The following is a 46,047-nucleotide window of genomic DNA, read 5'->3' as shown; positions in this document are numbered from 1 at the left end:
TCGCGGCGCCCGCCACGGGACGCGCCTCGAGCGCGGCGACGCAGCCCGCCCGGTCTGCCGCCTCAAAGCCCGGCAGCAGCGCGGCGCGGCAGGGCGGCTCGCCCGCCAGCCCCGCGCAGAGCATCACGATGGCCTCGAACATGCCGCCTCCCGTTTCACCACGCGCCGTGTCGGGCCAAGCCTCGCGCCCCGGCGCGGCGCGATCCATACCGACCTTGCGCTCGGTAGCCCCCTGCCCCGCCGCGGCCTAGACTGCCGCGACCCAGACCCGACCCGGTCCAGGAGGAGCCCCATGCCGCGCCAAACCATCCCCGCCGCCCTGATCGCCGCCGCCCTCGCCCTGCCCGTGCAGGCCGCCGAGACCGCCGGCACGCCGTTGCAGGACAGTCCCACCTGGGAGGAGCTGCGCCCCGACATCACCGGCGACGCCGCCATCACCCCCGCGGGCGGCCTCTTCACCGTCGAGGCCCCCTACCGCGCCGAGGACGCCGCCACCGTGCCGCTGCACATCGTGCAGACCGACCCGTCGCTGCCGATCGAGCGCGCCACGGTGGTGATCGACGAGAATCCCTCGCCGGTTGCCGGCAGCTTCACCTTCGGCAGCGCCATGGCGCCGCTCGATTTCGAGCTGCGGCTGCGGGTGAACGCCTATTCCAACGTGCGGGTGATCGCCGAGACACCGCAGGGACTGCGCATGGACGGGCGCTACGTGAAGGCCTCGGGCGGCTGCTCGGCCCCGGCCAGCAAGGCAGGAGACGAGGCGCTGGCCGATCTGGGACGGATGAAGCTGCGGCTTTTCGGCCCGGCCGAGGACCACGCCCCGCAGCAGTCCACCGCCCGGCGCGAGGCGCAGATCCAGATCCGCCATCCCAACTTCTCGGGGCTGCAGCGCGACCAGATCACCCAGCTCTTCATCCCCGCGCATTTCATCGACCATCTCGAGGTCTGGCAGGGACAGGAGATGCTCTTCGCCATGGACGGCGGCATCTCCATCTCGGAAAACCCCGCCTTCCGGTTCACCTACGCCGACAACGGCGCACCGGCGCTGCGGGTGACCGCGACCGACACCGAGGGGAACGTCTTCGACTCGGAGCTGCCGAAAGCGGGCGGCTAGGGCCCCGCGCCCGCGTGCACATAGGCGCTCAGGACAGGGCTCAGCACGGGTCTCAGGATGGCGGCGCGGGCGGATGGCGCAGGCGGTTGTCGTCGTCGATGAGCCGCAGCCGGTGCGGCAGCGCCTCTCCCCAGCGCCAGAGCACGAGGTTGCGTGCCGCCGCGCGGGCGCCGGGCGCAAAGCTCGGCACGCGCATGCCGCAATAGCCCATCGCCAGCACCCGCTCCGCCAGGTCCTGCGTCGGCGCGCTGCCCTGCATCGCCTGCCGCGCCGCCCAGTCGGGCAGGGCCAGATCCTCGGGCCGTGCGCCGATCTGCGCCAGCGCCGCCACGTCGCAGGCGTCAAAAAGCGGATCGAGATCGGCCTCCACCGCCACCAGCGTCACCGGGGCGAACTGCCCGGCCTGCTGCACCTCGTTCAGTGCCGTCTCGACGCTGTCGGCAAGGTAGAGCGCCGCCCGGCCGACCCGGTTGAAGCGCCCGCCGAAGCGCTCGGCCCCCTCACCCGACAAGGGGCGGTAAGCCCAGTAGGGCGAGAGCGCGCGGTAGAGCGTGCCGCGGAACTGCATCAGGCGGGGATGCCGGCGTCGAGCCTGTCGAGATAGAGGTGCACCCAGTCGGCGTGGCCATCGCGCACAAGCTGCATCGCCGTCGCCTCACCAAAGCCCGAAAGCGGCGCCGAACGGTACCAGGCATAGGCCAGCAGGTCCGAGCCGAAGCGCGGCGCGACGCGGTTGACGATCTCGACCATCTCGCGCAGGCGCTTCTGGGTGCGCGGGTTGCCCACCCGGTTCGCCCTGGTCAGCGCGTCGCGCCCGAGCCCGGCGGTCTGGGCGATCTCGTCCACCGTGGTGCGCAGGCTCTGCGCCATCAGCCGCGGGGCAAAGAGCCCATCATCCGAAACACCGCGAAGATCCATGCCTGCCACCCATTATGACGTGATACGCGTCAATATGGGTGGCGAAGCGGAAGAGGTCAACCCTTGCGGTCAGAAGAAGCAGACCACCTCGGCCTCGGCCTGTGCCCGGCGCAACTCTGCGACGATGCCATCGGCCATGGCCGAGCTGTTGAAGATCGCCATGCGCTCGCCGCCGGTGAGCCGAAGCGACAGCACCGTCTCGGCCTCGACGTATTTGTCATAGGGCAGGATGGCGGCGATCTCGTCGATCGAGCAGGCGCATTTGCGCAGGTTCTCGCGGCTCTGGCCGTTCGCGGCCATGCAGCCGAAGACGTAGTCGGCGCGCACCTCGGTCGGGTAGTCGTTGAGCCGCTCGGCCACTCCCTGCGCCGAGAGCGCCGCCGGGGCGCAGAGCGCCAGCACCAGAACCAGCCGGATCATTGCGCCGCCACCTCGTCGAAGCGCAGCTCCGAAAGATAGCCCCCCTGCGCGCCCTCGGCGCCCGGCGCCTCGGCGATCAGGCTCAGGTACCAGCCCGGCACCGCCTCGGACATGGTGACCCGCAGCTCGAGATCGCCGAAGCCCATCATCCGCGCCCGGTTCGGATCCTCGGCAAACGGGCGCAGGGTAACGGTGCGCGTCTCGATGGTCTTGCTGCCGTAGCTGGCCTGCCCGGTCTCGACCTCGGCGGGGCGCACCAGCGACTCCTTGATCCGGTTGCGGATGTAGAAGGGCGAGCCGCCGGCGGTCTCGGCCATGTCGCGGATCACCGTCTCGTAGAAATACATGATCATCGGGTTGCCGACGCTGGCCGGGAAGCTGCCGAGGTTGCGGTGCTTGCCGTCCTTCAGGAACTGCAGGTTGGCGATCCGCGCCTCGGGCGTCTGCTCGAACGAGAGCGCGATCTCGCCGCTGCCGGTCTCGGCCGCCTCGGGCAGCACGCCGTTCTGCACGGCGCGGCTGTAATGCAGCACCGAGCCGGCAGCGATGCTGTCGAGCGTGCCTTCCTTGAACAGCAGCTCATAGGTCTGCTCCGCCTCGGTGGTGGCCGCGGCTGCGGGCAGCGCGAGCGCCCCCAGCACGGCAATTTGGGCCAGTTTCCTGCGCATGGCGCGACTCCTCCCGCGTGGTCTCCCAGTGCGCAGCCTACCCCCCCTGCCCTGCCTGTCATTGCCGACTTTTGTCGGTGCCCGCCACGTCGCACCCTAGACCTCCGGCGACTGCCAGCGCACCTTCCAGTCGATCAGCGAGCGCAGCCGGGCCAGCTGCACCGGCTTGGTCAGCACCGAGAACCCCTGTGCCGCGCCCTTTTTCAGAAGCCCGTTGCCGCGGTTGGCGGTGATCATGATCGCCGGCACCTGCGCCCCGCTGGCGCGGCGGATCTCGGCGATCGCCACGTCGCCGGTCTCGCCGCCGTCAAGCTGGTAGTCGGCGAGGATGATGTCCGGCGGCATGCCCATGTCGCGCACGTGCCCCAGCGCCTCGGAGATCGAGCGCGCCGCCAGCACGCTCGCGCCCCATTGCTCGAGCTTTTGCGAGAAGGCGAAGAGCACGTCCGGGTCGTTCTCCACCAGCAGCACGATGTGGTCCATCTCGTAGGCCACGGCCGGGGCGCGCTCGCGGTCGTCTTCGGGCGCGGCGCGGCGGCCCTCGACCACCTCCATCTCGATGCTGAAGACCGAGCCCGCGCCGGGCTTGGAGCGCACCCGCACCTGGTGGCCGAGCTGGCGGCAGGTCCGGTCGACGATCGACAGCCCCAGCCCCACCCCCGAGCCGAGCGGCACGTTGTCGGCCCGGGCGAACTCCTCGAAGATGCGCTTCTGGTCCTTGCGCGAGATGCCGATGCCGGTGTCCCAGACCTGCAGCTCGATGCGCCCGCCGCGGCGCCGGCAGCCGACCAGCACCCGGCCGCCCTCTGGGGTGTATTGCAGCGCGTTGACCACGAGGTTCTGGATCGAGCGCAGCAGGTAGACCGGATCGGAGCGCACGAAGACCATGCTCGGCACCACGTCGAGCCGCACGCCGCGGCGCTGCGCCACCGGCACCTGATCCTCCCAGACGCTGCGCATCAGCGTGCCAAGGCAAAGCTCGGAGGGGGTCAGCGCCTTGTCGGCGCTCTCGAGCCGCGAGATGTCGAGCAATGAATGCAGCAGCTGCTCGATCGAGGTGAACGAGCCTTCGAGCCGCTCCACCGTCGGCGCAAAGCGCGTGTTGACCGCGGCATCGAGCAGGGTCGCGATGAGCAGCTTGGCTGCGTTGATCGGCTGCAGCAGGTCGTGGCTGGCGGCGGCAAGAAAGCGGGTCTTCGACGAGACCGCCGCCTCGGCCCGCTCCTTGGCCAGCCGCAGCTCTTCCTCGACCCGGGCCATTTCCTCGAACTGCAGGCGCAGCTGCGCGTTGGCGCGGGTCAGCTCGGCGGTGCGCTCGATCACCCGGTTCTCGAGCATCACCGTGGCGCGGGTTTCCAGCGTCACGTCCTTCAGCTCCAGCAGCACCCCGCCATCGGGCAGCCGGTGAGCGTGCAGGTCCAGCATCCGCCCCGAGGCATGGCGCAGCCGCCGCCGCAACCGCCCCTGCCGCTCCAGCCGGTCGAGCCAATGGGCGATGTCATGCTCGGCGGCCTCGGTGATCAGCCCATGCTGGGCGACGTAATCGAGCATCCGCGCCAGCTCGACCCCCTTTTGCAGCACCGTGTAGGGCAGCCCCAGAAGCTGGCGGAACTGCTGGTTGAACATCATCACCGCGCCCTCGGGCGAAAACGTGCAGACCCCCGATGTCATGTTCTCGAAGACCGCCTGCAGGTAGTCCGCCTGCCGGTCGATCAGGCTTTCCTTCTCGGACCGGTTGCGGCGCAGGATGGCGGTCATCTCGGTGAGCAGCAGCACGATGTTCTCGTCGCTCGTGCGCTGCAGGTTGATCTGGTACCAGCGGTCGCCGGTCAGCTCGATCACCAAAGACACCACCGAGGCCCCTGCCCTGCCCCGCCGCGCCTGTGCCAGCGCCGCGTCGAAGCTGCCCTCGACGCTCACCAGATGCGCGCTCCTGGCCATGGCCGAGAGACAGGCGCCGATCTCGAGCCCCGGCCGAAGCTGCTCGGAGATGTCGGGCAGCAGCCGCTGGAAGTTGTCGTTGCAGACCTCGAGCCGCCCGCCGGTGAACAGCGCCACCCCGCCATCGAGCGCCGCCAGCGCATCGGCGAGGTTCTTGCGCATCCGCTCTGAATCGTGCCGGGCGTGGCGCAGCGCATCCGTGGTCAGCTCGAGATCGCGGGTCTTGGCCCAGACCTGCGCCTGCAGAGCAATGGCCGACTGGAACGCGCCATAGGCGGTGCTGCCGATCTCGTGCTGCCGGTTGGCACGGCGGATCAGCGCGTCGATGATCTTCGCCTGCCGGGCGACCTGGTTCTCGAGCGGCTCGTTGGGGTCGATCATGCGAAATCGCGCCTCCCCGGCTCGAAGAAGGCGACGCCGACGAAGGTCTGGTTCACATGGACCCCGCAATGCTGCTCGCCGTAGGTGTTGAACCCCAGCACCCGGCGCCGCCGGAAGATCTCGCTCACCGCCGGGGCGAGCTGCTTCTGCTCGATCTCAAGCTTGCGCAGCACGCAGTCGAAGCCGAGCACGAAATCCGGCGGCGCGTCCTGCGGGCCGGTGACGTCGAGCTCGTGCTCGAGCGTCTCGAGGATCTCCTTGCCCCGGCCCAGCGTCAGGATCAGCCCGTCGTCGATCGCCCCGAGGAAGGACAGCGCGTGCGAGCTCGGCGCGCCATGCACCGCGCGCACGTGGTAGTTCATGTTCTGCCGCACAAGCATCGGGTTCTCGGCAAAGACCTGCGGCGACAGCCGCTCGACCGGCACGCCGACGATCCGCGCGTATTCCAGCGCCGCGGGAGCACCGTTGATCTCGAACACCAGCCGCTCCTCGGGCAGCGCGCGGGTCACCACCATCTGCTCGTCGGTGGGCAGGAAATGGTCGAAGCCGAGGCCACGGAACTCGAGATCCGTTTCAACCAGAAGGAGAACGGCCGCATTGCTGTGGAAACGCCCGTCGTGCAGCACGAAGGTCTCCTTGAAGGCAAGATTGTCTCCCGCCGAGCCGCCGAAGACCGGCACCTCGCCAAGCGCCGCCTCGAGCGTGGCAACCAGCATCTCTTCTTGCTTCGCGAGCCCGTCGGCAAAGATCAGGGCCAGCCGGTTCCAGCCGGCGGTGCGGCGGAAGCGCCCCGCGTGGCTGCGCACCTCCGAGGCAATGGATTTCATCAGCAAGGGTTTCAGAGGCGAGATCAGCATCGAGGCGCAGCGGAAATGCTCGCGCGGGAAGGCCAGCAGCAGCAGCGCCCCGGTCTCGTAGCCCTCCTGGGTGATCGTCCCGGCAGTGGTGCAGCCAAAGACCGGAACCCCGCCCGCCCCCTCTTCGAGCGCCTGCGCCACGGCGTCCAGCACCAGCCCCTCGGGCATGAAGGCGAGGATGAAGCACGTGTCCGACAGGTCGAGCACCGCCAGCGCTTCGCGGACGGCACCCGCGGCCTCGGTCCGGTACGAGACCGCGATGCGGACGAAGCGCGGCAACAGGCGGTCTGGCGCCATATGGGTCAGCGGCTCAGGAAGGCTTGGGCATCGGCATCCGCGGCACCGATGGTCGTGGCGGGCTGCGAGCTCTCGACCAGCACCGCCGCCTGCGTCCGGTTCTGCACCCCGAGCCGGCGCAGGAGCGCGGTGATATGCGCCTTCACCGTAGCCTCGGCGAGATCGAGTTCATAAGCGATCTGCTTGTTGGGCTTACCGGCGCAGATCAGTTTCATGATGCGCTTCTGCTGCGGCGTCAGCTCTGCGAGCTTGGGGTGCATCGCCTCGAAAGGCGGCGCCTCGGCCTCGCTCACGGTCTCGCCCAGGTACCCCGCGTGCACGTAGCGCCGACCGGCGGCGATCTCGCGAAGCGCCTCGCGCAGCAGCGGTGTCGGGGCGTCCTTGGGCAGGAAGCCCGCGGCCCCCTCCTCCATCAGCGCCTGCACCACCTGCACCGAGGTGAGCGAAGAGATCACCAGCACCGGCACCTCGGGCAGCGCCTCGTGCAGACGCTGGAACCCGGAAATGCCGCAGACATCCGGCAGCTTGAGGTCGAACATCACCAGATCGGGGGCGAGCCCCTGCGCCAGCAGATCGAGCGCCGCGCCGAGGGTCTGCGCCTTGGACGGCTGACATTCCGGGAACACCATCCGCAAGGCGGCGTCCAGCGCGTCGCTGTAGAGCGGATGATCGTCGACGATCAGAACAGGCCCAATCGTGCCCGATGCAGCCGCATCTTGCATGTCTTTCATTGAACTCTCCTCCCACGAAGAAGGTAGCGCATGAAATTTCACTCGCGCAACGGTGTTGTTCCCCAAGGTCAAGGAACGCGCGCCTCCGCGCCGACGTCCGCGGGGCGCGCGTGGGACCCCGTGCTAGGAGAGCGCCCCGCTCTGTTTGGCCACATGGGTGGCGATGGCGTCCATCAACGGCGGCGAGAGGCAGTCGTAGGGCTCGAGCCCCAGCTCGCGCAGCCGGCCGCGGATCTCGTCCATGCGGGACGGATCGACGCCGGATTCGATGATCGAAGAGACGAAGGCGGCAAATTCCGCCGGTGCCCATCCCTCCTCGGACGACAATTCCGTGTGCACGAAGTCGAGCCCGTGGAACGGGTGACCAGTGTTCTCGATGCGGCCGTACATATGCACGCCGCAGCCCTTGCAGGCGTGGCGCTGGATCGTAGCCGAGGCATCCACCACCTCGAGCTTGTCCGCATTCTCGAGCACCTCGACCTGGTCCCGCGCGACCACGGCGATCTGGCTGAACACCGCGCCGTCGGGCTTCCAGCACTTGGTGCAGCCGCAGACGTGATTGTGCGCCGTCTGCGCGCCGATGCGGACCACGACGGGATCGCTGCTGCATTTGCACCTGAGCGTGCCGCCGGCAAAATCGGGCCGTGCCGGGGTGATGCCGCCGTCCACCTGCGGATGAATCTTCACATGGCTGAACTGCGGCGTGGACGGGGACTCGTCCCCGCCGAACAATTTGTCGAGAATTCCCATTTCCTATGGCTCCTCCCATGCGCGCCCGCCTCCCTGCGGACCCGTGGCGCAAGGGTGCGGCCTCGTCCGGGCTCTGGCAATGCAACCATTCGTATCGGCTCGGCGCCCCCTCGCCCGCGCTCGGAGGCGGATTGTCAGCCGTACGGGCAGGCCCGGCGCAGCGCCTGGCCGAGATAGGGCGCGACCTGTTCCGGCGGCAGGTTCGCATCGAGCGCCACGAGGCCGCACTGCGGATCGGGATCGCCATCCTTGCCGTCGGTGACATGCAGCAGCCGCAACAGATGCGCCCGGCACAGCGCCTCGAGCCGCGCCCCCAGCCCCTGGCCGGGCATCTCGAAGCCCGAGGCAATCACCAGCCCCGCGCCGGGCAGCGCCAGCGCGTCAAGCGCGCCGAGCCCCGGCACCAGCGGCGGGTCGTCGAAACTGCCGGCGAGCGCCATGGCTTCGGCCGCCTCATGCGCGGCGACAAGACCGGTGATGATCTCCCGCATGCCGGGCTCGCCCTGGGCGGAGGGCACCACCACCGGCGCGCTCGCGCCAAGCGCCAGAAGCGCGACCCAGCCGCCGTCCTGCACCACGCGCCAGCCGATCAGCGCCAGCGCCTCGGCCGCCGCCACCGAGCGGAAGGCCCTGAGTTGACCGCTCAGCATCGAGGGCCGGAAGTCCGCCACCAGCACCGCACCGGGCCAGTCCCCGGCGAACCACGGATGGAAATGCTCCCGCGCGGTTTCGCGCAGCGCGACGAGCTCGGTCGCTCTGAGGCTTGCACCGGGGACGTGCAGGGAGCGGGTCATCTGGACTTCCTTGGTCAGGGCCCAAAGCGGGCGGCGGGCGCTTCGGCGCGGCGGCTCAGCCGCTGCACCAAAGAGATGAGGACAATCTAGCCGAAGCGGGCAGGGCGCCGGAACACAGCCCATGGTCGCAGCCCCGGCGAACCCGCAAAAACTTGCCAGAGGGCCATATTTTCAACCCCCTGAAAACATGCGCATTTTCAGATTGTCAGCTGACAATTTCCCGCATCGGGCCGGCGCGACAGGGCCGAGAGCAGCGAGAAGACGGAGAAAGAGCCCCTCTGCGCCATCTGTGTCAGCCGCCTGAGATAGGCGCCGGGCTTGCGGATCTGCGCGTGGCGTTCGAGCAGGCACAGCAGGGTTGCCGCGGCCCTTTCCGGGCCCATGATCCGCTGCGCTTCGTGCAGCACCGGCGGCTCTATTCCCATCATCGGCGCAAGCCTCTGCGAGATCGCCACCAGTTCGTGCCAGCCCTTTGGCGCATCCGGGAAGAAGGCGCGGTACTCCCGGCAGGTCTCTGCGATCATCGGGACGGTCAGGCGCGTGTCCTTCTCTGCAGGTTCGGCAGTTTCCAGGCGCGTCACCTTTGGCTGCTGCGCGTTCTCAGAGTCAGAATAGGATCTATCTGATTCCTGTATGTGCCGCTCATTTTGGGTGTTGCTGGCGCTCAATGGGGCGGGATCGGAGACTGTCAGCGCGGGGATGTCGTCGGGCGTCTCGGTCGGAAGCTCGGCCTCGAGACGGCTGACAATCGCGGTCAGAACGTCCTCGGAGCACTTGCGGCGCAGCAGCAGGCGGGCGGCCTCGAGAAGCTCTTCGGGCGCGCCCGTCTCGAGCAGCCGCTGGCGCAGCATGCCGAGCCTGGCGCGCAGCACAGCGATGCGTTCGCGGCGCAGGGTGGCCTCGGTGACCGCCCGCTCGAGCGCAGAGGCAGCACGGGCCAGGGGGGAGAGATCGAAGCCGAAGGCGACGCCGATCTCGGACCCGGCCTGGCGGGCGAAGCGCTTGCCATTGGCGCTGTCGTGACGGTGGATGATCCCGCGCGCGGTCAGCGCGGCAAGGTGCCGCCGCAGCGTGCTCTCTGGCATGCCCGAGAGCCGCTCGGACAGCGCCCGGTTCGAGGGGAAGACGATGGCCCCGCCGGGCGTGCCGGGCAGCTCGCGCTCCGGCCAGAAGCTGAGCAGTGCCTTCAGCACGGACAGCGGGCGGTGGCCGAGACCGAAGTCCTCGGCAGCAATGGTCAGATCGCGCAGCAGCGCCCACTTGTCGTGGGAGCCGACCTGCGCCGTCAGGCAAGCCGATAGCGGCCGCCCGACCGGGTGTCGGGACGTGTCCTGCATGTGAATTTTCACGAAAGACAACAAAATTCCTGCCCCACACCGAGATGCGGAGTTGACAGGGACCGGTGCTGGCGGCTAACTCAAAGTGCTACTTTCGAGAAGGGCCTTCCGGGATCCGTCCTGGGGGGCTTTTCTTTTTGTCGCCTGTCCTCTCGTGCCTCCGTTCCTGTTATCCTGCTCTCAGTCTTCCGACCGGGTGCTTTGCCAGCGGTCGTGAAGTTCGGTGATGATGGCTTCGGCCTGCGAGTCGAGCCACCGGTCGAAGCCGTCTGCAGTGCGCGAGGGCACCGTCAGAGTCAATCCGCGCGAGGTGCTGCGCACCTCTGCCAGCGCCATGCCGTCGCGGGAACGCAGGCTGCGCGGCCGCGGGGCAGGGGCCTTGGGCGCGCTCGCCTTGCGCTGCGTCGCGGCATAAACCGCTTCGAAGCGGGCGTCGGAATCCAGCGCCTCGAAATTGGGGTGCCTCATGGCGTCCTCGGCGCGCGCGCTCGCGGCCGCGTCCTGCAGCGCCTTGGCCAGCGCCATCCAGCGGTCGCGGCCGATGCTTGGGGCCGAGCCGATGCGGCGCAGGAAGGGCAGGGCAAAGGCCGTGCCCACCTTCAGCATCCGGCTCACCATCGGCAGGTCGATCGACAGCGCCGCGGCGATTGTCTGCCGGTCATAGCCCGAATCCTGCAGCTGGGCCGCGAAGCTCGCCTTTTCCACGAAGCTGAGATCCTGCCGCGAGGTGTTTTCCTGGCCCTGCGCCATGACCAGCGCGTGGTCGTCGAGCTGGCGGACCATCGCCTTGACCTTCATCCCCAGCTCGCGCAGCGCCCCGAGGCGGCGTCGGCCGTAAACGATCTCGAAGCGGCCGTTGGTCTTGGGATGCGGGCGCAGAAGCACCGGCACCTGCTGACCATAGGTCTGCAGGCTTTCCTTGAGCTGGTCCTGTGCGGCGGGGTCTAGGCCGAGACGGTCTTCGAAACCGGCGTCGTCGATGAGATCGGCGTCGATCTCCTGAACGGCGTTTTCCTGAAGTTTCGACAGCGAGCTCTGCAGCGCGCCGACGGCGCCGCGCGGCATCATCCGCGAGTCGGCCGGGCTCGGCTTGCGTTCGCCGCCCCCGAGCGTGGAAATCCGTGGTTCCAGAATGCCTTTGCGTGCCATCAGCGTCCCCATGCTTTCTGAATGAGAGACTCGACCTCATCATTGACTTGATTCAGTGAATCGATCGCGCGGTCATAGGTGTTGCGGTGGAACTGCGAGCGGTCGACCTCGTAGAGCGTCTGAGTCGTCAGCCCGGCGTCCGAGATCGCGGTGGATTTCAGCATCGACGAGACCATCACCTCCTCGCCGAACAGTTGGCGCAGGAAGGCCACCACCTGCTGCTGCGGCCCGTCATTGGGCTCGTAACGGTTGATCAGGAAGCGCAGGAAGTCGAACTCCATGCTGGCGCCGGCGTTCGACACGACGTCGAGCAGATCGGCGCTCATCTGCAGGAATTGCGCCATCGAGGCGATGTCCAGCATGTTGGGCACGATGGTGATCAGCACGCCGGTCGAGGCGCAGAGCGCCGACATGGTCAGATAGCCAAGCTGCGGCGGACAATCGAAGATGATCACGTCGTAATCGGCCTCGACCTCCTGCAGCGTCGCGGCCATCCGCGCGAAGAACGGCGGCTGCATGTTGGCCATCAGCGCCTGCGGCGTCTCATGCTCGAATTCCTGCAGGATCAGCCCGCCCGGCGCCAGGTCGATGCCGGTGAAATAGGTCTTCTGGATGATCTGCGACATGGGCACCGGATCGTCGTAGCGGATCGCGTCGTAGATCGTGCCGGAATGCAGGAAATCATACTCGGGGCGGTAGCCGAAGAGCGTGGTCAGCGAGGCCTGCGGGTCGATGTCCACGGCCAGAACGCGGTAGCCCTTGAGTGCCAGACGCTGCGCGGTGTGGATCGAGCTGGTGGTCTTGCCCGAGCCGCCCTTGAAGTTGAGGAAGGACAGCACCTGCACCTTGTCGCCCTCGCGGCGGCCGCGCAGGTAGGTGCCCTTGGTCTTGGCGGTATTGTCGAGCGTCTTGCGGATTTCCTGCAGATCTTCGCCGGAATAGTGTCTTCTTCCACCCGGCGTGGTATGCACCTCGGGCACGCGGTTCTCGAAATGCAGCTTGCGCAGGAAGCTCGGCGAGATGCCGAGCAGCTCTGCCGCCTCGCCCGCGGAAAAGCGGCGAAGTTCCTTGCGCGCATCGGGGGCGAAGACCTTGAGCATATGGTCCTCGAGCGCCGCGCTGATCGCCTCGGCGTTCTCCCGCACACGGGCGTTGATATGGATCGGTTCCGCCACTGCTGCCCTCATCTTCGGTAACGCTGTTTTCCGCCAGCGCTTTTATTACCGTTCCTTTATGCAAGAGAGAGCGGAGTTGTCCACAGATTCCTTTGCCAAGAGGGCAGGGGGGCCGCCGCAATATTTTGCGACTCTTCACAGCGCGGACGCAAGGTGACGGATAATTGTCTGAAATTGCGGCGCTTTTTACCTGCCATCCCCGCGCCAGTCGCTGGTGCGTGTGTTCCCGATTGGACGCGGGTCCGAGCGACCAATGGGGAGTCTCGGCGACAGGGTCCGCTGCGCACACGGAGGGCGACTCGCCGGCGAGTCGCCCCGCAACAGGCTCTAATCAGGCTCAAATGGCGCTGTTTCGGCTCATTCGGCGGGTTCCGTCGCGGGCTTGCCCGGGGCGCGCCGATAGGTGAGGGGCGAGTCGGCCAGCGCATGGGCGGCGGCGCGGGCATGAAGGTCGATATGGTGGGGCGAATTGATGCAAACCGGGTCGGTGGCGGCGGGGTCGCCCGCCAGCGCCATCGCCTGGCACCGGCAGCCGCCGAAATCGATCTCGCGGCGGTCGCAGCTTGCGCAGGGCTCCTGCATCCAGCCGGTGCCGCGATAGGCCTCAAAGGCGGCGCCCTCGGTCCAGATCGCCGCCAGCGGCCGGTCGCGGACGCTGTCGAAGCGCAGGTGGGCAATCGTCTGCGCGGCATGGCAGGGCAGCACGGTGCCGTCGGGCGCGATGTTGAGCCCGGTCGAGCCCCAGCCGCCCATGCAGCGCTTGGGGTAGTCGGAATGGTAGTCGGCGGGCACGTAGTCGATCACCAGCCGCCCCTTCAGCCGGACCCGCGCCTCGGCGACGCGGCGGCTGGCCTCTTCGGCCTGCGCCTTCGTCGGCATCAGCGCGTCGCGGTTCTCAAGCGCCCAGCCGTGGAATTGCACCGTCGCCACCTCGATGCGCCGTGCGCCCATCTCGAGCGCCATCTCGATCGCGCGGGGAAGTTGGTGCAGGTTGCGCCGGTGCAGCACCGCGTTGAGGGTCAGCGGAAAGCCGATCTGCCCGATCCACTGCGCCACCTGCAGCTTCCGGGCAAAGCCGCCCCGGTAGCCGCCGATCTCGTCGGCCATCTCGGGCGTGGTGCCCTGCAGGCTGAGCTGGATATGGTCGAGCCCGGCATCGTCGAGCGCGCGCAGCCGGCGTTCGCTGAGGCCGATGCCGGAGGTGATCAGGTTCGTGTAGAGCCCGGCGTCGCGCGCGGCGCGCACGAGTTCCTCGAGATCGCGGCGGGCGGCGGGCTCGCCGCCCGAGAGGTGAAGCTGCAGCACGCCGAGATCCGCCGCCTCGCGAAAGACGCGGGACCACTCCGCGGTGGACAGCTCGGCGTCCTGGCGCGTCAGCTCGAGCGGGTTCGAGCAATAGGGGCAGGACAGCGGGCAGCGGTGGGTCAGCTCGGCGAGCATCGCGATGGGAGGCTTGGCTGCGGTCATGGCGGGGCCTTTGATCTGTGCTGCAGCCCGGGCTCGGCGCCGGGCGCTGCGTATTTGAAAAGGAGACGGGTCAGGGAGAGAGGTCGAGAAAGCGCCTTGCGTGCAGCGCCTGCAGGAAGCCGGCGGCGTCGGCGGCGATCTGTTCGGGCGGCGCGGCGTAGCGGGCGGCAAGGATCCCTGTGATCTCGGCAAGGCTGCGCGTGCCGTCGACCTCGGAAAGGATCGCGTGGGCGATGGGGTCGAGGGTGACCGCGCGCTCGGGAGCGAGCAGCACCCAGCCGCCGCGCACCCGGTCGTGGTGCAGGCGCACGCCGCGGGGCAGGGCGGGGATGGCGGCGGGATCCATCAGGCGGCCTCGGCGCCGGGGGCCAGACCTTCGCCGGGGCGCCAGGCGCCGGGGGGGATGCGCGCGGGATCCACATAGGCGCCCCAGAGCGCGTCGAGCTGCGACCAGAGCACGTCGGTCTTGAAGATCAGCGCGCGGGCGGCCTGGTCCTGTTTCTCGAGGGTGTCGGCGTGGCCCAGCACCCAGTCGAGACCGAAGGCGACGTCTTTCGGCGCTTCCTTGAGGCGGTTGCGGAAGTAGCTCAGCGCCGCCTCGTCGGCGAAGGCGTAGTTCTGCAGCAGCCCCTCGATCCGCGAGGCGTGGATCTTGGGCGCGAAGAGCTCGGTGAGCGAGGCGGCGACGGCCTCGAGCAGGGTCTTGTCGCGGACGAAGCGCACGTAGGCATCGACGGCGAAACGGGTGGCGGGCAGCACGCCCTCGCAGGAGGCGACGTAGTCGCGGTCGAGCCCCACCGCCTCGGCTAGGCGCAGCCAGCGGCGGATGCCGCCTTCGTTGGTCTCGGTGCCGTCGTGATCCTCGATCCGCGAGCGCCAGGCGCGGCGCAGGGCGGGATCCTCGACGCGGGACATGAAGGCGGCATCCTTCATCGGGATGGAGTGCTGATAATAGTAGCGGTTGATCACCCAGGCGCGGACCTCGTCGGGGCTGCACTGCCCGCCGTGCAGCCGGTGGTGGAAGGGGTGCAGGTCGTGGTAGCGCGTCGCGCCGATGCGGCGGAGGCGGGCCTCGAAGTCTGCGCGGGACTCTGCGTCGGTCATGCGGTCAGCTCCATGCCATCGTGGCCTATGGTCCAGCCCGCCGCCTCGGCCTCGGCCCGCTCGGGGGCGCCGGGGCGCAGCACCGGGTTGGTGTTGTTCATGTGGACAAAGACCTTGCGGCCCAGATCGAGCCCGTCGAAGGCGGCGATCGACCCCGCGGGGCCGCTCATTGACATGTGCCCCATGCGGCGGCCGGTTTTTTGCCCGAGCCCGGCGGCGATCATCTCGTCGTCGCGCCAGAGCGTGCCGTCGAAGAAGACCAGCGCGGCGCCGGTCAGCCGGGCGCGCAGGCTCTCGTCGAGCCGGGCGCAGCCGGGGATGTAATAGGCGCGGGCGCTGCCCGCACGCAGCTCGACGCCCACGGTCTGCTCGCCCATGAGGTCGGTGTCCACCTCGGCGCCCTCCATGTAGAGCGGCACCTTGCCGGGCACCGCAAAGAGCGTGGCGCTCAGCCCGGGGGCGATCTCGGCGGGCGTGTCCAGCGCCAGCGCGGCGCGGGGCACCACGGCGCTGTCGAGCGCCGAGAAGACCGGGTTTTCGGCGATCACCGCGTGGATGCCGGGGGTGGCGTAGAGCGTGAAGCGCTGCATCTCGCGCAGCGTCAGGAGCCCGGCGATGTGGTCGATGTCGCCATTGGTCACCAGCACCGAGCGCAGCGGCATGTCGCGCAGCCCGGTGGGGTGCAGCTCGGCGGTGGCGGCGAGCTGCGCACGGATGTCCGGCGAGGCGTTGAGGATCGCCCAGTCCGTGCCATTCGCCGAGACGGCCAGCGAACTTTGGGTCTGGGCGGGGATGTCGCCTGCACGGGCCATCCGGCAGTTCTCGCAGCCGCAGTTCCACTGGGGCAAACCGCCCCCGGCTGCGGCTCCGAGAATACGCGCGCGGATCTGTTGCATCACGTTCTCCGCGCGCGGCTGATCAGAACAGCACCCCGTCGTCGTGCTCGGGTCCGTACATGTTGATTTCCATGCCGCACTCGATTTCGCGGATCACGGGTTTCGTCCAGGCCATGAAAGTCTCCTCCTCTCGCAGGTTGCCATGGCAGGAGTGTGCGGCCTCGGGGGTCCGCGGGGCGACTCTTATCTTCTAAGAAGCGCCGCGACGAAAGTCGGTGTCCGCGCCGCTCAGCGGATCGGCGGCGTGCCCTCGAGGCAGAAGCCCTGCTGCCGCAAGGTGATGATATCAAATCCGAAATCTGCCGAAGGTTTCAATTTCCTGCGCAGGTAACCGATGTAGACATCAACGACGTTTTCCGAGCGCGAGTCGCCGGCCCAGAGCCGGTCGAAGATCTCGCCGCGCGAGAGCGGGGTGCCGGCATGGGTGGCGAGCAACGCCAAGAGGGCGAACTCGCGGTCGGTGAGCTGCAGGCTGCGGGCGCGGGTGCTGAGACTGTGGTCCGCGGCCGACAGGCGCGCGGGTTCGGGGCGGATCGCGGCGGCGCGGTGCTGCTGCACCTGGAGGCGCGCGACGAGCTCGTCGAAGGCAAAGGGTTTGACCACGTAGTCATCGGCCCCGGCGGCGAGCCCGGCGGCGCGCTGCTCGACCTCGGAAAGCGCCGAGAGCATGACCACCGGAAGCTGCGCCCCGGCGGCGCGGGCGCTGCGCACCAGCTCGATGCCGCTGTCGGCGCCAAGCATGACGTCGATCACCGCTGCGTCGAAGCGCTGCCCGGTGAGCCGTTCGAGCGCCAGATCGGCGCGGTTGCAGGTTTCCACCGCGTAGCCGTGCAGCCCCAGCCCGCGGGCCAGGGCCGAGCAGATCTCGGGGTCGTCATCGACGACAAGGAGGCGGGGGGCATGGCTCATGGCGGCAGGCTAGCGCGCGGCGCGCGGCAGGCGAAGCGCGATCTTGGTCCCGGGTGAGCCGCCGAGCGCCTCGGCGCGGGGCAGGGGGCTTTCGATGGCGATGTGCCCGCCCTGCTGCTCGATCACCCAGCGGGCCAGCGGCAGGCCGAGGCCGAAGCCCTGTGTCCGCGTGCCGCCGCCGCCCTGCGCGAAGCGGTCGAAGAGCCGGGCCTGCAGCTCTTGCGGGATGCCGGGGCCGTTGTCGGTGAGGGTGATTTCCGCCTCGGGTCCATCGGCGCGCAGCGCTAGCTTCAGGGCGCCGCCGCTGCGGGCGTGGCGGATGGCGTTGCGGATCAACCCCGCCAGCACCTGCCGCAGCCAGTTGCGGTCTGCCTCGACGATCAGCGCGGCAGGGGGGGCGTCGGGGCCGAGGAGGTGCATCCCGGCGTTCGAGAGCTCGGCCGCGGTTTCGGCCGCAGCCTCCCGCGCCAGCTCCGCCAGATCGACCGGCACCGGGTCCAGCGCCAGCTGCCCGGTCTCGGAGCGGGCGACGCGCAGCAGGTCGTCGATGCGTCGGCTGAGGCGGCTGGCACGGGTCTCGATGGTGGCAAAGGCGGCCTCGGGTGCGGGCGCGCCCTGTCTGCCGAGCTGCGCCTCCATCAGGATCACCGTCAGCGGGGTGCGCAATTCGTGGCTGATGTCGGCGAAGAAGCGGCGGCGGTCCTCGTCGGTGCGTTCGAGCCGGGTGTTGGCGGCGCGCAGAGCCTCGGTACGCTGCGCGATGGTCTGGTTGAGCTGCGCGCGGTCCTCGGCCACCGCCTCGGCGCGGGTGGCGAGAGCCTGGGCCATGCGGCTGGTTTCGCCGTAGAGCGCGCCGATCTCGTCCTGGCGGGTGCCGGGCAGGGCGATGGCGAAATCCTCCTGCCCGATGCGCCGGGCGGCGGCGCGCAGCGCGTCGAGGCGGCGGAACTGCGGCCGCACGAGGCCGAAGTAGAACCCCGTCGAGAGCGCCAGCGCGAGCAGCCCCATGCCGAACGCCGCCAAGACCAGCCGCTGGCGCAGCGCGTCGATGCCCCGCAAGATCTCGCGGCGGAGCCGGCGCTCCTCGTTCACCGCCTCGGCAAGCAGCGGGTCCACCCCCGAGGCGAAAGTGTCGAGATGCGCGCGCAGGCGGGCGGGGTCGGTGGTGTCGGAGGTCAGCCCGGCCTGCGCCGAGTGGAACAGCGCCTCGATCCGGGCGATGGAGAGCGAGAGCGTGGCGCGCCGGCTCTGCGCGTCGAGCCCCTGCGCGGCGGCGACCTCGGTGTCGAGCCCGGCGCGCAGCCGCGCGAAGGTCTGGGCAAGGGTCGCGGCGAGGCCCTGGGTGCGCGCGGCGCGGGTCTCGGGGGGCTGGCCGCGCTGGATCAGCTCGGCGGCGACGACGATATAGGTAGAGACCTGCGTGGAAAGCGCGGCATAATCCTCGAGCCGCGCCTCGGCCGCCAGCGCCGAATCGAGTCGGTCCGAGACCCGGGCCATTCCGAGCACGATGATCGCCGCGGTCAGCAGCGTCGCAAGGCCAAGCAGCCCCGCGCCGAGTCCCAGTCGCGCCTTGAGGGAGAGGCCCGATCGCCCGACCCCCTGCCGCCGAGCTTCCGTGTCTGCCTTGAAAATGTGCGTTCGCCCAAGAAACGCGCGCGTTCTCTGGGCAATGCTGCAGTGCGGCGCAACTGACATAAATCGTGAGACCCGAATATTAACACTCAGGGGGATACTGGAAGGGCATCACGTTCAAACCCACGAGGCAACCATGATTGAGCTTCTCTTTATGGCGTGCTTGTCAAGTGCGCCCGATCAGTGTCAGCAGCGCAGCCTGATATATTCCGATGTCACCCCTCTGGCCTGCATGATGGGTGCCCAGCCGGAACTGGCCCGCTGGGTCGAGGAACATCCGGCCTACACGGTGTCCCACTGGAAATGCCGCGAACTCGGCACCGGTGAGCGCGAAGCGTGACCCCGCGCGCGGCCCGGCGGGCCATCTGCGGAGCGCGATCCATTCGTTAGTGAATTTCTATGTAGGTAATCTCTACCATCCCGGGTGGCCGGGACGAACCGCTCCCTAAGGAGCAATTGACGCGGCGCGACTCAGGCGTCACCCTCTCCGGCTGGAGAGGGAGGTCTTCGTGCAGGGCAGTGACACCGCGACGCGCTTCATTGGCAGGGGCATGGGCGGAACGACAGGCGATGCGCGCAGCGGCGCGCGGTCCGAACCGGCACGGCTCGGCGTCACGGCGGTTTCGCTGGCCGTGCTCGTGCTGCTCTGGGTGCTTGCCGCCCATCTCACCGATGATCCGCAGATCCTGCCGCAGCCCTGGGCGCTGGCGGCGCCCTTTGCCGAGGCGCTGCGCTCGGGCGAGCTGCTCTATCACCTGGGACGCACGCTGGGCCGCGTGGCCTGGGCCTTTGCCCTGGCGATGGGCGCGGGCATTGCGCTTGGCATGGCCATGGGGCGCTTTCCGAAGCTCGACCGTTGGCTCGATCCCTGGCTGGTGATCTTCCTCAACCTGCCGGCGCTGGTGCTGATCGTGCTGTGCTATCTCTGGATCGGCCTCAACGAGACCGCCGCCATCGTCGCCGTCACGCTCAACAAGATCCCCAATGTCGCCACGGTGATCCGCGAGGGCGCGCGGGCGCTCGACCCGGGGCTTGACGCCATGGCGCAGGTCTATCGCATGCCGCTGGCGCGCCGCCTGCGCCACGTGGTGCTGCCGCAGCTCGCGCCCTTCATCACGGGCGCCGCGCGCTCGGGGATCGCGGTGATCTGGAAGATCGTTCTGGTGGTGGAATTCCTTGGCCGATCGGACGGGGTGGGATTTCAGATCCACCTCTATTTCCAGCTCTTCGACGTCGGCATGGTGCTGGTCTACGCGTTTTCCTTCATCGCGGTGATGCTGGCGGTGGAATGGCTGGTGCTGCAGCCCTGGGAGCGGCGGGTGCGCCGCTGGCGGGGGTGACCGGAGCCTGAATGACCGCCCTCGACGTCTCTGATCTGCGTTACAGCTACGGGTCCAAGCGCGCGCTCGACGGTGTGAGCTTTGCGTTGCGCCCCGGGTTCACCGCGCTGCTCGGGCCGAACGGGGCGGGCAAATCGACGCTCTTCGCGCTGCTCACCCGGCTTTTCGTCACCCGCGAGGGGCGCATCACCGTCGCCGGGCACGACATGGCCCGCGCGCCGCGCGCGGCGTTGTCGAAGATCGGCGTGGTCTTCCAGCAGCCGACGCTCGATCTCGACATGAGCGTGATGCGCAACATGCGCTATTTCGCGGCGCTTCACGGCATCGCCGGGCGCGAGGCGGTGCGGCGCAGCGAGGCGGCGCTGGCGCAGCTCGGCATGGCCGAACGGGCCGGGGAGAAGGCGCGCAATCTCAACGGCGGCCACCGGCGGCGCATGGAGATCGCCCGGGCGCTCATCCACCAGCCGCAGGTGCTGCTGCTCGACGAGCCGACGGTGGGGCTCGATTTCGAGAGCCGGCAGGCCATCGTCGATCACGTGCACGGGCTGGCGAAGGCCGGGCTGACGGTGCTCTGGGCCACGCATCTCGTCGACGAAATCGCCGAGGGTGACGACGTGGTGGTGCTGCACAAGGGGCGCGTGCTCGCGCATGAGCCAGCCTCGGAGCTGCGCGCCCGCCGGCCGCTGGCCGAGGTGTTCATCGAGATGACCGGGCAGAAGAGCACCGCGCGGGAGGGGCAGGGATGAACGCCTGGCTGGTCGCCATGCTTGCCATCGTCCGGCGCGAGGCGGCCCGCTTCGTGCACCAGCGGTCGCGGTTCCTGGCGGCGCTGGTGCGGCCGCTGGTCTGGCTCATCGTCTTTGCCGCAGGCTTTCGCGCTGCGCTGGGGATGTCGATCATCCCGCCCTACGAGACCTATATCACCTACGAGGTCTACATCATCCCCGGCCTTTGCGGGATGATCCAGCTGTTCAACGGCATGCAGAGTTCGCTTTCGCTGGTCTACGATCAGGAAATGGGCTCGATGCGGCTGCTGCTGACCTCGCCGCTGCCGCGCTGGTGGCTGCTGCTGTCGAAGCTGCTGGCGGGGGTCGCGGTCTCGGTGCTGCAGGTCTACGTCTTTCTCACCGTGGCGGCGGGCTTCGGCATCGTCCTGCCGGGCTGGGGCTATGTGCTGGTGCTGCCGGCGCTGATCCTGTCGGGGCTGATGCTGGGGGCGCTGGGGCTGCTGATCTCGTCCACCATCCGCCAGCTCGAGAATTTCGCCGGGGTGATGAACTTCGTGATCTTCCCGATGTTCTTCCTGTCGACCGCGCTCTACCCGCTTTGGAAGATGGCCGAGAGCTCGACCCTGCTGCGCGACATCTGCGCGGTGAACCCCTTTACCCATGCGGTCGAGCTGATCCGCTTCGCGCTTTACCAGAGCCTGAACGGCTGGGCGCTGCTTTGGGTGGTGCTGGCCTTTGCCCTGTTCTTCGGGCTGGCGCTGGTCGGCTACGACCCGGCGCACGGGATGAGCCGGCGCCCGAAGCGCGGCTGAGCGGAGTCAGGCGAGGCAGGTCTCGAGCGCCGCGACAACTTCGAGGAAGGCCGGGTCGGTGTCGCGCAGGCGCGGCCAGATCAGCGCGATCTCTGTCGCCGCGTCGGAGGTCGAGATCGGCACCGTCGCCACGGGGCGTCCGTCGTAGCAGAGGCTGCTCGGCGGCGCGGAGTAGCTGATGCCGATCCCGGCGCCATGCGCCGCCAGCGAGCGCATCATCTCGAGCGAGCGCACCCTGTGGCCGACGGTGGGGCTGAGCCGCATGGCCTCGAAGAGCGTGGTCATGAAGCCCTCGGACAGCTCTTCGGAGAAGAAGATCAGCGGATGCGCCGCCAGTTCCTGCAGGGTCAGCGTCTCGTTCCGGGCCAGCGGATGGTCCGGCGTGAGGAAGGCCACCGGCAGGATCGTCTTCAGCACGCGGCGCTCGAACCGCGCGCCGAAGCCGACGTCATAGGAGATCGCCAGATCGACGCGGCCCTCGTCGAGCGCCGCGGCCAGATCGGAGAACCGCCCCTCGGCGCCCTCGAAGCTGACCTCGGCAAAGCGGCCGCGCAGGTGGTCCAGCGCCTTGGCGAGCTGCAGCGGCGCGAGATCCTCGAAGCAGCCGAGCACAAAGGGCGCAGGGCTGTCCGAGCTGCGCTCGATCCCCTCGGCAAGCAGCAGCAACTCGCGGATCCGGCCGAGGAGGCGATGTCCCTGCGGTGTGATCTCGACCGGGGCGCCCTTGCGGCGCAGGAAGAGGCGGGTGCCGAGCCGCTCTTCGATCCGGGTGATCGCCACCGACAGCGAGGGCTGCGAGACGTTCAGCCGCCGGGCCGCCTCGGTCAGGCTGCGCAGCTCGGCGACGGCGATCAGGTATTCGTATTGGCGCAGGGTGTTATATAGCATGAAGTTATGTAATTCATGATAAGACATTATTGGAGGTTATCTTTTAGCGGGACTAGGCTCGCCCGAAAAGAGGATATTCCGATGCACGCACTACTCACTCAGGACATGGTCGAGACCTTCCAGCGCGACGGCGTCGTGCTGATCAAGGGGCTCTTCGCCGACCACGTTGACGACATCCGCGCCGGGATCGCGCGCAACATGGCAGAGCCCGGGCCCTATGCCGCCGAGAACCTCAAGGAGGGCGAGGCGGGGCGCTTCTTCGACGATTATTGCAACTGGCAGCGCATCCCCGAGTTCGAGCGCGTGCTGCGCAGCTCGCCCGCGGCCGAGGTCGCGGCCGAGCTGATGCGCTCGGACAGGGTGCAGGTCTTCCACGATCATGTGCTGGTCAAGGAACCCGGCACCTCCAAGCCGACGCCCTGGCACCAGGATGGGCCCTATTACTTCGTGGACGGGATGCAGAACGTCAGCTTCTGGTCGCCGGTGGACCCGGTCACCGATGCCAGCCTGCGCTGCGTCGCCGGAAGCCACCTGTGGGACAAGCCGGTGCTGCCGAAGCGCTGGCTGTCCGAGACCGACTTCTTCCCCGACAGCGACGCCTACATGCCGGTGCCCGATCCCGACGCCGAGGGCATGGACATCCGGGAATGGCAGATGGAGCCGGGCGATGCCGTGGCCTTCAACTACGGCATCCTGCATGGCGCCCGGGGCAACACCTCGACCTCGCGCCGCCGGGCCTTTTCGCTGCGGCTGGTCGGGGACGACGCGCGCTACGTCGCGCGCCCGGGTCCCACCTCGCCGCCATTCCCCGGCCACGGCATGCAGCCCGGAGACGTGCTGCGCGAGGACTGGTTCCCGGTGATCTTCGAGCGCTGAGGGCGCTCGCGGCGGGGGGGCTTGGGCTGGGGTCAGGCGGTGGTCCAATCCGCCTGGCCGCAGGGGCGCTCGCCCCTGTCAGGTCTTTGCCAGCCGGTAGATCGCAGGGATCACCAGCACGGTCAGCGCGGTCGAGGTCAGCAGCCCGAAGAGCAGCGAGATCGCCAGGCCCTGGAAGATCGGGTCCATCAGGATCACCGCCGCGCCGATCATCGCCGCCAGCGCGGTCAGCAGGATCGGCTTGAAGCGTGTCGCCCCGGCCTCGATCAGCGTCTCGACATCGAGCGGTTTGTCGGGCTGGGCGTGGCGGATGAAGTCCACCAGCAGGATCGAGTTGCGCACGATGATCCCCGCCAGCGCGATGAAGCCGATCATCGAGGGCGCCGAGAAGGGCGCGCCAAAAAGCCAGTGGCCGACGATGATGCCGAGGAAGGTCAGCGGCACCGGCGTCAGGATCACCAGCGGCAGGCGGAAGCTGCCGAACTGCGCCACCACGAGGATGTAAATTCCCAGCAGGGCCACCGCGAAGGCCGCGCCCATGTCGCGGAAGGTGACCCAGGTGACCTCCCATTCGCCATCCCACAGAATGCTCGGGCTCGAGGTGTCCTGCGGCTGGCCGTGCATCGAGATCGACGGCTTTTGCCCTTCGGGCCAGTCGAGACCATCCAGGATGTCGGCGGCGGCAAGCATGCCGTAGAGCGGCGACTCGAAGTCGCCCGCCATCTCGCCCATCACCATGATCGTCTCGAGGCCGTTGTGGCGGAAGATCGGGAAGGAGGTGAGCTCGTCCTGCAAGGTCACCACATCGCCCAGTTCCACCACGCCGCGCCCGCCGGGCAGGGCGTCGGCCGGCACCGGGGTCGAGAGCGCGGTCGCATCCATCACCCGGTCCGAGCGGTCGCGCGACAGCACGATGGGGATGGGCCGCCGCTCGCCGCCACGGTGCGAGTAGCCCACGGTGCCGCTCCCGTAGAGCAGCGACAGCGTCTCCAGCGCGTCGGATTCCTGCACCTTGTAGAAATCCAGCGCCGAGGGGTCGAGCCCCACGCGGCGGCGCGGGGCCTGCACGCCGTAGCTGTCGTCGACATCGACGACGTAGGGGATCTCGTCGAAAGCGGCGCGGACGCGCTCGGCCACCCTGCGGCGGCTCTCGGCGTCGGGGCCGTAGACCTCGGCCATGAGCGTCGAGATCACCGGCGGGCCGGGGGGCGGCTCGACGGTCTTCAGCACCGTGCCTGCGGGCAGCTCGAGCGCCGCGAGCTTCTCGCGCAGGTCCAGAGCGATCTGGTGGCTGGTGCGGTCGCGGTCCCCCTTGGGGGCGAGGTTGATCTGCACGTCGCCCATCTCGGGGAGCTGGCGCAGGTAGTAGTGCCGCACCAGCCCGTTGAAGTTGAACGCCGAGGCGGTGCCCGCGTGGGTCTGGGCCGAGATCGCCTCGGGCAGGGTGAGCGCGACGCGCGCCACCTGCTGCGCGACCGCGGCGGTGGTCTCGAGCGCGCTGCCCTCGGGCAGATCGATGACCACCGACAGCTCGGACTTGTTGTCGAAGGGCAGCAGCTTGACCGTGACGTCGCGCGTGTAGAGCGCGGCGAGCGAGCCGAAGGAGAGAACGGCCACCCCCAGCAGGAAGAGCGCCGAGACGGATTTGCGCGCCAGCAGCGGCCGGGCAACCGCGGCATAGAGCCGCCCCAGCGCGCCACCCGCCGCGCCGTGCTCGGCGCCAGGGTGCAGCGGCGCGCGGCCGGCGATCCTGAGCATCAGCCACGGCGTGATGATCACCGCCACGAAGAAGGAGAAGATCATCGCCGCCGAGGCGTTGGCGGGGATGGGGCTCATGTAGGGCCCCATGAGGCCCGACACGAAGAGCATCGGCAGCAGCGCCACCACAACGGTCAGCGTGGCCACGATGGTCGGGTTGCCGACCTCTGCCACCGCCGCGACGGTGGCGCCGAAGCGGCTCTGGCCCGCGTGCTTCATGGCCCAGTGGCGGGCAATGTTCTCGATCACCACGATGGCGTCGTCGACGAGGATGCCGATCGAGAAGATCAGCGCGAAGAGCGACACGCGGTTGAGCGTGTAGCCCATGATCCAGGCGGCGAAGAGCGTCAGAAGGATGGTCACCGGGATGACGATGGCGACCACGATGGCCTCGCGCCAGCCGATGGCGAAGAGCACCAGCACGACGATCGACAGCGTGGCGAGCCCGAGGTGGAAGAGCAGCTCGTTGGCCTTTTCGTCGGCGGTCTCGCCATAGTCGCGGGTGATCTCGACCGTTATGGACGAGGGGATGATATCGCCCTCCATCGCTTCGACCCGGTGCAGGATCTCCTCGGCAACCACAACGGCATTGGCCCCGGCGCGCTTGGCCAGCGCCAGCGTCACGGCGGGGCGGCTCTCAATGCCTTTGGGCCCGTGGCCGACGGTGCTGACGTAGTCCACGCCGGTGTCGGTCTCGAGCGTGACCTCGGCCACGTCGCGCAGGTAGACGGTGCGCCCGTCGCGGGCGGTCAGCTCGAGATTGCCGATCTCCTCGGAGGTGGTGAGCGTCTCGCCGACCACCAGCCCGACCTGCCGGCCGCCCTCGCGCAGGGTGCCGAGGGGCAGCGCGGTATTGGCGCCCTCGATCTTGCCCCAGAGCTGTTGCAGGGTGATCCCGTAGAGCGCGAGCCGCGCCGGGTCGGGGTTCACCCGCAGCTGCGGCTCGGTGCCGCCGATGACATAGGTGAGGCCCACATCCTTGATGGCCGCGAGCCGCGCCTCGAGCTCGCGCGCGACGCGGGTGAGATCGGCGGGGGTGACGGCGGTCTGCCCCTCGGCGGGCGAGAGGGTGAGCGCCACGATGGCCACGTCGTTGATGCCCCGCCCGACGATCAGCGGCTCGGGGATGCCGACGGGGATGCGGCCCAGGTTGGCGAGGATGCGGTCGCGCACGCGCAGGATCGCGGTGTCGGACGACACGCCGACGTTGAATCGCGCGGTGACCATGACCACGTCGTCGCGGGTCTCGGAGTAGACGTGTTCGACCTCGTCGATGCCCTTGACGATGGTCTCGAGCGGCTCGGTCACCAGTTTCACCGCGTCCCCGGCGCGCAGCCCGTCCGCCTGCACGTGGATGTCGACGAGCGGGACCGAGATCTGCGGCTCCTCCTCGCGCGGCAGGGCGGCAAGGGCGATGAGGCCCACCGCGAGCGAGGCGATGAGGAACAGCGGGGTGAGCGGCGACTTGAGGAAGGCGCGGGTGAGGTGCCCGGCCAGTCCGAGGGCGCCCGAGGCGCCGCTATCGTGGTCAGTCATCGAAGAGCACCACGGCCTCGCCGGCATCGAGCCCGGTCAGGATTTCGCGCCATGCGGCGCCTTCCCGGGTCACCGCGCGGCCCGGCACGACGATGCGCTGCACCGGTCCCTCGGCGGTTTCGACCAGGACCATGTCGAGCCCGCCGCCCCTGCCGATTGCGGCCTCGGGCACGAGGATGGCCTGCCGCGCGCCCACCGGAAGCCGCACCGGCAGGCGCAGGCCGACGTAGCGCTCTTCGAGCCCGGCGACCTCGACGTCGGCCTGCAGGCGACCGCCCTCGATCTGCGGGTAGAGCTTGGCGATGGTCCCCCCGCCAGTGGGGCTCCCGGTGGGACTTGCGGGGCCGTGGCCTCTTTCCATCTCGATCCGGTCGCCCTCGGCCAGGGTCTGCGCGAACCGCTCGGGAATCGACAGGCGCAGGAAGGCGCCGCCGCTGCCGATCAGCGCAACCGTCTCGCCTTGTCCGACGAAGGAGCCGCGCGAGACCGGCACCGACAGCACGATGCCCGCCTCGGGCGCGGTGACCCCGCCTTCCTCGATCTGCCGCTGGATCACCCGGCGCTGCGCCTCGGTTGCGGCGATCTGACTGGTCAGCACGTCGACCGAGGTCTGCAACGCGTCGAGCCTTTGCGCCGAGATCGTGCCGCTCTGCTGCAGGGTCTGGCCACGGGTGAGATCGGCTTGGGCGTTGCCGAGCTGGGCGCGCAGGGCCTCGGCCTGGGCATCGAGCGCGTCGATCTGGACCGAGAGCTTTTCATCCTCGACGGTGCCGACGAGCTGCCCGGCGTCGACCCGGTCGCCCTCGGTGACGTTCAGCGCGACCAGCGTGCCCGCGATGCGGGCCCGGGCGGGCAGCTCGTTGCGGGTCTCGACCTCGCCGTAGACGGGCTTCCACTCGGTGATCGGTTCGGAAATGACGGGCTGCGTCTGGGCCAGAGCGCCGCTGGCGGCCCAGAACAGGAGTATCGAAAGCACGGTAGGTCGCATGGCAGTCCCTCGCGGTCGACTTAATATTCGATAAGGTGAATATAAATAGAATTCCAGTAGAAACCTGCACTTCATACTTGGGCGAGGCGTTGCCGGGCACAGGCGATCATCGGCCCCGCGCCCCGCTCACCTGTCCGCCAGGACCTCGGGCGCGGCGCCGGTGAGCTCGCGCCCGGCGCTCTGGTACCAGCGCTGGAGGCCGTCCCAGATCTCTTCGGCCTCTTCCGCGTACCAGAAGAGATCGCGGTCCTCGGGGTCGATCACCCCTTCCTCGACAAGGAAGTCCACGTCGAAGGCCCGCCGCCAGAAGCTTTCGCCGACCAGCACCACGGGCACCGGGAGGATCTTGCGGGTCTGGATCAACGTCAGCGTTTCGAAGAGCTCGTCCATCGTGCCGTAGCCGCCGGGGAAGACGACCAGCGCACGGGCGCGCTTGAGGAAATGCAGCTTGCGCAGGGCGAAGTAATGGAAGCGGAAGCAGAGGTCGGGCGTGAGGTAGGGATTGGGGTATTGCTCGTGCGGCAGGGTGATGTTGAGACCGACACTGCGCGCCCCGGCCTCTTGGCTGCCGCGGTTCGCCGCCTCCATCATGCCCGGCCCGCCGCCGGTGACCACCACCAGCCGGTTGCCGGGCGGCCCTTCCTGCGAGCCGACGATCCGCCCGAAGGCGCGCGCGACGTCGTAGTAGCGACTCTTGTCGGCCACGCGCCGGGCGATGGCGAGGGCGTCTTGCAGGGCCGGATTGCCGGGGGATTGCGCCAATGCGGCCGCGCGCGCGGCCACCTCCGCCGCGGCGCGAGCCGGCTCGGGAATGCGCGTCGCGCCGAAGACGACGACGGAATGGGCGATGCCATGCGCCTGCAGCAGCGTCTCGGCCTTCTGGTAGTCGAGCATCAGCCGCACGCCGCGCATGTCGTCCCGGTCGAGGAAGTCCACGTCGTGATCGCCCGCTCGGTAGCTCGGACTGGCCATGATCCGGCGCACGAGATCCGGCGCGCGCCGGTCCTCGGTGGCGGGTTTCGGCGCGCACCAAGGCAGGTCCACGTCGCGCTCCGCGCTCGGCGGCGGTGTCTCGGGGCAATCTTCCATCATCGGCCCTCCTTCTTCTTTGCGCGCACCGGCAGGCGTCCGGCGGCAAGCTCCATGATCTCCGCGGTGAACGCATCCCGCCGCTGCCGCCCGAACGCCGCAAAAGCCCCGCCGAAATGCTCGTCCACCACCGCGCGGCGGAGGGCGGCGACCTTGTCTGCCGGGTCGAAGCTCTGGGGTTTCATGGGGCGGTCCTCGCCAGGACGATCTGCTTCAAGGTAACGGATTCGCGCGCCGTCACCTTGCGCCGTGTCAAACCCCCCGCCTTTGCAGCGACTTGTGAAGGCGACCGCGATCCCCTTGCCTTGCGCTTCGCGACAGGTCCCGGGTCAGCGCCGGGCTTTCCCGCGGCGCCCGCGTGGCGCATAGTCAGCTCAGGAGGATCCCACCATGATAGACGTGAAAGATATCGGTGAGCACGGCATTCTCGAGCTGACGATGACCCCGCCGGTCACCGATTCGGATTACCGCGACAAGCTGATGCCCGCGCTCGACGCGGCGCTGACCAAGGGGGACCGGCTTCGGTTGCTGGCCATTGTCGAGGCGCGCCCCTCGGAATTTACCCTCGGCGCGATGGTGCAGGACGCGCGGACCGGGCTCAAACACTGGCGCGGCTTCGACCGCATCGCGCTGGTGAGCGACGACAAGGTCGTCAGGGCGGCGGTCGGGGGGGTGTCGGTCTTCATGCCGTGCCCGGTCTCCACCTTCGCGATGGCCGAGGTCGACGCGGCGCGGCGCTGGCTGCGCGAGAGCCTCGGCACGATCCAGCAGGAGGATCTTGGCGACGGCATGCTCGAGGTGCGGCTGCGCGGAAAAGTGGATGGCGCAGCCTATGACGAGGCCATCGGCGATCTCGACAGTTTCTTCGCGGCGCATGAAACGGTGCGGCTGCTCATCGACCTGCGCGATTTCGACGGCTGGCAGGGGCTCGACGCGCTGCGCGACCATTTCTACCTCGTGCGCGGCCATGCCAAGCGGGTGCAGCGCGCGGCGATCGTCGGCGATGCCGGCTGGCAGGAGATGGCGGTTCAGATCGGCAAGCGCGCCTTCGGACTCGAGGCGAAGTATTTCGCCGCCGCCGATATGGCCAAGGCGAAGGCGTGGCTGGCGGGTTGAGTGCGCCGAAGGCTAGCGCCCGAGCCGCCCCTGCACGCGGAGCCTGACGTCGTCGGGCTCCTCGCCGAGCGCGCGCAGGAGCGCGGCGAGATCGCCGCGGGTGCCGTGCAGCTGGTCGATGAGCTGCATGACCATCCCGAGCGCGTCGTCGTTCAGCTCGAAGTCGTCGCAGAGATCGCAGAGAAGCTCCATCCGCGCGATGTCGACCTGGCGATAGACCGCCCGACCGCTCGCCTCGGCGGGAAAGATCACCTGCGCGCGCAGGAAGCGGGTGAGGCGCGCGCGGTCGAGCCGCCCGACGGCGGCGATGGCTTCTTCCTCGGAGTAGAAGACGCGGGTCATGCTCAAGTCCTCCAGCCCTTGCGCGGATCATACGGATGGCTCTTGGCCCAGTCCTCCATGAAGTCGGCGAGCCTGTCGTCGACCTGCTTGGGCATCACGATCTGCAGCTCGATGCGCTGGTCGCCGGCGGGGCGTCCCGCGGCGGCGACGCCCCGCCCGCGCAGCCGCAGGGTCTGGCCGCTGCTGGCGCCGTTGGGGATGGTGACCTTCACCGGCCCGGCGATGGTGGGCGCCTCGACCTTGGCCCCGAGCGTTGCCTCGTAAAGGGTGATCGGCAGCGAGATGACGATGTCGTCGCCCTCGCGGCGGAAGATCGGGTGCGGCTGGATCGAGAGGGTCACATAGGCATCGCCCGGCGCGCCGCCGCCGATGCCCGGCCCACCCTTGCCGCGCAGCCGCAGGGTGGTGCCGTCGGCGACTCCCTTGGGGATTTTCACCTCGAGGTTGCCGCCGCCGGGCAGGGTGATCCGCATGGAGCCGCCGTTCGCCGCGTCGAGGAAGGGGACCTCGAGCGCGTATTGCGCATCGGCGCCGCGGGCGCGGAAGCCGTAGCCGCCCTGTCCCTGAGCGTGTCCACTGCCCTGGCCCCCGGCCTGACGGCGCAGGAACTCGGCGAAGATGTCCTCGGCGTCGCCAAAGTCCTCGTAGCGCGGGTCGCGGCGGTAGGGGTTGTCGGCCTGCTCGGCGAAATCGCGGTAGAAGCGGCGCTCCTGCGGGCGCTCCTGCCCGCTGGCGTCGATCTCGCCGCGGTCGAAGCGGGCGCGCTTCTCGGGGTCCTTTAGCAGCTCGAAGGCGGCGCCGGCCGCCTTGAAGCGCGCTTCGGAGGTTGAATCGCCCGGGTGCAGGTCGGGGTGGCTCTCCTTGGCGATCCTGCGGTAGGCCTTCTTGATCTCGTCGGCGCTGGCGGTCTTTGTCACGCCGAGCACGTCATAGGGGTTGTCGCTCATCGCCGCTCCACCGGTGAGTCCGCTCGTGACGAGTAGAGCCGGTTCGGGCGTGTCCCGCAACTGCGCGCTGCGGTTTTCGGGCCCGAAGGCCGGCAGCCCGGGGGCTGCCGGCGTGGACCAGGGTATGAGAGCGCCGGGCTCAGTAGACCGTCACGTCGAAGCCGAACCACTTCTCGGAGAGCGCCTTGGTGGTGCCGTCTGCCTTCACCGAGTCCAGCGCCTTGTCGAACATCTCGCGCAGCTCGGTGTCTTCCTTGCGCAGGCCGACCGAAGAGCCGCGGCCGAGGATGCCGCCCTGGAAGCGCGGGCCCGCCATGGTCATCTCGGCGTTTGCCGGTTCCTTGATCGTGGTCATCAGGTAGGCGGGCGAGGCGATCACCGCGTCGATGCGCCCGGCCAGCAGGTCGAGGTCATGCTGCTCGGTCGCCTTGTACTCGCGGATGGTCAGCTCGTCACCGAAGGTCTCCTGCATGAAGCGGGCCGAGATCGCCGAGCTCTGCACGCCGATGGTCTTGCCCTTCAGCATCGGGCGGATCTCCTCGATCGCCTCTGCCGCGCCCTCGGGGTTGTTGGCGAGGTTGAACAGCTCGCCCTTCAGCGGCAGCTGCTCGAGCTCGCTGCCCTTGAGCACGCCGAAGGTCTGGCCGGTGGAGCCGTAGGGCTGCGAGAAGGAGATCACCTCTTCGCGCTTTGCAGTGGCCGACATGCCGGCCATGATCGCGTCGTACTTGCCGGCCAGCAGGCCGGGGATGATGCCGTCCCAGTTCTGCGCGACGAGGGTGCATTCGACCTCCATCCGCTCGCAGAGCACCTTGTAGAGATCAACCTCGTAGCCGGTCAGCGTGCCGTCGGCCTCGGTGAAATTCCACGGCGCGAAGGCGCCTTCGGTGGCGATGGTGACGTGGGTCCAGTCCTTCGCCTCGGCAGTTGCGGCAATGGCGGCAAGGCCGAGCGTCGCGGCGATGAGTGTTTTTTTCATGGTGTATTCCCTTGTTGGTCTTTGGTTGCTCTGTTCGGGGGGAGCGCCGCTCAGGTCGTGGCGAAGCGCTGGAAACGGTCGGATCCGCCGCCGCCGAAAAGCTCGGCCGGGCTGCCCTCGCAGTCGATCTGTCCCTCATGCAGGAAGACGACCCGGTTCGAGACGTCGCGGGCAAAACCCATCTCGTGGGTGACGACGAGCATGGTGCGGCCTTCTTCTGCGAGGCCGCGCATCACCCGCAGCACCTCGCCCACCAACTCGGGGTCGAGCGCCGAGGTTGGCTCGTCGAAGAGCATCACGTCGGGGTGCATGGCGAGCGCGCGGGCGATCGCCGCGCGCTGCTGCTGGCCGCCCGAGAGCTGCGCGGGATAGGCGTCGCGCTTGGCGGCGATGCCGACCTTGTCGAGGAAGGCCAGCGCCTCGTCCTTCGCCTCGGCCTTCGAGCGGCCGAGCACGTGGATCGGCGCCTCCATGACGTTCTCGAGCACGGTCTTGTGCGACCAGAGATTGAACGACTGGAACACCATGCCGACGCGAGCGCGCAGTCTTTGCACCCTCGCCGGATCGGCGGGCTTTGCCCGTCCGGCGCGGTCAGTGGCCAGCTCGATGCGCTCGTCGCCGATCCAGACCTCGCCGCCCGTGGGCGTCTCGAGCAGGTTGATGCAGCGCAGCATGGTGGATTTGCCCGAGCCCGAGGAGCCGAGGATCGAGACGACTTCGCCCCGGCGCGCCTCGAGATCGACGCCGCGCAGCACCTCGTTCGCGCCGAAGGATTTTCGCAGGCCGCGCAGGCGGATGGCGGGAGAGGTCATGGCTTGGCTCCTGTCAGGCGGGTGTCGGGGGCGGGCTTGCCCGTGGCGACCGGGCGCAAATGCGCGGTCAGCCGGTGGTCGGCGACGGCCACGATGCGGGTGAGCACGAAGTTGATGGCGAGGTAGATCGCACCGGCGGCGGCGAAGACCTCGATCACCCGGTAGGTGTCCGAGATCAGCTTGGCGGCGAGGCCGGTGATCTCCATCAGCGTGATCATCGAGGCCAGCGAGGTCGCCTTGCACAGCAGGATCAGCTCGTTGCCATAGGCGGGCAGGGCCTGTCGCACCGCCTGCGGCAGCACGATCCGGCGGAACGCCAGCCAGGGCGACATGCCGCAGGCCATGGCCGCCTCGCGCTGGCCGTGGCTGACCGACTGTAGTCCGCCGCGCACGATCTCGGAGCCATAGGCGCCGGTGTTGAGCGCCAGCGCGAGGATGGCACACCAGAAGGGCTCGCGCAGCACCGGCCAGAGCAGGCTGCTTCGCACCGCCTCGAACTGGCCGAGCCCGTAGTAGATGAGGAACATCTGCACGAGGAGCGGCGTGCCGCGGAAGACAAAGACGTAGACCTTCGCTGCCTGCTGCAGGGCGCGCGGCCCCCAGAGCCGGGCGGCGGCAATGGCGATGGCGATGACCACGCCGATCGTGACCGAGAGCGTGGCCAGCAGCAGCGTCAGCGGGATGCCGGCAGAGAGCGTCCGGACGGTCTGCCAGAGGAAGGGAAAGTCCATCGTGTTACCTCTGCAGGCCGCGATTGAAGTGCCGCTCGGCGCGGCCGAGGATCAGCCCCGAGCCCCAGGTGACGACGAGGAAGAGCACCGCCGCGGCGAAGAAGAAGTAGAAGGGCTGGCGGGTCGACCCGGCGCCGATCTGCGCCTGCCGCAGCAGCTCGACGACCCCGGTGACCGAGACCAGCGCGCTTTCCTTGAGGGTGATCTGCCAGACGTTGCCCATCCCGGGCAGCGCGTGGCGCGCGGTCAGCGGCAGCACGATGCGGCGGAACAGCGTGCTGCGCGACATGCCGATGGCGCTGGCGGCCTCGATCTCGCCGGGGTTCACCGCCCGGTAGGCGCCGCGGAACACCTCGGCATGCTGCGCCGCCGATACCACGCCGATCGCCATGGCGCCCGCCGCGAACCCGGGCAGGTCGACGAAGCCCTCGTAGCCGAAGCCGCGCATGAGCTTGGTCAGCATCATCGAGCCGCCGAAGTAGAAGAGGTAGATCACCAGCAGGTCGGGAATGCCGCGCAGCACGGTGGTGTAGGTTCCGGCGATCCCCCGCAGCACCGGGCCGCCGCGCAGCTTGGCCCAGGCCAGCAGTGCGCCGAGCGTGCCGCCGATCAGGTAGCCGGTGCCGGCGACGGCAAGGGTCATCAGCGTCGCCTGCAGCAGGGCAGGGGCCCAGCCATCGGGGCCGAAGCTCATCAGGTCGAAGAATCCGGGGCGGTCCATGGTCTGCTCTCGCTTGGGGGTCAGGCCGGAACCGGCAGGTCCGGGGCGACGTCATCGGGCAGCGGGTTGACGAAGGGCCGCCCGTCGCGGCGGCGCTCGAAGTCCGCCTTGGCGGCAGCCAGTTGCGCCGGGTCCTCGAAGACCGCCTTGGCGGTGGCGGCCATCACCTTTGCGGCGTGAACCATGCCCTTGTGGGCGATGCCAGACTGTCCCTGCGCCACCAGCTGCCAGGAGTGCCCGGGCGTGCCGATGGCATAGGTCGCGCCGCGCACCTGCACGGTGGGCACGACCCAGCTCACCGTGCCGACATCGGTCGAGCCGACGCCGCCGCCCTGTCCCTGGGTGAGCGGCGGGATGAAATCGCAGAGCGGCAGATCCATCCGCGGCGCCACGCCGAAGCGCTTGAAGGCGGCGCGGATTTCCTCGGGGGTGAGGGTCTTGCGGATCGCCTCGGCAAAGCGGCGGTCCTCGGCGTCGAAGGCGGGCGGGCCGAGCCGTTCAAGCTGGGCGTGCATGAGCGCTTCGAGGGGCGTGTTGCCGATCAGGTTGGCATCGCCCGAGAGCACCCGGTTGCGCACCGTTGTGCCGGTCATCAGCGCCGCGCCCTCGGCCACCTTGCGGACCCGTTCGACCAGCGGCAGCAGCTCGTCGAGCTCGCGCGCGCGGATCAGGTAGCGCACCGCCGCATAGGGCTGCACGACGTTGGGCGCATGGCCGCCGGCGTCGGTGATCGCGTAGTGGATGCGGGCCGAGTCGACCATGTGCTCGCGCAGGAAGTTCACGCCGACGTTCATCAGCTCGACCGCGTCGAGCGCCGAGCGCCCCAGTTCCGGCGCGGCGGCAGCATGCGCGGAGCGGCCCTCGAATTCAAAGAGGATTTCGTTGCAGGCCAGCGAGATCGGGGTGTTGACCGCGGCGAGCGGCGCGGGGTGCCAGCAGATCGCCACATCGACGTCGTCGAAGAGCCCCTCGCGCACCATGAAGCCCTTGCCCGAGCCGCCCTCCTCGGCGGGGCAGCCGTAGTAGCGCACCCGCCCGGGGCGGCCGGTCTCCTCGAGCCAGCCCTTCAGCGCAGCGGCGGCCAGCATCGAACCCGCGCCAAGCACGTTGTGGCCGCAGCCATGCCCCGGTGCGCCGGTCTGCAACGGCATCTTCTCGGCCACGCCCGCCCGCTGGCTGAGCCCCGGCAGCGCGTCATATTCACCGAGGATGGCGATCACCGGCCCGCCGTCTCCGGCCTCGCCCATCACCGCGGTCGGCAGTCCCGCGACGCCCCGGGTGACGCGGAAGCCCTCGGCCTCGAGCATCTCGGCGTGTTCGGCGCAGGACCGGTGCTCGGCGAAATTGGTCTCCGGCATGTCCCACACCCGGTCCGACAAGGCGCAGAACGCCGCCTCCCGCGCGTCCACCTGGGGCCAGATGCTGTCGGTGTTGCTGGCGGTCATTTTGATTGCCCTCGCGGTTCTGCCTGATATTGGCTGCAGTATTGGTGCCAATTTTGGTAACATTGCAAGATCGAAGTTTGGGCAGTTTGAAAACAGCCGCTGCCCGGAGGACTTCGGGGCCGGCGATGAAACGATTCCTTTGCCGCGGGGCATGGTCTAGAACCGGGAGAAGGGACAGGGACAAGAAATGTCAGAAGACGCCGAGAAGATCATCGAACGCCTGGCGCAGGATCTGCGCGCGGGACGGTTCACGCCGGGTTCATGGCTCAAGCAAGTGGATTTGCAGAAGCGCTACGGGGTTGGCCGCGCGCCGGTGCGCAAGGCGCTGGAGGCGCTCGCCGGGCGGCGGCTGATCCGGCATGAGAAAAATCGTGGGTATTCGGTTCACCCGGCCGATACCGAGGAGGCGGACCAGGTTCTCGATATCCGCGTCGCCATCGAGACCGGCTTTGCCGAGGCGATCTGCCGCAATGCCGCCGAGGCCGACATCGCCGACCTCGGGCGTCTGGCCGCGGAGTTCGAGAAGATCGCGATCAATGGTCCGTTTCACCTGCTTTATGACGCCAATCTCGCGTTTCACGGCGCCCTGCTGGGCTGTGCGCGCAACCCGGCGATGGTGGCTCTGGTCGCCGATCTTCGGATGCGCACCTCGCCGGCCCCAGCCTCGCAATGGTTGGATCGCTCTCGAATCGAACGCTCGGCGCAGGAGCATTTCGACATGGTCGAGGCGGTCAGAACGGGCGATGGCGCAGGGCTGGCGCGGTTGATCCGCGACCATATCCTGCAGCGCGCCGACTGAGGCGCGAACACGACAGGGCCCGGAGCAGCGGTGACCGCTCCGGGCCCTGCGGGATATTGCGTCGAAGCGATAAAACCTGCTCCGCTCGGGGTATTTTGCCGGGCGTTCAGGCGGCGCGCGACTGCGACCGGCCGCGCGGCGCGATCGACGAGACCAAGACGCTGAGCCGCATGACCTCGTAAAAATCCCGATCCCCCAGAATCTCGCGTGGCGAGCGGTTTTCCAGCGCGCGCTGCGGCGCATTCAAAAAGGCCTTTTCGAGGTCGGTCGCCCCGAGCTTGAGGCGCACCAATTTCCGCAACGAGCGGACCGTATCAAAATCGACAGTCATGAAATCACCTCCCTTGCACAGGCACCTCCACCGTACCCGCGCTGCACAACTTTAATATGACTGTCGCGCCTGTCACGCTGCGGCGCGGCGCCGCAGCGGCCTTGTGAGCGAAGCTCTGCCGGGCGCCGGGAGGGTTCATAATTGTCTCACGGCATCAGACGTTTGACCGTCAGCGCTCTCGGCGCCCGCGTGCCGATAGCGCCGGTGGAGAGGTCCCTTCAGGTCACAATTCCCGCATCCTTTAGGTTGTTTATTTCCGTCTCCACCGCCGCGGCGAAGGCCAGGCCGACCGACCCCAGCGGGCGATCGTGGGGCACGAACTGGGCGATGTCCCAGGTGATTGCCGGAATCAGCCGATGCGAGGAGACTCTCTCCAGGTCGATGAGCTGATTGGCCACCGGGTCGACGATCGCCACCCCGACGCCGCGCTCGACCAGCCGGACCACGCTGTGCAGGGTGCGCAGCTCGGCGGCGATGGTCCGGTGCACGTTGATCGTATCCATCATGTGGTCCACGCGCTGCCGCAGCGGGCTGCCCTGCGCAAGGTCGATGAACCACTCCTTGCGCAGCCGGGGCAGGGGGATCTCGTCAAGCTCGCCAAGCGCGTGTCCCTTCGGCAGCAGGCAATGCGCCTCGCAATGGGCAAGCGGGCGGGATTCGGCACCGAAGGCCTCGGCGTTGAGCGTGATGCCGAAGGCCAGGTCGCAGCGCTGTTCGCTGATCATCCGCAGCATCTCGGCCATGCCGACGTCGACGATTTGCACCGTGGCCTGCGGATGGGTGACGCGGAAGGCGCGCAGCGCGTCGAGCAGGAAGGTGTCGCAGAAGATCGGCTGCGCCGCGATCACCAGATGGCCGACCTCGCCGTTGGCAATGGCGAGGGCCTCCTGTTCGAGCCCGCGCAGCCCGGCAAGGTGACGCACCACGGTCTGGTGAAAGCGAAAGGCCTCGGGCGTCGGCGCCAGTCGGTTGCGCTTGCGCCGAAAGAGGGCGAATCCGACTTTTTCCTCCAGAGATGCCAGAAGGCGGCTCACCAAGGGCTGGCTTGCCGCGAGATCTTCCGCCGCCATCTTGACGCCGCCAAGGCGCATGTAGGCGTCAAATGCCTCTAATTCCCGTGTCTTGAACACAAACCTCTCCCTCAGTATGCAGTTTATGCAAGTTGCGGTGTACTATTGTCAACTTCCGCATACTGTGAATGGTGCACCACATCCAACAGTCCGGCCCGGCCGGAAAAGATGTGAGGTAATCATGAAGAAACTTCTCGGAAGCATCGCTCTGGCGGTGATCGCTGCAACCGGCCCCGCGGTCGCGCAGGACTATCCCGATCAGGCGGTGACGCTGGTCGTCCCCTACGGCCCCGGCGGCGCTTCGGACCTTGCCGGCCGTGCGCTGGCGGAAACCGCGCAGCCCTTCCTCGGCCAGCCGGTGACGGTGATGAACAAGCCCGGCGCCGGCGGCATGAACGGGGCGCGCTCGGTCTCCGAAGCCGAGCCGGACGGCTACACGCTGCTGCTGGCCCGCGTCGGCATGGCGCTCTCGCCGGCCGTGACCCCCGGCAATGCCGTGGAGTGGGACGCCTACACCTTCCTCGGCGCGCTGGAAGCCACGCCGATGATCCTCGCGGTGCGCGGTGACGCGCCCTACAACAGCGTCGAAGAGCTGGTGGCGGCGATCAAGGACAGCGACGGTCGCATGACCTATGCCGCCTCGGGCGCAACCGCGATCGACGGCTTCACCACGCAGGCGCTGCTGGCCGACAACGATCTCGACCCGCTGACCGCCGCGACGCTGGTGCCCTACAAGGGCGGCGGCGAGCTCGCCACCGCGCTGCTCGGCGGCCACGTCGATTTCGTCGCCATGGCAGCCGCCTCGCTGATGCCGCACATCAAGAGCGGCGACATGAAGGCGCTGATGGTCTTCGCTCCCAAGCGCATGGGCGATCTGCCCGAGGTCGCCACCGCGGCCGAGCTCGGCTACGAGAAGGCCGGCCAGATCGCAGGCTGGAGCGCGCTCTACGGTCCCAAGAACCTGCCCGAGGACGTGGTTGCCAAGTGGCACGAGGTGCTGGGCAAGGTCGCGACGGATGAGACGTGGCTCGACCTTGCGGCACGCCGCGGCTCGATCTCGACCATCGGCGACGTCGACATGACCGACTACGCCAAGAGCCAGTACGAGCTGTTCCACGGGCTTGCGCAGGACTTCGGCTACCTGTCGAACTGAGCGCCAAGCGCTCAGGGTGGCGCCGAGGCGCCGCCCGCCTGACTGCCTGAACCCTGGTGCGGTCCCGATCTCGCGGGCCGCACCCCGCCCCGCCCCAGCCCAGACCGGGGCCCCCTCATCTTTCCGGAGCGTCGCCATGCCCAAGCCCGTCCTGCGGGGGCTGATCATTGTCGCCTTCTTTGCGCTGACCGCCTTCGTTCTCGTTCCCCTCTACGTGCCGCGCCCGGCCTTCATCCCGGGCTTCGCCCCGCCGCCGGACATGTGGCCGCGCACCGTCTCGCTTGCCGGCATCCTGCTTGGCGCGCTGGCGCTGCTTTTTGCCTTCACACGCGACGCGCCCGCCGAGGAGCCGGTCGAGACCGACGGCAGTTCCAAGGCCCGGATGAGCGCGCGTTTCGCCGGGCTGATGCTGGCCTTCGTGCTCTTCCTCGTGGCGATACCGCTGCTCGGCTTCCTGGTCTCGTCGGTGCTGCTCACGCTCTGCATCGTGCTGATGACCGGCGAGCGCGGCCATTATGTCTGGATCGCGCTGCTCGCTTTCGGCGGGCCGATCCTGCTGCAGATGTTCTTCCATTCCGCGCTCGGCACGCAGTTTCCCAAGGGCGTGCTGACGAAGCCCTTCGGCTTCTGATCGGAGATACCCATGCTCAATGAAATCCTCTCCGCGCTGGTCGCCGTGGCGACGCTGCAGAACCTGCTGATCATGATCGCCGGCATCTGGGGCGGCGTCATCGTCGGCGCGATCCCCGGGATGACCGGCACGATGGCGGTCACGCTCGCGCTGCCCTTCACCTTCTACATGGAGCCGGTGCCCTCGATCCTTCTGCTGGTCGCGCTCTACAAGGGGTCGACCTACGGCGGCTCGGTCTCGGCGATCCTGATCAAGACCCCGGGCACAGCCTCGGCGGCCTGCACCGCGCTCGACGGCTACCCGCTGGCGCAGCAGGGCAAGGCCGGCAAGGCGCTGAACATGGCGCTCTATTCCTCGGTGATCGGCGACTTCATCTCGAACCTGTCGCTGATCTTTTTCGCCGCGCCGCTCGCCGTGCTGGCGCTGCGCATCGGACCGCCCGAGTTCTTCATGCTGATGCTCTTCGCGCTGACCACCGTGGCGGGCGTGTCGGGCAGTTCGCTGCTGCTGGGTCTCGTCTCGGCGGCGCTGGGTCTGCTGCTGGCGACCGTGGGCGAGGACATGTACGGCTCGTTCCGCTTTGCCTTCACCCCCGACATGCAGGCGGGCCTGTCCATCGCGCCTGTGCTGATCGGCCTCTTCGCGCTGCCCGAGCTGATCAAGCTGGTGGTGATGCGCGCGGCCAAGAAGGAAGAGGCGGCAACGCTCGGCGCGCAGCACGTCACGCGCGAGGAGTTCTTGGGCTCGCTGAAGACCATCCTCAAGGGCTCGGTGATCGGCTCGGTGCTCGGGGCGATCCCCGGCATCGGCCCGTCCTCGGCGGCCTTCTTCTCCTACGGCGAGGCGCAGCGCAGCTCGAAGACGGGCACCAACTTCGGCAAGGGCGAGCTCGAAGGGATCGCCGCCTCGGAATCGGCCAACAACGGCGCCTGCGGCGCGACGATGATCCCGCTGCTGGCGCTCGGCGTGCCGGGCGACGTGATCACCGGCGTCATGCTGGGGGCCTTCATGATCCAGGGTCTCACCCCCGGTCCGCTGCTGTTCCAGACCAACATCCACGAGGTCTACATGCTGCTGATCGGCATGCTGGTCTCCTCGGTGCTGCTGTTTTTCGCCGGCAAGGTGACCATGCGCATGTTCTCCAAGGTCTCGCACATCCCGCAGACCCTGCTGACGCCGCTGGTGCTGCTGCTGTGCATCTTCGGCATCTACTCGATCGCCTCGAGCACCTTCGATGTGGCCGTGCTGCTGATCATGGGCGTGGTGGGCTTCGGGATGTTCCTGCTGAATATTCCGGCGGCTCCCTTCCTCATCGCCTTCATCCTGGGGCCGATGCTCGAGGAAAACCTGCGCCGGGCGCTGGCGATCTCGCGCGGCGACATCTCGGTGCTACTCTCCTCGCCGATCACCTGGATCTTCGCGGTCCTCATCCTGTTCGTGCTGACCATCACGGTGCGGCGGGAAATCCAGAAGACAAAGACAGAAAGACGAGTTGCGCAATGAGCCTGAAACGCGAGAGCCTGCCGGATGCCGAGGCGCGCATCGCGCGCGCGGCAGAGCACCTGGCCGACCTGATCGCCTTCGACACGGTGTCCCGCAACGGCAACCGGCCGCTCATCGACCACATGGCGGCCTATTTCGAAGGTCTCGGCGGGCGGATCACCCTGCTGCCCGACGAGACCGGCGAGAAGGCCAACCTCGTCGCCGCCTTCGGCCCCGAGGACGTCGCGGGGCTGGTCTGGTCGGGGCACACCGACGTGGTCCCGGCAGATGAGCCCGAGTGGCAGAGCGACCCGTTCAAGGCCGAGATTCGGGAGGGCCGGCTTTACGGGCGCGGCGCCTGCGACATGAAGGGCTTTGCCGCCTGCGCCATGTCGGTCGCCCCGGCGCTGGCGCAGGCCCGGCTCGCCCGGCCGGTGTACATGTGCTTTTCCTACGACGAGGAAGTCGGCTGCCTTGGCGCCCCGGCGATCGCGCGGCATCTTGCAGCGCTGCCGGTGCCGCCCGAGTTCGCGATCATCGGCGAGCCGTCGATGATGGAGCTGGTCACCGGCCAGAAGGGCAAGATCGCCATGCGCGCGCATGTCACCGGCACCTCGGGGCATTCCTCCTTCGTGCCCGAGCATGTCAACGCCATCGAATACGCCGCCCGGGCGATCGCGCTGATCTCGGCGCGGGGCAAGCGCTACGAGACCGAGGGGCCGTTCGATCCCGATTTCACCGTGCCGCATGCGACCATGCTGGCGACGATGATCGACGGCGGGGTCGCCACCAACGTGACCCCCGACAGCTGCAGCTTCACCTTCGAGCTGCGCTCGATCGCCGACATGGATCCCGAGGCCGACATGGCCGAGCTGCTGGCACAGATCGAGTCCGAGATCTGCACCGAGATGGCCGCCAAGACCCCCGGCACCGGCATCACCTTCGAGCGGATCTTTTCCTACCCGCCGATGGGCGAAGCTCGCAACACCGCGGGCTATGCCCGCTATGCGCGGCTGATGCCCGAGAGCTGGGCGGGCAAGGTGTCCTATGGCTCCGAGGGCGGCATCTTCGAGCAGGTCGGCGGCATCCCGTCGGTGATCGTCGGGCCGGGCTCGATCGAGCAGGCGCACAAGCCCAACGAGTTCGTCGATCTCGACCAGCTCGCCGCCTGCGTGACGTTCCTCGACGGCATCGTCGCCGAGCTTTCCGGCGGCGCTGACTGAGCCTTCGGCGGACCGGGCGCTTGTCCGGTCCGCCGTTCGGGCGGCACGCCGTGGTCTCTCTGCGGCTAGTGTCCCGCGTGTGCCCGAAGCGGCGCGAGCGCCCGGTTCTCGACCCGGATCCGCCAGCTCAGCATGGCGGCGTTGAGCACGGAGAAGAGCACCGCGACCCATGTCAGCCCAAGCACCATGGGCGCGACGATGATCTCGGCCACGACGAGCATGTAGTTGGGATGCGAGAAATATCTGAACGGTCCGCGCCTCACGAGCGGCGCGTCGACGACGATGATGCGCGTCGTCCAGCGCGGCCCGAGGCTGGCGAGAATCCAGACGCGCAGCACTTGCAGCACCACGAAGACGCCGAGCCAGAAGTGGCCGACCTGCCGGTCATGGCCGAACACCACAAGGCAGAAGACCCAGGCGGCATGCATGAGCACCATCACCGGGTAGTGGCCTTGGCCGACCTCGACGCCGCCCTTTGCGAGAAGCCGGGTCGTGTTCCTCTGCGCAAGCACTAGCTCGCCGAGCCTTTGCAGCACTATGAAGCCGAGAAAGAGCGCCGTTGCCTTTTCCATCACGCTGCCTCTGCGCCGACGCTGAGCGGCTGGAAGGAGGCGGTGAACCCCGGCCCAAGGGCGCAGGCCATCATCTGTCCCGTGCGGCCCGCGTCCAGCACCGCCTTGAGCACGAACAGCACCGTCGGGGCGGACATGTTGCCGGCGCGGCGCAGAACTTCGCGCTCGGCGTCGAGCGCGCCCTGTTCGATGTGAAGGGCGCCTTCCAGCGCTTCGATGACCTTCGCGCCGCCGGGGTGGCAGACGTAACGCGTGATCGGTGTCTCGACGAGGCGCACCGCCTCCTGCGCCGCGGCGCCGAACTCGCTGGTGATGAAGGCCGGGATCGAGCGGTCGAAGACCACGCCGAAGCCCGTTTCGTCCACGTCCCACCCCATGATCCCGAGCGTCTCGGGCCAGGTCTTCTGGTGCGGGGCGCCGAGCCCGACGCTCGGCATGTCCATGGGCCTGCTGTCGGACAGGCAGGCCGCGGCGGCGCCGTCGCCGAAGAGCACCGCGGCGATGATGTCGGCCTTCTGCAGGCGATCGGCACGGAAGGCGAGCGAACAGGTCTCGACGACGACCAGCAGCACCTTGGCTCCGGGCCGTCCCGCCGCGAGAAGGCCGGCCGTTGCCAGCCCCGAAACGCCGCCCGCGCAGCCGAGCCCGAAGATCGGCACGCGGAGCACCGTGTCGCGAAACCCCATCTCGGTCAACGCTTGCGCCTCGAGCGAGGGCGTCGCGATGCCGGTCGAACAGACGGTGACGACGACATCCACCTCGGCGCTTTGCCATCCGGCTTGGCTGAGCGCCGCGCGCGCAGCGTCCACGAAGAGCGCCTTGGCCCCCGCCGAGAAGGCCCGGGCGCGATCTGCCCAGCCATGCGGCTCCGCGAACCAGTCGAGCGGCACGACCGAGTGTCGGGTGTCGATCCCGGCGGTGTCGAAGCTCTTGGAAAGGCGGTAAAAATCCGGGTAGACGCCTCCGAAGATCTCCGCCGCGCGGGCGCGGACCTCGGATTGTTGCAGGCAATGTCCCGGGAGGGCTGTCGAAAGTCCGTGCAGGTATACGTTCATCCGTGCTCTTTCGCTGAAGGCGGCCTTCGAGGAATGCGGCCCGTTACCAGCCCTCCGCGCGGCAGTCGGGGCACAACGCGGATCCCGTAGTTTCGTTCCGCAGCCTCTGCCGGCGCGTCCTTGCCGGGGGGGGCTCGCAGGCCCGGGTCATTGCCGGATGAGCGGGCGATCCCGAAGGCGATCTTGGGCCGATCGGCGAAATACCCCGGCCCGTCGGAACCCGCCGCGATCTTCCGAGTTCGGCTAAACGGAGGATGGTTTCCCCTCCGGCGACTTCCCCTCCAGCGAGCAAAGATTGCGCATGGCTTTCGAGACTCCTCTCCGTCCCACCGCGCGTGGCAACAGGCCGGTGTGCAAGTCCCCCCGGGGTTTGGCGATCCGCCCCCGTGCAATGCATCGGGTCGCGATCGTCGGAGCCGGACCGACCGGCGTCTACACGCTTGCGGCGCTGCTGCGCGAGGCGCCGTCGCGGCTGCATGTCGACATCTTCGAAAAGGGTCCCGCCGCGGGCCCCGGCATGCCCTACAACGCCGAGATGAATGCACCGTCGATGCTCTCGAACATCGCGAGCCGCGAGCTGCCGCCGGTGGCCGTGTCGCTCAACGATTGGCTTCGCGGCCTCGATCGCTCCGACCTCGCGCGGCTCGCACTCCGCGAGGAAGACATCGGCGAGGACGCCTTCTATCCCCGGCTCGCGCTCGGCGCCTATTTCACCGCGCAGATGGCGGAGCTGGTCGCCCGCGGCCGGCGCGGCGGACATTTGATCGAGCTTCACCTGCATCACACGGTTGAGGACATTCGCCCGCGCCTGACGGGCATCGAGGTCACCTGGCACAGCCCCACCGGCGCGGCGAAGGCAGAGTATTCAGACGTGGTGCTCGCCACCGGCCACCGCTGGCCGGATACGGTCGCTGACGGCGGCGTGCAGCTTCAGTCTGCCTGGCCGGCGGAGAAGCTGGGGCGGCTGCCGCAGCGCAGGATTGGCGTGCTGGGCACGTCTCTGTCCGCGATAGACGTCGCGGTGACCGTCGCCTCGGCACGGGGTCGTTTTGTCGACGCGGAGGGAGGCCTCGCCTATAGCCTGGACGAGGGGCAGACCGACTTTCTGATCAGCCTCATGTCGCGCAAGGGCCTGCTGCCGGAGGCGGACTATTGGTATCCGCTGCCCCTGCCGGAGCTGCCCAGGCTGGCCGCCTGCGGGGCGGCGGAGGGGCCGCTGCTCGAGCGGGCGTACCAGGCGTTTCTCGCCGACCTCGACGAGGCGGACGGGGATTGGCTGGACCGCCTCGGGGGGCGCGAGATCGGGCGGGAGGAGTTCAGGGCGGCCTATTTCTCTGAACGTCTTGCGGCGGATCCGTTTGACTGGGCGGAGCAAAACCTCGCGCGGGCCGAAGAGAGCGTGACGGCGCAGCGCCCGACGCCCTGGCGCAGCGCGCTGCTGAGGGCGCACGAGCTTTTCGAGACGCTGATACCACGGTTCACGGAAGCCGAGGTCGAGGCGTTTCATGCCACGCTGAAGCCGGTCTTCACCGACTGCTATGCCTGTGTTCCCCATTTCTCGGTCAAGCGTCTGCTCGCGCTGCGCAAGGCGGGGGTGCTCGAGGTGGTCCGTCTGGGCGACCACAGCCGGATCGCCCAGCATCGGACCGGGCTCTGCGTGACGGGGGATCAGCTGGAGACCGAGGTCGAGATCCTCATCGACGCGCGCGGTCAGCGCGCTCTGAAATTCTCGGACCTGGGGTTCCCGTCGCTCGCCCGCGCCGACCTTCTTGCCCGGCCGCTGCGGTTCGAGGATCTGCTCCTGCCGCTCGGCGCGGCCTCGTCGGGCCGCGTCCACTGCCTCGCGCTGCCGGTGCTGCTGCGTCGGCGTCCCTTCGTGCAAGGGCTGGTGAACGCCTGGGAGATGGGCAGCACAACCGCCAATGTGATCGCCGAGGCCATGGGAGATCGCGCCACGGCCTAGGGCGGAAGTCGGACGTTGGGACAGCGCGCCGCTACATCGGCACTGTTGCAACCAAGTTGAAATGTCCTCGGCTGCGCAAAGCAGAAATGTCTCACCGAGAGTGGAGAAGCATGGCCGGGC

48 protein-coding genes are annotated in these 46,047 nt (G+C 68.6%); 13 read left to right on the top strand and 35 right to left on the bottom strand.

Going from position 1 to position 46,047, the window contains the following annotated elements; genetic code table 11:
- Positions 1-292: 292 nt before the first annotated feature.
- Positions 293-1,114, top strand: a complete 822-nt coding sequence (locus tag G0Q01_RS15655; protein WP_164189624.1) for a quinoprotein dehydrogenase-associated SoxYZ-like carrier — start codon at positions 293-295, stop codon at positions 1,112-1,114.
- A 52-nt stretch (positions 1,115-1,166) separates the two neighbouring features.
- On the opposite strand, the gene G0Q01_RS15650 is transcribed toward G0Q01_RS15655, so the two are convergent.
- From G0Q01_RS15650 to G0Q01_RS15560, 19 genes are all read right to left on the bottom strand, one after another.
- Positions 1,167-1,682, bottom strand: coding sequence for an RES family NAD+ phosphorylase (locus tag G0Q01_RS15650; protein WP_164189626.1), 516 nt, complete (start codon positions 1,680-1,682; stop codon positions 1,167-1,169).
- The gene (locus G0Q01_RS15645) at positions 1,682-2,032 is read right to left on the bottom strand and encodes an antitoxin Xre/MbcA/ParS toxin-binding domain-containing protein (protein ID WP_108970510.1); all 351 of its coding nucleotides are present in this window, start codon (positions 2,030-2,032) and stop codon (positions 1,682-1,684) included. Before G0Q01_RS15645 ends, G0Q01_RS15650 begins: the two co-directional genes overlap by 1 nt.
- A gap of 69 nt (positions 2,033-2,101) precedes the next feature.
- Positions 2,102-2,452, bottom strand: a complete 351-nt coding sequence (locus G0Q01_RS15640) for a hypothetical protein (protein ID WP_164189628.1) — start codon at positions 2,450-2,452, stop codon at positions 2,102-2,104.
- Positions 2,449-3,120, bottom strand: coding sequence for a hypothetical protein (locus tag G0Q01_RS15635; protein ID WP_164213610.1), 672 nt, complete (start codon positions 3,118-3,120; stop codon positions 2,449-2,451). Before G0Q01_RS15635 ends, G0Q01_RS15640 begins: the two co-directional genes overlap by 4 nt.
- Positions 3,121-3,216: 96 nt before the next feature.
- Positions 3,217-5,442: a PAS-domain containing protein gene (locus G0Q01_RS15630; RefSeq protein ID WP_164189632.1), complete on the bottom strand. Its 2,226-nt coding sequence runs from the start codon at positions 5,440-5,442 to the stop codon at positions 3,217-3,219.
- A complete protein-coding gene (locus G0Q01_RS15625) occupies positions 5,439-6,596 on the bottom strand; it encodes an FIST N-terminal domain-containing protein (protein ID WP_164189634.1) in 1,158 nt (385 codons plus the stop codon). Before G0Q01_RS15625 ends, G0Q01_RS15630 begins: the two co-directional genes overlap by 4 nt.
- A 5-nt stretch (positions 6,597-6,601) precedes the next feature.
- Positions 6,602-7,327, bottom strand: coding sequence for a response regulator transcription factor (locus G0Q01_RS15620; protein ID WP_108970515.1), 726 nt, complete (start codon positions 7,325-7,327; stop codon positions 6,602-6,604).
- A gap of 123 nt (positions 7,328-7,450) precedes the next feature.
- On the bottom strand, positions 7,451-8,077 hold the full coding sequence (gfa, locus tag G0Q01_RS15615) for an S-(hydroxymethyl)glutathione synthase (protein ID WP_164189636.1): 627 nt from the start codon (positions 8,075-8,077) through the stop codon (positions 7,451-7,453).
- A 134-nt stretch (positions 8,078-8,211) separates the two neighbouring features.
- Positions 8,212-8,871, bottom strand: coding sequence for a hypothetical protein (locus G0Q01_RS15610; RefSeq protein WP_164189638.1), 660 nt, complete (start codon positions 8,869-8,871; stop codon positions 8,212-8,214).
- A gap of 197 nt (positions 8,872-9,068) precedes the next feature.
- A complete protein-coding gene (repC, locus tag G0Q01_RS15605) occupies positions 9,069-10,208 on the bottom strand; it encodes a plasmid replication protein RepC (protein ID WP_164189640.1) in 1,140 nt (379 codons plus the stop codon).
- A gap of 180 nt (positions 10,209-10,388) precedes the next feature.
- Positions 10,389-11,357 (bottom strand): plasmid partitioning protein RepB, encoded by a 969-nt coding sequence (gene repB / locus G0Q01_RS15600; protein WP_164189642.1) that lies wholly within the window; start codon positions 11,355-11,357, stop codon positions 10,389-10,391.
- Positions 11,357-12,532 carry a plasmid partitioning protein RepA gene (repA, locus tag G0Q01_RS15595; protein WP_108970519.1) on the bottom strand — a complete coding sequence of 392 codons (1,176 nt, stop codon included), beginning with the start codon at positions 12,530-12,532 and terminating at the stop codon, positions 11,357-11,359. The genes repB and repA overlap by 1 nt, the downstream gene beginning before the upstream one ends.
- Before the next feature lie 357 nt (positions 12,533-12,889).
- Positions 12,890-13,999, bottom strand: a complete 1,110-nt coding sequence (gene pqqE, locus G0Q01_RS15590) for a pyrroloquinoline quinone biosynthesis protein PqqE (protein WP_164189644.1) — start codon at positions 13,997-13,999, stop codon at positions 12,890-12,892.
- Positions 14,000-14,069: 70 nt separating this feature from the next.
- On the bottom strand, positions 14,070-14,345 hold the full coding sequence (gene pqqD / locus G0Q01_RS15585; RefSeq protein WP_108970521.1) for a pyrroloquinoline quinone biosynthesis peptide chaperone PqqD: 276 nt from the start codon (positions 14,343-14,345) through the stop codon (positions 14,070-14,072).
- The gene (gene pqqC / locus G0Q01_RS15580) at positions 14,345-15,103 is read right to left on the bottom strand and encodes a pyrroloquinoline-quinone synthase PqqC (RefSeq protein ID WP_164189646.1); all 759 of its coding nucleotides are present in this window, start codon (positions 15,101-15,103) and stop codon (positions 14,345-14,347) included. The genes pqqD and pqqC overlap by 1 nt, the downstream gene beginning before the upstream one ends.
- Positions 15,100-15,999 carry a pyrroloquinoline quinone biosynthesis protein PqqB gene (gene pqqB / locus G0Q01_RS15575; protein WP_164189648.1) on the bottom strand — a complete coding sequence of 300 codons (900 nt, stop codon included), beginning with the start codon at positions 15,997-15,999 and terminating at the stop codon, positions 15,100-15,102. Before pqqB ends, pqqC begins: the two co-directional genes overlap by 4 nt.
- 22 nt (positions 16,000-16,021) lie before the next feature.
- Entirely contained in the window at positions 16,022-16,114 is a 93-nt protein-coding gene (pqqA, locus tag G0Q01_RS15570; RefSeq protein ID WP_040384855.1) for a pyrroloquinoline quinone precursor peptide PqqA, read from the bottom strand.
- A gap of 113 nt (positions 16,115-16,227) precedes the next feature.
- Positions 16,228-16,908 (bottom strand): response regulator transcription factor, encoded by a 681-nt coding sequence (locus tag G0Q01_RS15565; RefSeq protein WP_164189650.1) that lies wholly within the window; start codon positions 16,906-16,908, stop codon positions 16,228-16,230.
- Positions 16,909-16,917: 9 nt separating this feature from the next.
- Positions 16,918-18,405: a HAMP domain-containing sensor histidine kinase gene (locus G0Q01_RS15560; RefSeq protein WP_235940187.1), complete on the bottom strand. Its 1,488-nt coding sequence runs from the start codon at positions 18,403-18,405 to the stop codon at positions 16,918-16,920.
- A gap of 271 nt (positions 18,406-18,676) precedes the next feature.
- Between G0Q01_RS15560 and G0Q01_RS15555 the strand changes: the two genes are divergently transcribed.
- The 4 genes from G0Q01_RS15555 to G0Q01_RS15540 all read left to right on the top strand — a co-directional run bounded on the left by G0Q01_RS15555 (position 18,677) and on the right by G0Q01_RS15540 (position 21,420).
- Positions 18,677-18,880 (top strand): hypothetical protein, encoded by a 204-nt coding sequence (locus G0Q01_RS15555; protein ID WP_164189653.1) that lies wholly within the window; start codon positions 18,677-18,679, stop codon positions 18,878-18,880.
- Positions 18,881-19,049: 169 nt separating this feature from the next.
- Positions 19,050-19,880, top strand: coding sequence for an ABC transporter permease (locus G0Q01_RS15550; RefSeq protein WP_370457151.1), 831 nt, complete (start codon positions 19,050-19,052; stop codon positions 19,878-19,880).
- A gap of 11 nt (positions 19,881-19,891) precedes the next feature.
- On the top strand, positions 19,892-20,626 hold the full coding sequence (locus G0Q01_RS15545) for an ABC transporter ATP-binding protein (RefSeq protein WP_164189655.1): 735 nt from the start codon (positions 19,892-19,894) through the stop codon (positions 20,624-20,626).
- Complete coding sequence (locus tag G0Q01_RS15540) at positions 20,623-21,420, top strand: ABC transporter permease (protein WP_164189657.1); 798 nt, start codon at positions 20,623-20,625, stop codon at positions 21,418-21,420. The genes G0Q01_RS15545 and G0Q01_RS15540 overlap by 4 nt, the downstream gene beginning before the upstream one ends.
- 6 nt (positions 21,421-21,426) lie before the next feature.
- Here the strand turns inward: G0Q01_RS15540 and G0Q01_RS15535 are convergent, their stop codons facing one another.
- Complete coding sequence (locus G0Q01_RS15535; RefSeq protein ID WP_164189659.1) at positions 21,427-22,308, bottom strand: LysR family transcriptional regulator; 882 nt, start codon at positions 22,306-22,308, stop codon at positions 21,427-21,429.
- Between the two features lie 81 nt (positions 22,309-22,389).
- On the opposite strand from G0Q01_RS15535, the gene G0Q01_RS15530 reads away from it, so the two are divergent.
- The gene (locus G0Q01_RS15530; protein ID WP_203595042.1) at positions 22,390-23,184 is read left to right on the top strand and encodes a phytanoyl-CoA dioxygenase family protein; all 795 of its coding nucleotides are present in this window, start codon (positions 22,390-22,392) and stop codon (positions 23,182-23,184) included.
- 78 nt (positions 23,185-23,262) lie between these two features.
- On the opposite strand, the gene G0Q01_RS15525 is transcribed toward G0Q01_RS15530, so the two are convergent.
- From G0Q01_RS15525 to G0Q01_RS15510, 4 genes are all read right to left on the bottom strand, one after another.
- A complete protein-coding gene (locus G0Q01_RS15525; protein ID WP_164189661.1) occupies positions 23,263-26,478 on the bottom strand; it encodes an efflux RND transporter permease subunit in 3,216 nt (1,071 codons plus the stop codon).
- A complete protein-coding gene (locus G0Q01_RS15520) occupies positions 26,471-27,454 on the bottom strand; it encodes an efflux RND transporter periplasmic adaptor subunit (RefSeq protein WP_370457153.1) in 984 nt (327 codons plus the stop codon). Before G0Q01_RS15520 ends, G0Q01_RS15525 begins: the two co-directional genes overlap by 8 nt.
- Before the next feature lie 138 nt (positions 27,455-27,592).
- Positions 27,593-28,558, bottom strand: coding sequence for an LOG family protein (locus G0Q01_RS15515; RefSeq protein ID WP_164189665.1), 966 nt, complete (start codon positions 28,556-28,558; stop codon positions 27,593-27,595).
- Positions 28,555-28,740: a hypothetical protein gene (locus G0Q01_RS15510; protein WP_164189667.1), complete on the bottom strand. Its 186-nt coding sequence runs from the start codon at positions 28,738-28,740 to the stop codon at positions 28,555-28,557. The genes G0Q01_RS15515 and G0Q01_RS15510 overlap by 4 nt, the downstream gene beginning before the upstream one ends.
- Before the next feature lie 205 nt (positions 28,741-28,945).
- Here G0Q01_RS15510 and G0Q01_RS15505 point away from each other — a divergent pair, with 205 nt between their 5' ends.
- The gene (locus G0Q01_RS15505; RefSeq protein WP_108970532.1) at positions 28,946-29,671 is read left to right on the top strand and encodes an STAS/SEC14 domain-containing protein; all 726 of its coding nucleotides are present in this window, start codon (positions 28,946-28,948) and stop codon (positions 29,669-29,671) included.
- A 12-nt stretch (positions 29,672-29,683) separates the two neighbouring features.
- On the opposite strand, the gene G0Q01_RS15500 is transcribed toward G0Q01_RS15505, so the two are convergent.
- From G0Q01_RS15500 to G0Q01_RS15470, 7 genes are all read right to left on the bottom strand, one after another.
- On the bottom strand, positions 29,684-30,013 hold the full coding sequence (locus tag G0Q01_RS15500; protein WP_164189669.1) for a hypothetical protein: 330 nt from the start codon (positions 30,011-30,013) through the stop codon (positions 29,684-29,686).
- A gap of 2 nt (positions 30,014-30,015) precedes the next feature.
- Entirely contained in the window at positions 30,016-30,960 is a 945-nt protein-coding gene (locus G0Q01_RS15495; protein ID WP_164189671.1) for a DnaJ C-terminal domain-containing protein, read from the bottom strand.
- A 139-nt stretch (positions 30,961-31,099) separates the two neighbouring features.
- Positions 31,100-31,939, bottom strand: coding sequence for a transporter substrate-binding domain-containing protein (locus G0Q01_RS15490; protein WP_164189673.1), 840 nt, complete (start codon positions 31,937-31,939; stop codon positions 31,100-31,102).
- A 50-nt stretch (positions 31,940-31,989) separates the two neighbouring features.
- Entirely contained in the window at positions 31,990-32,751 is a 762-nt protein-coding gene (locus tag G0Q01_RS15485) for an ABC transporter ATP-binding protein (RefSeq protein ID WP_164213609.1), read from the bottom strand.
- Entirely contained in the window at positions 32,748-33,482 is a 735-nt protein-coding gene (locus G0Q01_RS15480) for an ABC transporter permease (protein WP_164189677.1), read from the bottom strand. Before G0Q01_RS15480 ends, G0Q01_RS15485 begins: the two co-directional genes overlap by 4 nt.
- 4 nt (positions 33,483-33,486) lie before the next feature.
- Complete coding sequence (locus G0Q01_RS15475) at positions 33,487-34,203, bottom strand: ABC transporter permease (protein WP_095881749.1); 717 nt, start codon at positions 34,201-34,203, stop codon at positions 33,487-33,489.
- Positions 34,204-34,223: 20 nt separating this feature from the next.
- The gene (locus G0Q01_RS15470) at positions 34,224-35,648 is read right to left on the bottom strand and encodes a M20 family metallopeptidase (protein ID WP_164189679.1); all 1,425 of its coding nucleotides are present in this window, start codon (positions 35,646-35,648) and stop codon (positions 34,224-34,226) included.
- Positions 35,649-35,835: 187 nt separating this feature from the next.
- Here G0Q01_RS15470 and G0Q01_RS15465 point away from each other — a divergent pair, with 187 nt between their 5' ends.
- Entirely contained in the window at positions 35,836-36,447 is a 612-nt protein-coding gene (locus G0Q01_RS15465) for a GntR family transcriptional regulator (protein WP_164189681.1), read from the top strand.
- 106 nt (positions 36,448-36,553) lie between these two features.
- Here the strand turns inward: G0Q01_RS15465 and G0Q01_RS15460 are convergent, their stop codons facing one another.
- Together G0Q01_RS15460 and G0Q01_RS15455 are read right to left on the bottom strand one after the other, a co-directional pair.
- Complete coding sequence (locus tag G0Q01_RS15460; RefSeq protein WP_108970540.1) at positions 36,554-36,778, bottom strand: hypothetical protein; 225 nt, start codon at positions 36,776-36,778, stop codon at positions 36,554-36,556.
- 218 nt (positions 36,779-36,996) lie between these two features.
- Positions 36,997-37,908 (bottom strand): LysR substrate-binding domain-containing protein, encoded by a 912-nt coding sequence (locus G0Q01_RS15455; RefSeq protein ID WP_108970541.1) that lies wholly within the window; start codon positions 37,906-37,908, stop codon positions 36,997-36,999.
- Between the two features lie 121 nt (positions 37,909-38,029).
- On the opposite strand from G0Q01_RS15455, the gene G0Q01_RS15450 reads away from it, so the two are divergent.
- The 4 genes from G0Q01_RS15450 (at position 38,030) to argE (ending at position 42,337) form a co-directional block, all read left to right on the top strand.
- Positions 38,030-39,001 carry a tripartite tricarboxylate transporter substrate binding protein gene (locus G0Q01_RS15450; RefSeq protein WP_164189683.1) on the top strand — a complete coding sequence of 324 codons (972 nt, stop codon included), beginning with the start codon at positions 38,030-38,032 and terminating at the stop codon, positions 38,999-39,001.
- 136 nt (positions 39,002-39,137) lie between these two features.
- Complete coding sequence (locus G0Q01_RS15445) at positions 39,138-39,632, top strand: tripartite tricarboxylate transporter TctB family protein (protein ID WP_164189685.1); 495 nt, start codon at positions 39,138-39,140, stop codon at positions 39,630-39,632.
- 12 nt (positions 39,633-39,644) lie between these two features.
- Positions 39,645-41,135 carry a tripartite tricarboxylate transporter permease gene (locus G0Q01_RS15440; protein WP_164189687.1) on the top strand — a complete coding sequence of 497 codons (1,491 nt, stop codon included), beginning with the start codon at positions 39,645-39,647 and terminating at the stop codon, positions 41,133-41,135.
- Positions 41,132-42,337, top strand: a complete 1,206-nt coding sequence (gene argE / locus G0Q01_RS15435) for an acetylornithine deacetylase (protein WP_164189689.1) — start codon at positions 41,132-41,134, stop codon at positions 42,335-42,337. Before G0Q01_RS15440 ends, argE begins: the two co-directional genes overlap by 4 nt.
- A 65-nt stretch (positions 42,338-42,402) precedes the next feature.
- On the opposite strand, the gene G0Q01_RS15430 is transcribed toward argE, so the two are convergent.
- Positions 42,403-42,909 (bottom strand): isoprenylcysteine carboxyl methyltransferase family protein, encoded by a 507-nt coding sequence (locus G0Q01_RS15430; RefSeq protein ID WP_164189691.1) that lies wholly within the window; start codon positions 42,907-42,909, stop codon positions 42,403-42,405.
- Positions 42,909-43,964: a type III polyketide synthase gene (locus G0Q01_RS15425; RefSeq protein WP_164189693.1), complete on the bottom strand. Its 1,056-nt coding sequence runs from the start codon at positions 43,962-43,964 to the stop codon at positions 42,909-42,911. Before G0Q01_RS15425 ends, G0Q01_RS15430 begins: the two co-directional genes overlap by 1 nt.
- 391 nt (positions 43,965-44,355) lie before the next feature.
- Between G0Q01_RS15425 and G0Q01_RS15420 the strand changes: the two genes are divergently transcribed.
- Positions 44,356-45,927 carry an FAD/NAD(P)-binding protein gene (locus G0Q01_RS15420; RefSeq protein ID WP_164189695.1) on the top strand — a complete coding sequence of 524 codons (1,572 nt, stop codon included), beginning with the start codon at positions 44,356-44,358 and terminating at the stop codon, positions 45,925-45,927.
- The last annotated feature ends 120 nt before the right edge of the window (positions 45,928-46,047 follow it).

This window comes from Salipiger sp. PrR007, assembly GCF_010499845.1.
GTDB classification, from domain to species: Bacteria; Pseudomonadota; Alphaproteobacteria; order Rhodobacterales; family Rhodobacteraceae; genus Salipiger; species Salipiger pacificus_A.
The sequence above is the reverse complement of the archived record's forward strand: the minus strand, read 5'-3'. Positions and strand labels throughout refer to the sequence as shown.

Excerpts from the sequence above, each read along its gene's own strand:
- G0Q01_RS15655 (WP_164189624.1), top strand. The coding sequence starts at position 293 with ATGCCGCGCCAAACCATCCCCGCCGCCCTGATCGCCGCCGCCCTCGCC.
- G0Q01_RS15650 (WP_164189626.1), bottom strand. The coding sequence starts at position 1,682 with ATGCAGTTCCGCGGCACGCTCTACCGCGCGCTCTCGCCCTACTGGGCT.
- G0Q01_RS15645 (WP_108970510.1), bottom strand. The coding sequence starts at position 2,032 with ATGGATCTTCGCGGTGTTTCGGATGATGGGCTCTTTGCCCCGCGGCTG.
- G0Q01_RS15640 (WP_164189628.1), bottom strand. The coding sequence starts at position 2,452 with ATGATCCGGCTGGTTCTGGTGCTGGCGCTCTGCGCCCCGGCGGCGCTC.
- G0Q01_RS15635 (WP_164213610.1), bottom strand. The coding sequence starts at position 3,120 with ATGCGCAGGAAACTGGCCCAAATTGCCGTGCTGGGGGCGCTCGCGCTG.
- G0Q01_RS15630 (WP_164189632.1), bottom strand. The coding sequence starts at position 5,442 with ATGATCGACCCCAACGAGCCGCTCGAGAACCAGGTCGCCCGGCAGGCG.
- G0Q01_RS15625 (WP_164189634.1), bottom strand. The coding sequence starts at position 6,596 with ATGGCGCCAGACCGCCTGTTGCCGCGCTTCGTCCGCATCGCGGTCTCG.
- G0Q01_RS15620 (WP_108970515.1), bottom strand. The coding sequence starts at position 7,327 with ATGAAAGACATGCAAGATGCGGCTGCATCGGGCACGATTGGGCCTGTT.
- gfa (WP_164189636.1), bottom strand. The coding sequence starts at position 8,077 with ATGGGAATTCTCGACAAATTGTTCGGCGGGGACGAGTCCCCGTCCACG.
- G0Q01_RS15610 (WP_164189638.1), bottom strand. The coding sequence starts at position 8,871 with ATGACCCGCTCCCTGCACGTCCCCGGTGCAAGCCTCAGAGCGACCGAG.
- repC (WP_164189640.1), bottom strand. The coding sequence starts at position 10,208 with ATGCAGGACACGTCCCGACACCCGGTCGGGCGGCCGCTATCGGCTTGC.
- repB (WP_164189642.1), bottom strand. The coding sequence starts at position 11,357 with ATGGCACGCAAAGGCATTCTGGAACCACGGATTTCCACGCTCGGGGGC.
- pqqE (WP_164189644.1), bottom strand. The coding sequence starts at position 13,999 with ATGACCGCAGCCAAGCCTCCCATCGCGATGCTCGCCGAGCTGACCCAC.
- pqqD (WP_108970521.1), bottom strand. The coding sequence starts at position 14,345 with ATGGATCCCGCCGCCATCCCCGCCCTGCCCCGCGGCGTGCGCCTGCAC.
- pqqC (WP_164189646.1), bottom strand. The coding sequence starts at position 15,103 with ATGACCGACGCAGAGTCCCGCGCAGACTTCGAGGCCCGCCTCCGCCGC.
- pqqB (WP_164189648.1), bottom strand. The coding sequence starts at position 15,999 with ATGCAACAGATCCGCGCGCGTATTCTCGGAGCCGCAGCCGGGGGCGGT.
- pqqA (WP_040384855.1), bottom strand. The coding sequence starts at position 16,114 with ATGGCCTGGACGAAACCCGTGATCCGCGAAATCGAGTGCGGCATGGAA.
- G0Q01_RS15565 (WP_164189650.1), bottom strand. The coding sequence starts at position 16,908 with ATGAGCCATGCCCCCCGCCTCCTTGTCGTCGATGACGACCCCGAGATC.
- G0Q01_RS15560 (WP_235940187.1), bottom strand. The coding sequence starts at position 18,405 with ATGGCCCGGGTCTCGGACCGACTCGATTCGGCGCTGGCGGCCGAGGCG.
- G0Q01_RS15555 (WP_164189653.1), top strand. The coding sequence starts at position 18,677 with ATGATTGAGCTTCTCTTTATGGCGTGCTTGTCAAGTGCGCCCGATCAG.
- G0Q01_RS15545 (WP_164189655.1), top strand. The coding sequence starts at position 19,892 with ATGACCGCCCTCGACGTCTCTGATCTGCGTTACAGCTACGGGTCCAAG.
- G0Q01_RS15540 (WP_164189657.1), top strand. The coding sequence starts at position 20,623 with ATGAACGCCTGGCTGGTCGCCATGCTTGCCATCGTCCGGCGCGAGGCG.
- G0Q01_RS15535 (WP_164189659.1), bottom strand. The coding sequence starts at position 22,308 with ATGCTATATAACACCCTGCGCCAATACGAATACCTGATCGCCGTCGCC.
- G0Q01_RS15530 (WP_203595042.1), top strand. The coding sequence starts at position 22,390 with ATGCACGCACTACTCACTCAGGACATGGTCGAGACCTTCCAGCGCGAC.
- G0Q01_RS15525 (WP_164189661.1), bottom strand. The coding sequence starts at position 26,478 with ATGACTGACCACGATAGCGGCGCCTCGGGCGCCCTCGGACTGGCCGGG.
- G0Q01_RS15515 (WP_164189665.1), bottom strand. The coding sequence starts at position 28,558 with ATGATGGAAGATTGCCCCGAGACACCGCCGCCGAGCGCGGAGCGCGAC.
- G0Q01_RS15510 (WP_164189667.1), bottom strand. The coding sequence starts at position 28,740 with ATGAAACCCCAGAGCTTCGACCCGGCAGACAAGGTCGCCGCCCTCCGC.
- G0Q01_RS15505 (WP_108970532.1), top strand. The coding sequence starts at position 28,946 with ATGATAGACGTGAAAGATATCGGTGAGCACGGCATTCTCGAGCTGACG.
- G0Q01_RS15500 (WP_164189669.1), bottom strand. The coding sequence starts at position 30,013 with ATGACCCGCGTCTTCTACTCCGAGGAAGAAGCCATCGCCGCCGTCGGG.
- G0Q01_RS15495 (WP_164189671.1), bottom strand. The coding sequence starts at position 30,960 with ATGAGCGACAACCCCTATGACGTGCTCGGCGTGACAAAGACCGCCAGC.
- G0Q01_RS15490 (WP_164189673.1), bottom strand. The coding sequence starts at position 31,939 with ATGAAAAAAACACTCATCGCCGCGACGCTCGGCCTTGCCGCCATTGCC.
- G0Q01_RS15485 (WP_164213609.1), bottom strand. The coding sequence starts at position 32,751 with ATGACCTCTCCCGCCATCCGCCTGCGCGGCCTGCGAAAATCCTTCGGC.
- G0Q01_RS15480 (WP_164189677.1), bottom strand. The coding sequence starts at position 33,482 with ATGGACTTTCCCTTCCTCTGGCAGACCGTCCGGACGCTCTCTGCCGGC.
- G0Q01_RS15475 (WP_095881749.1), bottom strand. The coding sequence starts at position 34,203 with ATGGACCGCCCCGGATTCTTCGACCTGATGAGCTTCGGCCCCGATGGC.
- G0Q01_RS15470 (WP_164189679.1), bottom strand. The coding sequence starts at position 35,648 with ATGACCGCCAGCAACACCGACAGCATCTGGCCCCAGGTGGACGCGCGG.
- G0Q01_RS15465 (WP_164189681.1), top strand. The coding sequence starts at position 35,836 with ATGTCAGAAGACGCCGAGAAGATCATCGAACGCCTGGCGCAGGATCTG.
- G0Q01_RS15460 (WP_108970540.1), bottom strand. The coding sequence starts at position 36,778 with ATGACTGTCGATTTTGATACGGTCCGCTCGTTGCGGAAATTGGTGCGC.
- G0Q01_RS15450 (WP_164189683.1), top strand. The coding sequence starts at position 38,030 with ATGAAGAAACTTCTCGGAAGCATCGCTCTGGCGGTGATCGCTGCAACC.
- G0Q01_RS15445 (WP_164189685.1), top strand. The coding sequence starts at position 39,138 with ATGCCCAAGCCCGTCCTGCGGGGGCTGATCATTGTCGCCTTCTTTGCG.
- G0Q01_RS15440 (WP_164189687.1), top strand. The coding sequence starts at position 39,645 with ATGCTCAATGAAATCCTCTCCGCGCTGGTCGCCGTGGCGACGCTGCAG.
- argE (WP_164189689.1), top strand. The coding sequence starts at position 41,132 with ATGAGCCTGAAACGCGAGAGCCTGCCGGATGCCGAGGCGCGCATCGCG.
- G0Q01_RS15430 (WP_164189691.1), bottom strand. The coding sequence starts at position 42,909 with ATGGAAAAGGCAACGGCGCTCTTTCTCGGCTTCATAGTGCTGCAAAGG.
- G0Q01_RS15425 (WP_164189693.1), bottom strand. The coding sequence starts at position 43,964 with ATGAACGTATACCTGCACGGACTTTCGACAGCCCTCCCGGGACATTGC.
- G0Q01_RS15420 (WP_164189695.1), top strand. The coding sequence starts at position 44,356 with ATGCATCGGGTCGCGATCGTCGGAGCCGGACCGACCGGCGTCTACACG.